This is a genomic window from Acidobacteriota bacterium (genome assembly GCA_038040445.1).
Taxonomy (GTDB): Bacteria; Acidobacteriota; Blastocatellia; order UBA7656; family UBA7656; genus Onstottus_A; species Onstottus_A frigus.
On the sequence record JBBPIG010000008.1, the window covers coordinates 56,281 to 109,116 of the forward strand.

Consider the following 52,836-nt stretch of genomic DNA (forward strand, 5'->3'; position numbering starts at 1 on the left):
AACTGGAATCCCTCCCTGACGGACTACATCCTCGTTTGCCAGTCCGAGGTCATCGTCGAGCACTACGTGCGCCAGCCCGATGACAGCTGGTCAATCTACGTGTACCAGGGTCTCGAGGACAGCGTCTTCATCAAATCAATCAACTGCACGTTGCGACTCGCCGAAGTCTACGATCGAGTGGTATTCCCCGCGGAGTTGGAGGACGAGACCGGCGAAGAACAGTAGCTCGGAGAGTTCATGACCTGGCGCGCGTTCTCAGGCTTCCGGAGCCACAAACTCCGAAACAAAGGACTACGCCAGGAAGTGGGGGTTGCGCTAAGTAAGTTGGTCAATTCGCGTTATCTGTCAACCACTCTTGTATTTTCACCGACTCGTCGCCACAGAAGGTCTCCGCGCCTGAGAAGGTGTCGCTGTGCAGCCAGAAGCCGCAATCATTCAGATCGAGAAAGTAGTAACGGCCGCTGGTCTTCTCGCGCAGTATGTAGCAGCTCCCTGTGTAGATCTCCTTGCGGACGGCGAGAGCTTCCCCCTCAAAAGTGATCTGGCTCAAGAACCTTTCACGCTTGTCACTGCGTTCAATCCACACGTCGCGCTTGCCCTGCCTGTTGTGTCCAAAGCGATAGTCAGCTACACACACTGTAGCGTCCTTTAGAAGATCGAATCTTTCCGTTTCTAAGTGGTTGGGTATCATCTTTAGTTCCAGCTCCGTCCGCTCCCCGACAAGAACTTGAAGGGGAGCGGACACCGCGGGGGCTAACCGGTTCCGATCAAACGACTGCCTATCGGCGAAGTCTCCATTGTTGATTAGCCTGGTTGGCGTAATCCCATAGCTGGATGTTGGCCCCGTCCTGCCTCCCCTGCTCGGTCACGTCGAGACACTTGCCGTTGTCCACGCTCACGATCCGGTAGTAATCGCCGCCAATCTGCTCCAAGCGCCAGCGCTGTTGCGGGCTACCCCTCCAACTCTGCTGGATGATGTTGGCGCCGTTGTTGTCCCTGCCGCCCTGGACAGTGAGCGCTCTTCCGCTTTGCCGACTGATGATGGCGCTTTCGCCGTTGCCAAGGTCTATGACATCCCAGTTTTGATTGGGCTGTTCGGCATAGCTCCATTGCTGGATGTTGGCCCCATCTTGATTGCTCCGCTCAGTCACGTCCAGGGCTTTATCGCTGTGGCGGTTCATTATTGCACCAGAGTAGCTCACGCGCCCGTTAGGCCGGTTGCCAGTACCGAAGCCGGCGCGGTTGCTGTCGCGGTCGATGTTGTCGCGGCGGTTGTTGTCGCGGTTGGTGTTGTCGCGGTTGGTGTTGTCGCGGTTGGTGTTGTCGCGGTTGGTGTTGTCACGGCCATCGCCGAACCAGCCGCTTCTCAAGTCGTACCTGACGCCAGACACACTGCCGTAGCGGCTGCGGTTGTTGACTATTGCTTCGTAGGAGAAGTCTCTCGACCTCCCCCCGTTGTTTCGCGAGTCGTCATACCGTTGATCGTTGTCGCGTGAATTGCTGTAACGTGAATCGTTGTTCCGTGAGAAGCTGCCCGTTCCGCGGACGCGAACTTCCGTTCGCGATTTGAAATCGGTTTCGGCATCGGTGTTAAAAAGCACAGTCAGATTGCGCCCGCCCTCTTGATTGATAATGCGTTGCCTGACGGCCCGTTGAGCCTGATCAATCGCCCGATCCCCCGTGCCTTGTGCCAGGACCGTGCTCAGACTGCCGCCGGCCAGGATAACCGCGAGCAACGCGAAGGCCGGCACAACCATATTTCGAACTACAATGTTTTTCATGATTTTCCCTTTGAAGTTGCAGATCGACTTCGAGCAAAGCCGTATCGGTATCGTCGAGTTGACAAGCTGCAACTTAAGTCTTGCCCCTCTATGTTTATCCATCCACTCGCGTAGGCTGGTTGCCAGCTCGCCCGTAGACACCAGCTAGTTCTCATTTGTCTTTGGGCGCTCTGAGCGCAGAGTCGACCTGTTCTTCGACCGCGGCCTTGGTCTCTCCCATTACTTCTGAGATCTCGCAGATCAGCAGCCTTCTCGCCCTTCCGAGCGTCCCGGATTCTCCAAGTGTTAACGCCCTCGTACCGCCTAACTCAGTCAATGATGCGACGACCTCAGCGAGGTCGTAGGGCGACCCGGAGGTGAACAGTTTCAAATTGTCGGTTGCGCGCTGCTTCCAGTTATCGGCTGTCTTGGCGCTCTTCTTTAGATGAGCCAGGAGCCGAGGAATCTCAGACTTCTTCATCAGCAACCGGACACCAATGGCTCGAGCCTTTTCCACTGGCACGAACAAGTCGCCGCGATTGTCGTCCAGCACAGTCAAGTGATAAAACATTATCACCCTGGAATCGACGACTCTCTTGACGACGCAGGTAATACGGCAGGGACCTTGACCCGGATAGATCGCCTTATTTCCAGTTCTCAGCGGCCCTCGACTTCTACCTCGACGGTCAGGCGCAAGACTTTCGTCGAATCCACGAGCGCTCATGGGTAGAGCTCCTTTCTCACCCGTCTTTCAATGCTAATGATCTCGGGAATCGTCAGTTCGAACGTGTTCGCATATGGACTCCCGAACTCGTGTTGCCACTCCCGCCGAACCGCCGCCATTTGTCTCCAGTGATAGCTTTCGCTGGGGTTGCCGGACGTGTCAGTCAGTTTGGTTGATGATGCGGCAGGAATGTCGGCAATGAGTCTGACCTGTCTGTTGCTTCTTATCATAGGGTCTCTCTATTTAAGCCCACCTGAGCATACGCCATTGCCGGAACCACTTCCGTCCAATATTGGACAGTCTTGAAATTAAGCCACTAGAGTCTGCTGAAAAAGGCTGATATTACCGCGAAGGCACCAAGGCACCGGGGCACCAAGTCGAGGCGGATATCACCCACGAATGCACCAAGTCGGGACAACCGGGACTACATGGCGTTGGTTCTTTGTGAGCCCTGGTGGTTTAGTGTCTTGGCGGTTGATCCTCGGTTTTCAACATCCGCCGTCCTTAAGCTCTGTTTCTCACAGGCTCGTGTCTGGCATTCCCATCCGCCGCAACCAACGGAAATGCGACGCCACACCTGACCAGAAGGACTCGTGTTCACTGTATTTCACCCCGAGCTCGCGGCAGGTCTGCTCTACAAGCTTCGAGATAGCCGGGTAATTGACGTGGCAGATTCGAGGAAACAGATGGTGTTCGATCTGAAAGTTCAAGCCGCCCAGGAGCCAGGCTGCTACCCGGCTGCGCCGAGCAAAGTCCACGGTAGTTTCAACCTGATGTATGGCCCACGAGTTTTCGATTCGCCCAGTGTCCTGTCGCGGCAGCGGAAACTCCGCCTGCTCCACGCAATGCGCCAATTGAAATACAACGCTCAGCACAAGGCCGAGCACAACCGCCGCTGCGGCGTAGAACAACGCAACGACCAGGACGGGGTGAAACAGCAGGGGAATCCCGAATGCTAATGCGAGAAAAATCGCTTTGCCGGCTAGGAAGACAACGAGGTCCCAACCCTTTGGGCGCGGCAATCGGTGCTCTCCAATTCGGCCGGGGATCACGTCGCGGAAATCACCTACAAGATGCCAGTTGATGGCCATGAACCCGTAAAGCGGCCAGAGATAATACTGTTGCCACCGGTAAAACCAGAACCGTCTGCGATGCGGCGTCAGCCGTCCCAGGCCGCCGAGTTCGATGTCGGTGTCATGCCCCGTGATGTTGACATAGGTGTGATGGAAGACGACGTGCTTCCAGTGCCAGTGATGGGAACTCCCACCGACTACATCCAGCGTCATCGCCATCATCTTGTTGACCCAATCGTAGTTCGAGTAGGCGTGATGGCTGCCGTCGTGCTGAACATTGAAACCGATCGCCGCTGTCACTAATCCGAGCACTATCGCCAGCGGTAGTGCCTGCCACCAGGTTTGGGCAACAAACACCAACAATGCGTAGGATGCTATGAAGCAGGCGAGAAGGATCGCGGTCTTCACGTACATTTGCGGGCAGTCACGTTGCCGCCGCCCGGTGCTTCGGAAAAACTCATCGATCCGCCGCCGAACCTCCACTTGAAATTCGCTATTGCCAGCGAATTTCAAGCTTCTGTCATATCCGGCCGATTCTGCATGCTGGTCGGCGTTGCGCGGCTGAATCTCTTGTGTGGTTGTCATTAGGTGGCATCCAGTACATTTACACAATTCAGCGCCGTCCGAGCCTGACGGGTTTGATTCGTGGTCCGCGCGCCCGTCGGTTTTTTGGAGCAACGCGGTGGTCAACAACAAAGCAATCTATGCTTGCAACCGGCGTCTAAGCAGGAGTGGAGCGAGGCGATCAGCTCATCCTCATACGTTGGCTTGTCCGCAGCCCGAAGAAGCAGCATTAGCTCCTTCTTCGGGGGGAAACCGACGCTCAGGTCCACTCACGTTCTTTAGCGAAGCGCCTCCAAGGTGAGGATTGTACCCAAAATGGCGCCCAGAATGACATACTTGCCATTCGAGCGGCGGCCATTGATAGCGGCTGTTGTAGCCATCTTCGTAGCCGCGACGGAAGCCCTCGCGGAAGTAATAGTTGTAGTCGTCCCGCTCTACGTAGTAGCCGCTGTAGCCGTAGTTGGTGTCGCGATAGGCGTAAGAGTCTTCATAGTTGGAGCCCCAGTGATCCTGCCGGTCTGCCTTGTCCGGCGCGGAAGCCCTCCTCATAACCGTAGTTCACAGCCTGCCGTACCAGATTTGCGCCGTACTGATTCGTCTCGTAGTAGCTGCCGCCACGAGAGTATCGAAAGCTCGGAGGCGTGTAGAAGTACGGATCGCGGCCATAGTTGTAGTTACGCCCGTTTCGCAGACTTAATTGCTCCTGACGTAGGCGCTGGAGATACTGTTGCTGGAAACGGTACCGCGCCATACGCTTCTGTTGCTGTAGCTGTTGCTGACTGCTGTTGTGCGAGGCGCTGCTGCTGATCCAGATGTTCACGGTCACTGGACTAATCCCGTTCGCTTGGGCTCACAGCTATTTCGCTCTCCGCTTGGAGTAGCTCCCGAGCGTAGCGGAAAACGCCCGCACGTCTGCTGGCGCTTTGACACTGCCCTCCTGCAGCACTGTCTTTGCCCTCGCGCCTTCGCCATAAACCGCCTGCATATCATCATCGTCCAAAGTGATGACGACGCCCTTCAGCTCTAACCCGGCAAACAGGCCTTTGCTGCGAGAGTATGAGAGAATTTCCGCATCCATTCGGATGTTCGTGGACGCTCCAGCCTGCCGCCCCACCGGGCCCGCGGCGGCCGAAGCATCCCCGCCAATCTCGAACTTGTCGCCCATCAATCTGTTCAAGCCGTTTTGATTCATGAACAGAAGCACGAAGTCGGTTGACTGCGCGCCGATCTGTAAACCGACGCTGCCGCCCCTGAGGTTGAAGAACGCAGGCGCGCTCCAGCCACTCTTCGTCCGGCAACTGGCGACGCCGCGCCCGCCTCGCGCGCCAACAACGAAACCCGCCTTGAGAACCTGAGGAAACACCGCTACGCACTCGGCGCCATCCAGGATGTCTCGAGGAACTGACTTGTCCGGCGCGCGCATGATCTCACGGAACACGCGAGCCGCCTTTGCGGATTGAGACACCGCGTCGCGATAGTCCTTGCTCTGCTTCTGCCCTGCGAAACACACCGTGCTCGCTACGAGACAAGCGAGCACGCTGCATACTGCTGTCGAGATCGTCTTTAGCTTCATACTAACCTCCACCTTGTCCGGCTCACCGGACCGCTTGAAAGACCGCACGTTATTATTTGAAATGGTAAGCGCACCTCGCGGCGGGTTTCTGTCCAATATTGGACAGTTTTCGGAGAATTGTTGGGGTGAACGGTTGCCTGACCAAGTCTAAAGGATCGATGCGAGGTAAGCAGTGAGCTTTTTTTCCTTGATGATCAGATGGTGCTCCGTGTTGTACTCAATGAGGTCGAGGTTCCGAAATCGCTGCATAAACACGCTGATCCGCGGCCGTGTCGTACCTACCATTGTGCCCAATTCTTCGTGAGAAAGCTTGACCTCGATGCGCATGCTCCGAGGGTCTTTCTTGCCGAGCTTTTTGGCGATTTGCAACAACGTCTTCCCAAGGCGCTGCTCGCTATCGACCGTCACCAAGTTCGCGATGACCTGCTGTTGGTCCGCCACGCGCACGGCAAGATACTTGACGAAGCCTTCAAGCAGTGAGTCTTTAGCCAGGCGCTCGAGAAACATGGCACAGGGCATCTCTTTCAAGGAAGTATCTTCCATTGCGGTTGCTGTTTCCAGCCGGCTGCCAAGCCCAGACAGGCACAACTCGCCGAAAACATCTCCCGCACCGTGGATGGCTAGCATGCATTCTTTACCTTCAGACGAGACCATGACCAGCTTGATCTGCCCTTTTTCTATGAAGTAGACCACCTCGCGTTCGTCCCCAGCCGTGTAGACATGATCGTGCTTGCCGACCTTGATAGGGCTCGAGTTTTTGAGTTCATTGAGCAATGACCCCTGCATTTGTTCTTTGAATTGATCTGACTGCGAAGTTTGTTGAATCATCTTCTTCCCCGTCCATTTTCCGCCGATTATCTGGTAGTGCTTAACGAACCGCCCCAGTATACGCCTCATATAAGAGACGCGCCGTTCAATATTGGACAATTGTAACCTTTTCTTTCTTGTGAAACAAACGTTGGGACGCAAGAGGCGGAAGTGGTCGGATGGGTGCTTCTTCCGGCCAGAGTAAGTGTTCTGGTTCTCGTCGTCTCTGTTGGATTCCCAGTCGACGTCCTTAGCTTTATCTTCATCAAGTGTCTCCGAGCGGTGTTCTAATTTCGGTCTTCTCTCTCAACTATTTTCAATTCCGTCTAATATTGAACAGACTTGTCAGAGCCTGATTCTGTACCATTAAGGGGTTTCAGGTGTGACTATGGAACAGCAGATGCGATGGCGCTTCGAAGTCAACAATCCACTCATGTCCACTGAGTGGCGACCTCTGTGGGAGGTTGCCGAAGATCAACTCCTAGCGTCTCAAGAGCTGAGAGACGAACTCAATAGAATTAACGCCCCGGTTCAACTTCGTATAGTTCGTAGCTCAGACTAGGTTCCGCTTCCCTTGTCATTGCCACTCACCAAGCATAGGTCTCGTTGAGACCAGAGCTTAGCTTACTCTTTTCTCCAAGGTTCTCTGGAATCTGCCAGACCAAACTGACCTCAGCGGCTCACTGTCTTGCACGCGACAGTTGGTAAAGCGGGCAGGGGAACTTATCGAGTAAGACTCAGCGGTGCTGTTGACAATGAGAACTAGCCGCGCCTTTGTATGTAGTCTGGGGTCGATCGTAACGCGTCGCGCTTTGTCATTCTCCTAAGATCGTCCTCGTTATGTCTTCCCCGGATGGCTCACTCGCTGGAAGTCCAAGCGGGCTCTATTGGCCTTCGTCGATTGGAAGTCACGGACCCATAACCGGAGCGTATCGATGATTGGAACCTCGACTGGTAGCTGTTTATGCTTCTCGCCTGGTGACGACATACCAGGCTTGATCAACCGCACGTTCATGGTTGCCCCTCTCCGTTATTAGTCACCGCCAAAGCATTCGAATCGACATCGCGGACATTGGCGATAGCCCGAGCGGCCGATTCGGCGTCGGCCTTTTGCGTCGAAGATTGCACAACGCCGGTCAGTCTTACTTCGCCGTTGTAAACATCGACTTTGATCTGTTGAGTCTTCAGGGTCGGGTTATTCAGGATCGACTGCAACACGGCCGCTTTGATTTCAAGGTCAGGGACGTATTGCTTTTCTGCATTGGCGGCTTGAGTCTTTGGATCCACCTGGAGATTGTTCACAACGTTGGCGACGCCTTTGGTACTGCGCGCGATCTCTTCCGCCACGCGCTTGTCATCTTCGGTCGGCACGTGGCCCGTCAGAGTTACATCGTTGCCACTCTTGCCAGGACTGTTGCTCGAGTCAACGTGGATGTCGAAAGAAGAGAGTTGCTTATTTAACGCCAAAGCGCTCTTGACCGCGCTGGTCGTGGCCGCGTCTTCCGTGTACTCCTTCGCCGCGTTGAAGTCGGACGAGATGTCTCGATGGCGATAACCATAGAAATAGTACAACGCACCAGCGATGATGACTATCGTGACAACGGTAGTAATAATTGATCTGCGTCGCATGGGTCCTCCTCTTTGGGATGGGCTGGCGTACGCCCATCCCAGCAGCCTTACACTGTTACCTTGCGGTGCGCGACTAGTCGAAACGCACCATTGATTGCGAGATGAATCAAGACATAAACAACGAGCGCGAACAGATAAGATATGCGGAACTGATGCACTCCGGCCGACGGAGTTCCCACGATGCGTTCGAAGGGCGCTAGCAGCGGTCGAGTGACCGCGCCGATGAACTGAACGAATCCGTTGCCGGACCGCGCGCCCATCAGCCCCAGCAGGAACTCCAAGGCGATCAGCCCGTAGATGAGGTAGAAGAAGTAATCTACTACCTGTGAAATCCGGGCTGCAGTTCTGCCGCGCCCCATCTCACGTTCGGTACTCACCGCTTCGTGCACCGACTTCTGTTTTAGTTCGTGAGCCACGCCAGCCACCTCGGCAGATTCCTTTGGCTCGACTCGCGCAGACTCTTGCTTGATGCGAGCGTTCACATCGTCATCAATCGAGGCCTTGACCTCCTGATGCGAAGCCAGCCGGCGCTCTTCGTCTAACAACACATTGGTTTTATCAACGCCTTCAGTCATGGACATAAGTTCTCCTTCCAAACCCCTGATCGATCAGGCTTCTCTTAAAGCGACTTCAGGTATTCGACCAGATCGTTCTTTTCTTGCGCCGGCGACTCATCTCCACGGCGCGCCCACAATCGGCTCACTCAGACATACCGGCGCCTCGTCAGCAATCCCAGGACGGCAACTAACACCGCCGCTCCGATAATCGCCCACACGATCGGGAAGCTCGTGTGACCGATCTTCAAAACATAGATTTCAGGTAATCGAAACTGGTTGACGGCCCAGCTTCCAATCAGGGCGCCGATGAAGCCGATAGCGATCGAGGTCAAGCATCCGCCGCGTGAATATCCTGCGAGCCTCTGGCCGATCACGCCCACGAGGCCGCCGACGATCAGTAGAATGATTAGACTTTCCACGCTCAAGTTCATGTTCTGCTCCCGTTCCTCGTGCGAAAGGCGCCAACAACATGCCGTCATGATTCATTCTGGGTGGTGCTTTATGCGGGGCGTCTTAACCGGTGTCGAGAAGCGCCACTGGTGAGCGCGGCGCATCCCGAACAACACGGTTTGATCATGGCGTGACTGCTGTCTTAACAGCGTGCTTTGTGCCACGGCCTACGTGCCTGCCAACGTAGCACCGCCGTCGTCGTTAGTATCACCCGTCTTATTCTGAGTCTCAATGTTCATACTCCTATCCAACAAGTTTTCTTTCTCAATTCGTTCGGAATTCTCGGGCCGCCCGCTCGGTCGAATTTCAGCACATCGACCGCTCTTTCCACGCAACTCAAATGGACGGCGGCAGGCTCAAATGATGCGGCGAGGGAGGACCTCGAAGGACTCGGCCCAACATCAAGAACGTCGCTTCAAGCATGAGTCCACCGACCGCTACTCCCACTCCCGTCATCATCAGCCCCATCCCTATAGCAGTAATTTCCAGCATCTCTATGTCTCCAAAGCTTCATCCGGTCAGCCCGGAGGCGTCCTTCTACTTACGTTGCCATGATATGCTCGGCAGGGATGGCTTTCAGTCCAATAGAGGACAAGTTCGAGAATAATTCCTTGGCATAAAATTGGACTACGGCAACAGATTAAGTTACGGACTAGCACAAAAGTGATGACGTTGATCCTAAAAGCGATCGGCGAATTCACCCGAACGGAAGGTGAGCGTTGAAGGGTAGCGGCAGCCCATCAGTCACCAGTAGGCGCACATTCGCGCTCGCCCTGTTTTGCGCGAGTGTGTTTTTGGGCGCCGCAGATTTGCTTAAGATGCAGACTGGCCCGATGCCCGCTCTTTATGACCCGGGTGCACCTAAGACGGATTCCGCGAAGCCTGCTCACGCGAAAGCAGAGAAACCGAAAGCGGAGCCACTGCCCGTAGCGCCGCCGCCAGATACCGCATCAGCGACCGGACCGACAACCACAGTTACGGATACCGATCTAAATTACATTGCCGCGAGAAATCTGCTGATACCGGTGGCGGGCGTGACTGCGAGTGGGTTGCATGACACCTTCAATCAAGCGCGCTCCGAAGGGCGGCAGCACGACGCGATCGACATAATGGCGCCTCAAGGGACGCCCGTGCTGGCTACGACTGACGGCTCAGTGATCAAGCTCTTTCAGAGTGATCGAGGTGGAGTAACCCTCTACGAACTCGATCCATCAGGGCGCTATGTTTATTACTATGCACACCTGATGCGCTACGCTGAGGGTGTTGCGGAGGGAAGGCAACTGCGGCGCGGCGATGTGATCGCTTATGTCGGCGACACCGGCAATGCCGGCGCGGGAAAGTTTCACCTCCACTTTGCCATTTCGAAGCTTACATCCCCGCACCAGTGGAGCGGCGGTGATCCGATCAATCCGTATCCTTTGCTTGTTCGCAAGTGAGAAGAGCTAATCGATTGACAAGGCGTCTCGCGACCGCGCGGGTCGGAATCGCGAGAGCGTTCAAGGGCTAAGCACCTCCGATTGGTGGTCGGAGTAAACTGCTATCGGGGCTGATAAGACAGCATGTCTGTAATTCTTTACCTTCGCCGGCGAGAGCGTGGCGCGGCTTTCTTCGACGCAACGCCCGCGTTCAGATCCACAGGCCCAGGATAGCCTTTGCCCAGGAGTGCTGGAATCGCGACGACCACTTCCTTGCCTCCCTTGATTGTGCGTGTCACCTTGCCGCTCGCGACGTTGTTCGCCTTCGACTCTTCCCTGCTCTTATCACCTTTTCTTGACGAAGAGCTCGTCGAAGGCGCGGCTGAAGAGTTGCCTTTAGCGCTATCTGATTTGTTGGTGGCGGTCGCGTCTGGTACCGGCTTGCCGCCGGCGTCGCGAGCCATTTGGCCGAGGGCGCGCGTCACCTCTGCGCGCTTGCTATCACTCAACTGATCGAGGGTCACGCCATACGATTGCAGCACATTGCGCAGATTCTCTTCCGTATTCGTGCCGCGATCATATACATCTCGGTAGATGTGCAGCTTGCCGTCCTCAACGGTTATGGTCTCGTAGCGCAGCTCAACCGGCACGGCTTTGCTCAACTTCACAGGCTTGGTCTCGGTCTTGTTCTTTTGATACTCGGCGATCTGTTCATCCGAGATTTCGGTTCCGCCAAGTTGCGCCAGCCGTTTAGCAAAGTCCTGTATCTGCGCACTGGTCAATCCAACGCAGCCGTGCGACGCGAAGCCGCCGAGTTTAGCCGGAGCTTTGCCTCCGTGTATCAGCGACGGCAAGCCGATCGGAATCTTGATCGGGCCAAGGGGATTCAGCTTATCACCGGCCTCGATTCTCTCCCCGACCTTGACCTTGCTTCCGGGCGATTCAACCCAGGGTTCATCCGGAGGCGTCCACGTTGGGTTGAAAATGATCGTGTCAGCTTTACGCAGCCCCGTCGGAAGCGGGAATTCAGGATAGCCTATGCCGATTTTATAAGACTTGATTAACTTGCCGCCTTCAAACAGATCCATTCGAAAGGCAGGCGCGTTGACGACAACACGCTTATCTTGGGGTACTCCGACGGCATCTCGAGGCGCTGCGGCGGGTGTGACGCTAGCTGTTGTTGGAGCGGTTACGTCGCCGCTCCAGCGCTCGTTTACAAAGGCGATCAGCTCCTGAGTTTTCTCTTCGCCGATTGCCGCCCTGCTCTTTTCGTAGGCGTCTTCGCGGGCCGCCGTCGTCCTGCCGGCATATTCATCGTGATTATCACTTTCGCGTAGCTTGGACGTTTCCTGGCGCGCGATACTCCTGAGCTTATTCACCTGTTCATCCGTGAGCTGCAGTTTCGACTTAAGCTCCGCCGCGAAGTTCTCTTGGGCGAAGAACGCATCAAGCACAGGTAAGGTCACCGGTTGAGTGTTCGGCGGCGCATTGCCGGTCTTCGCCGGCGTCGGTGCAGATGTTGTTGCCGTAGCACTTGCCGCGTTTGTGTTGGCGGCTGGGGTAGGCCTGTTGCCGGTTGTGTTCGACGACTCCGTCACGCAGCCTGCGCCGACAAGGAGAATGACAAGAGCAACAAACGCAGACATCAATCGCAGGGTTTCGTTCATCTCCCCAAGTCCTTTGTGCCAGTCATCTGACGAACGGTTAATGGCGTGATGTCTCGGGCAAATGAAGTTAGACGCGTCTGAGTTCTTGACGAACCCGGAGCGCACCACGCCGCAAGGCGCAACTAATTTGTCACAACCCTACTCTTGCGACGCAGAATCAAATCCCTGCTTTCTTTCATCCGCCGCTGTTTAACCGCTGCGTTCCGGCTTAGATCACCCTCCGTCGGCCGCTGAGCAGGTTGAAGATCAACACTATCACCGCAACCACAAGCAACAGGTGAATCAACCCGCCGCCGACGCCGCCGAGCAGTCCTAGCAGCCACAGGATTAGCAGAATAACCAAGATTGTCCAAAGCATAATGCACCTCCAGGTTGTAGGCACGTCCTCCGTGTCGAGCGCCCAAGGCTCCCCCGACTCCGGTTTACGCTTCAAATGCTACGCCTGTTCGAGATCAGTTTCTGTGCAGTATGGGACATTCTCTAAAATAATTGGCAGCTATGATCAGCGGCTGCTCAACAGGTCCAGAGAACCCGAGCCAGATAATGTGCGCTCCTGGTCACTCAATCACTCGTCGGGCCAAAGCGGCGGTTAGCTCGCTATCCAGTCTTGAAATCTTTATCGTAATTGTATACATTATTGGCCCCAAGGATGGTTGACAGTCATTGCGTCATTGGCCCCAAAGGGTGATTGACAGTCAGTACTTCGTAAACGCCCGAGGGGAGGGTCGAAGTATGATTCAAGATTATCCCGAGACGGTTCTATTCAAAAAACAGATGCGCGAGTCGTTGCAGCGCGAGGTCAAGAACTCGCGCGCCATCAAGATCGCGAAACACGAAAACGTCTACACCTTTGGGGAGCACGACGAGATGGTCTACTTCATCGAGAGCGGGCAGGTAAAGCTGCTTATGCTCTCTTCTGCGGGCAGAGAGTGTCTGCTTGCTATCCACGCTTCAGGAGATGTCTTCGGCGAGTTGTGCCTGTCGGGGATAGCGGGCCGGCTGGAAACTGCGACCGCAATGGAAGACACGCTCTTGAAAAAGGTTCCGTGTGCAAAGTTCCTTGAACGTTTGGCCACCGACTCGCTGCTTGAAGGTTTCGTGAAGTATCTGGCCGTGCGCGTGGCAGACCAACAGGGGGTCATCGCTAATTTGGTGACGGTTGATAGCGAACAACGCTTAGGGAAGACCTTGTTGCACTTGGCCAGACAATTGGGCAAGAAAGGCCCTCGCAGCACACGCATCGGGCTGAGGATTTCACACGAAGAACTGTCGCACATGATCGGCACAACGCGGCCCCGCATCAGCGTGTTCATGCAGAGATTTCGGAACCTGGGGCTGATTGAGCTCAGCGAAGAGCACTATCTAATCGTCGAGGAAGATAAGCTCACCGCTTACCTGGCATCGATTGCCTAGCCCAGCGGCGCCCCCCACCTACCATCGAAACTTTATTCTTGCACTTGTTCAGTATTGAACAGCATTGAATCCGCAAGTGGGATATTGTGACCACAGTTTACCAATGGGTGTACGGCATCGGCAGCAATGACATCCATTCACGGCGATCCCGTACACCGATTGGTAATTTGTTCGAGGCCCAACTGCTTCCCCGGGTACAAACAGAGCTTAATTTAAGTTTAGGGGCCTGTTTATAAGACATTTGCATCGGAATTGCGAGGTCGAAATGACAGCATCAGTAGCACGAAAACGGATTCTCTGCGTTGATGACCATGAGGATACCAGGGACATGATGCGAGCGCTGCTTGGCGAATACGGCTATGAAGCGGTAATCGCCGCTTCCGTGTCCGATGCGTTGGCAAGTGCCAGGTCCGGCGGACTCGCCTTGTGCATACTCGATCATTGGATAACAGAGGGCAACGGCATTGAGCTATGTCAGCAGATTCGCGCCTTTGACTCACACACGCCGATCATGTTCTATTCAGGCGCGGGCTATAAAGCTGATATCAAAAAGGGGCTGGATGCCGGCGCGCAGGCCTACCTCGTCAAGCCGGACTTTGAACGTTTGAAGCCGACCATTGATCGGCTGATTCATGGAGCCGACCCCACCTCTCATCTCAGTCTTCGGTAGGTTTCTGCCAAGCCTCACGCCGAATATGCACGGCCGCCGTTGCGACCCGGTCATTGGGCAGACGAAACTCGACGACACCATTTCCAGTCCCACCATCCGAAACCACCCGAACTTCTAATGCTGTTTCCTTCATTTTCTCATCTCCGTGTGCCTGTGCGAACCCAGATTTGTATGAACTCTTGAACCAGTCAAGGCCGAGCATATGATGCTCGTTCCCGCTATGGCGTTCGCTCCAGGAGCCGGTAGATTTTGGGTTAACGATTAGGACACTATCCTCAAGTCTCGTCAGAGTTACGAACAATCCGCAGTTCAACCGGCGCATTTATTCGATTCAGTTCGTCTCTCAGTTCTTGATTCGCCCCGAGCTTATCTTCGTCAAAATCCCACAGAGGCCGCCAGTCAGTGGACGTAAGTGGATTATTGGCTTCTAACCGCCAAGGCTTCTTACCCGTCTGCTGTTCCATAGCTCGTAACCTTAAACCGCTCTATGCTACAGATCAGGCGCTGAGGAGTCTGTTCAATATTAGACAGGGCTAAAAATAATTCGTAGGGAAAACTCGAGATTGGGAAAGTAAGCTTTCCCGAGGTGAATCTCTGCGCGGTGCGTTGGCTCTATCCCGGCTCCGACTCTGCCAATAGTTGTCTCACTTCATCCATCAACGAATCCAGATGCACGGGTTTGCTCATTGCGCGGTACGCCCCGGCTCTGATCGCCTGGTCCATTTCTTCGTTACCAAAAGCGGTCAATACCAGTATCGGCACGTTATCAAGTTCTGGTTGCGCCCTCAACTGTTTGACGAACTCAATACTGTTAAGCTCAGGCGTGCTGATATCAGTTATGATCAAGTCGGGCTGCTCAGCAACAGCCATGTATAGTCCTTCCCGGCCATCACTAGCGACGACTACCACGAATCCTTCGGTGGTTAGGTGCAAGTGGGTTAGGTCGCGTGTGTCGGGTTTATCGTCAACAACAAGAATCTTCCTCGTCATTTACGCGCTGCCTTTCTGATGGGTTGTCACAAGCGCCAAGACCAACAGCATGCTCACGCCGGAGTCAAAGGCAAACTGTGACATTGCGTTGCGGGGACGGGTTTAGGTAAAAATTCCCGCCTCAAAATTGATGGTTCAAATAAGCTGCCGCACGGAGAAGTAGCCTGTAGCTGTGAATTCACAGCTACAGGCAACAATACCGATAAAGGACGGCCTCTTCTCAGCCTTTAGCGAACCGATTCCAAGTTGAGAATCACCGACAGAACGGCGCCCAGGATGGAATACTTTCCGTTAGAGTAGCTGCCGTATTGAGACCGGCTGTCAAAGCCGTCTTCATAGCCCCGGCGGAAGCCCTCGCGGAAGTAATAGTTGTAGTCGCTCTGGTCTACGTAGTAGCCACTGTAGCCGTAGTTCGCATCCTGATAGGCATAGGAGTCTTGATAGCCGGACTGCCAGCGATCCTGACGGTCTGCCTGTCCCGATCGAAAGCCTTGCTCGTAGCCGTAGTTGACGGCTTGGCGAAGCAAGTTTGCGCCGTATTGATTCGTCTCGTAGTAGCTGCCGCCGCGCGAATACCGATAATTCGAAGCCGCGTAGAAGTACTGATTGCGATCGCGGCTGTAGTTACGCACGTTCTGAAGGCGAATCTGCTGCAAGCGCGACCAGTACTGTTGCTGATAACGGTACTGCGCCATACGCCTCTGTTGCTGTAGCTGTGCCGTTCGCTGTTGTTCGAAACGCTGCTGCTGTGCCAGTTGTTGACGGTACTGTGTCTCACGCTGTTGCTGCCGCTCAACGAGCTGCTGTTGACGCTCCTGCGTCGGACGCTGCTGACGTGCGACCTGAGTCTGAGCAGCCTGAGTCTGAGCAGCCTGAGTCTGAGCAGCCTGAGTCTGAGCAGCTTGAGTCTGTTGCTGCTGCTGGCGCTGTTGCCTATTGGCTTGCTTCTGAGCACCCTGACTTTGTTGCTGACTCTGCTGATTTTGCTGCTCAGCCTGAGCCTGCTGCTGGCGCTGTTGTCTATTGGCCTGCTTCTGAGCAGCTTGAGTCTGTTGCTGACTCTGCTGGTTTTGCTGCTCAGCCTGAGCCTGCTGTTGGCGTTGCTGCTTATTGGCCTGCTTCTGAGCAGCCTGAGTCTGTTGCTGATTCTGCTGCTGTTGCTGCGCAGCTTGAGGCTGCTGTTGACGCTGCTGCTTATTGGTCTGCTTCTGAGCGGCACGTTGCTGCTCACTCTGTTGTTGCTCTGCTTTACGCTGTTGTTTGCGTTGCTGCTTATCCGTGTTTTCCTGCGCGTTTCCCGGTGTGCTCGCTCCAATCAGCAGCAACCCGCTGACTACAAATCCCACCACCACTCGACTGAACATATTGACTTTCATTTGAACTCCTTTGCTTAACAATCCATTCGCTCCAGAACGAAACAATCATCGAGGCTCGGAGCGAAGCGCCTCGAGGTCTGCCTGCGCCGACCCAATTGCGGAAGGCCCAGGGCAACCGTATCAAACAAAGGACGAGAACCTCTTCACGAAACGCATCTCGAACGTGCGCTATCCGCGGCGGCGGAAAATCAGGTGATACAGCGCCAGTAAGATTAATGCTGCGAGTATTGACACGATCCATCCGGCAGGCTCGCCCTCCTTGTAGAAGCCGAGCGCTCGCCCAAGGTAGCTGCCCAGGAACATACCGGCAATACCCAGCAAAATGGTGATGATGAATCCGCCTGGATCGCGGCCGGGCATCAATAGCTTGGCAATCACGCCAATGATCAGACCCGACACAATCATCGCAATAATACTCATAAGGTTCTAGCCCCTTCTTTCTCTCCCTCAAATTGGTATCGAACGAATGATATGCCGATTCGGGACAGGTTTCTGTTCACTAGTGGACAGTTTCCCAAATAAGTTGCCGGCTATAGCAGGTGAGTTGAAGAGGTTCTTCCGGGCCTTGGATTAGACGGACAGTAGCGGGGAAGGGGAGTTCGTTGAGACGCTCGGGTTCTCGCTTGATACTCCCCATCAAGCGGTCTTAGCCGGGACGGAGGTGCGATTGCGGCTGAGAGGAGAGCCTTGAGAGCTCTCTTCTCAGCCAGCTTGTCGAGAGCGGACCGAAATAACTTCGGTCCGTCAGATCCTGAAGTTAGTAGCGCGAGCCGTAGCCGCCGCCGCCATTGTTACGGCTGTCGGTCTTCGGTTTCGCTTCATCTACCTTGAGCGCGCGCCCATGGAGTTCTTGCCCGTCGAACTTCGCTTTAGCCGAGGTGGCTTCCGCCTTCGAATTCATTTCGACGAAGCCGAAGCCCTTCGAGCGGCCCGTATCTCGGTCTGTTATTACCTGGCACGATTCTACCGGGCCCACTTCGCTGAAGAGGTCACGGATTTCATCACTGGTAGTCTCGAATGAGAGATTACCAACAAACAATTTAGCTGACATAATGATTTTCCTTTTTTGGTTAAGTTGGAAGCAGGCCGAGCGGTTCGCGGGAACGGTTGCGGGCGGAGACGGTCGGCACCCCGAATTTTTCGGGCGAGGCCCCTAACAGATGAACGGTTGACTCTTCTTCAAGCTATTGATGGTCCTGGTCACATCAGACCCTGGCGCATCTCCGTTGTTTGCCGAAGAGCAGGTGGATGTCGAGAGGGCAGACAAGTCCGCCCTCTCGAATTAGATCACTATCTACTTCAAGCCTTAGCAGCAAGCTTGTGAAGTGTCGAAGTGGAAAGCTCGAAGGTCTCGACCTTAGGAGTTCCGTCAACGACCTTTGCCACGATTTTCAGTAGCTCGGGATAACCTGTGCGGTTGTAATTCTCGCAGTTCTCTTTCGTCTCCCAGAAGCTGATTGCTAGTGCTTCCGAGCGCTCGGGGGCGACGAAGGTGATCTCATCGCGGAAGCCCGGCTGCTTGCGAAGCAGTGGGAGAATTTCGTTCTCAATTAAGCGGTTAAATTCTGGCGCGGTATTCGCCTTCAGTTTCATGGTCACATTACGTGTAAACATTTGAGCTCCTTTGCAGGTGAGCTGTTGGATTCAGATGGACTGGATGATTCCAGAGAAGCTGAAGAAGAGAGTAAGCTATGCTCGGTTCGTAGCAACTCTATGGATAAGCTGGAGATTTGTCAAACAGAAGATAGTGAAATAGTCCTCTGCCGTTGTGAAGTGTCGAGCGGATTCACTCTCAAAGCGGTGTTTTGGTGGTGTTAGCACTCATCAGCGAACGATAATAAAAGTGAAATAAGAATGCCTGACTTATACAATAACTGAACTGTATGGCTAGACCTGCTTTAGTCTCTGAGTCAACGATGCGCCCGGCACGACTCGAACGTGCGACCTCTTGCTTCGTAGGCAAGCGCTCTATCCAGCTGAGCTACGGGCGCGTATGCGGTACTGATTGGCAAGCACCGGTGTTACTCAGCGATTATTGCAAAGGCTTCGAGAGAGTGTCAACGAAGCGTGATTCGTGAAACGTGATGCGTGATTCGTGACAGCAAGAAGAAGCATGGTTCGCGAGGAGTCGCGCAGCAACGCATTTGCTAGTCAGCACGCAGGGTGATACACAATTCACAATGAAGCGCGAAGTCCCGAACGATATTCCCCATATTCCAGAGTCGATCCCGTACATCATTCAGAATCTTGAAGCGGTCTACGGCGCGCCGAAGCTTGAGCGCGGGCTTGATCCGCTTGATGTGCTCATTGGGACGATACTCTCGCAATCGACAACCAACGTTAACAGCTATCGCGCCTTCGAGAACTTGAAGCACAGGTTTCCTACGTGGGAGGCGGCTAGGCGAGCGCGCGTCACCTCTATCGAAGCCGCGATAAGATCCGGCGGACTTGCCAGACAGAAGTCGGGCCGGATCAAACAGTTGCTTAATGAAATTCACCAGCGCCGCCGGTCGCTCGATCTGTCTTTTCTAAGAACCGCGCCGCTCGAAGAAGCCAAGCAGTTTCTCGGCAGCTTCAAAGGCGTCGGACCGAAGACCGTCGCTTGCACTCTGCTGTTCGCTTGCAACCGCGCGGTGTTTCCCATTGACACTCACATCTTTCGCATCGCTCGAAGGCTTGGGTTGATTCCTGAAAGCTGTTCGGATGAAGAGGCTCATCGACTGATGGGCGGAATGATTCCCCCGAAGCGCTACTACGAAGTGCACGTCAACCTGATTCGACATGGCCGTCAAGTCTGCCGCCCGAGCGATCCTCTCTGCGGGCACTGCTGTCTGGTTGACTACTGCGAGTACTACCAGGGTTTAACCAAACTATTGATTGGCAAGAAATCCGTGTGAATCCGTCAAATCCGCGTTATCAGTGGTCTATGTGTTTTGAAACCGCCGCCATAGACCACGGATGACGCTGATTCGATGGATTTGCACAGATACAAATCTTCACTCAGCGAGATGAGTGCGGACTATTTCCGCTATCTCAGCAGCGAGTTCATCAGGAGAGAGTTCCGCCGCATGGACAACGTAGTCCGCTTTCTCGTACGCAGAGCTCCGTTGTTCGAGAAGCGTTTTCATTTGAGCTTCATCACCAAGCAGCGGACGCGAACGGTCCCCGCCGATTCTTCGCAGGCAAACCTCGAGCGGGCAATCGAGCCAGACGGTCTTCCCAATCGCGCGCAACGAGGTCCGGTTCTCTGCTGAGACATAAGCGCCGCCGCCGAGCGCGATCACCGCGCGAACCATCTCGCTGCAAGACTGAATCGCTTCGCGTTCGATGCGGCGAAACCCTGACTCGCCAAGCTCGGCAAAGATTGCTTGAATCGATTTGCCGGCCTGTTTTTCAATAAGCTCGTCGAGATCGGAGAAGTCGTATCGGAGGTGTCGGGCGAGCGCGCGCCCGACGGTGGTCTTGCCAGCGCCCATGAAGCCGACTAGAAAAATCGGCGAGTCGTCTGACAGAGAATTGCTCGTAGCGATCATCGCTTGTCACTCAATCGGGGCCGGCGCGACGGTGCCTGGCGAGGTCAGCATCGCGAGCGACTCATAGAACTTCGGGAACGAAACGCTGGCGCAGTCGGCGTCGACGATCTCGGTTGTTCCTTTCGCTACCAAGCCGGCGATCGCGAACGCCATGGCGATTCGATGATCGCCGGAAGTCTCAACCCAACCGCCAGTCAGCCGCTGTGGGCCGGTTACGGCGAAGCCGTCGTCGAACTCTTCGATCTTGCCGCCAAGCGCCCTTATGCCATCGGCGACGGTTCTTATGCGGTCGCTTTCCTTGATGCGCAATTCCGCGGCATCGCGGACCTCGACTCGCCCTTCGACCTGAGTGGCGACGACGGCAAGGATAGGAATCTCATCAATGATATTGGGAATGATCGCGCCCGAGAGAAGTGTGCCGCGCCGTGCGCTTCTTAGCTCTCGGCCAGTGACAGCAAGATCGCCAACCACCTCGTTATCTTGTTCTCGAACATTCTGCGCTTTGATGTTGGCGCCGAGCTCATTCAGCACGTCGATGAAAGCCGAGCGAGTAGGATTGAGGTTCACGTCTGGAATCAGGGCTTCAGAGCCAGGCAATATCGTTGCGGCGGCAATGATGAAAGCCGCGGAAGACACGTCGCCGGGCACATGATAGTCGACCGGATTCAATTCGTGCAGTCCTTCCACGCTCAACGAGCCGCTGGATGAGTCGCGTTCAAAGTGTGCGCCGAATCTTTTCAGCATGAGCTCGGTGTGATTGCGCGACTGACTCGGCTCGGAGAAAGTAGTCCGGCCATCGGCCAGCAGCCCTGCAAACAGCACGCACGTTTTTACCTGAGCGCTTGCGACCAGGCTGGCGTAATCGATCGCTTTGAGCTTTCTGCCGTGTATTGCAAGCGGTGCGAAGCTCCCGTCTGTGGCTTCGATGCGCGCGCCCATCAAGCTGAGCGGCTCGATGATCCGTGCCATTGGCCGGCGGCGCAGGCTGGCGTCGCCATCGATCGTTGAGGTGAACCGCTGTCCGGCGAGCAGCCCGGTGAGCATTCGTATCGTTGAACCTGAGTTGGCGGCGTTGAGATGGGCGCGGGCGGCAAGCGGCCGGTAGCCGAAGAGTCCTTCGCCATGAACCACGAGTTCCGAGCCGGCGGTTTCAACTCGCACTCCGAGCCTGCGAACGCATTCAAGCGTCGCCTTGCAATCGGCGCTGGAGGCCAGTCCGGTGATTCTGGATAGGCCGCTTGCGATTGAAGCAAGCATCACGATTCGATGTGAGATGGACTTGTCGCCGGGCATCTTCAGCGAGCCGTTGACCCGCGTTGGCCCGTTGATTCTCATCGATCTTGACATCGCAACTTCGCGCATGTTACACAATGACGCGCCTTGTGACCACTCCTTGTTATATCGCGCGGTTCGACTACGGTCTAGAAGGTTAAACGGAAAGGCATACCGCGAACCGATGACAGAGACCATCGAGCTTTCAATCGACAGCAAACTCGAGTTCGTTGATTTGGTCGCGTCGGTCACCAAGAGCGTTACGACTAAGATGGGGTTTGACGAGGATGACGCAAGCTGGATCGAGCTTGCGGTGCATGAGGCGGTCATCAACGCTATAATGCACGGGAACAAAAGCGCCGCCGAAAAGCAAGTGGATGTTCGGTTTGTCACCGAACAGGAGGGGCTAACGGTTTTCGTCAGGGATTATGGGGAAGGGTTCGACCCGGCGCTGTTGCCCGATCCCACGAACTCCGATAATCTGCTTAACCCGAGTGGCCGCGGGATCTTTTATATGCGCACTTTTATGGACGAGGTCGAGCATTCGATTCATCCAGAAGGCGGAAGCGTCGTGCGGATGAGAAAGGTCAAACGCTCATCTTAAGAACCCAATTTCTCGAACCCGGAAAAAGGAGACGTAGACGATGGCTAATCTGAATATCAAAGACCGCCAGGCGGGCGATGTCACGATACTCGATCTTTCTGGCAAGATAACGATCGGAGAGGGCAGCGTGCAGCTACGCGAGGCCGTCCGCCGCCTGCTCGATGAAGGTAAGAAGAAGATATTGCTTAACCTCGGCGACGTGTCGTACGTGGATAGCTCAGGAATAGGCGAGCTGGTCAGTTCTTATACGACGACGAACCATAACGGCGGCCAGTTGAAGCTGTTGAATCAGACCAAGAAGATTCACGATCTCCTGACCATCACCAAGCTTTTGACCGTGTTTGAATCGTTCGACGATGAGGCAAAGGCGGTCGCGACTTTCAAGTAGAAAAGCAGGCCCGGATGAAGGGCGACTGATGTTGAAGCTGATTAAGGGCGCAGGCCTCTACGCTAAGTAGAAGCTAGCGCCCTTTCGCATCTGCGAACAATGCCGATCAAGCTCCACGTGCTTGCGATACTTTGCGCGCTGCTGGCAATGCCGGCCGGCGCGCAGCAGTCCAGGCAAGACCCTAAGACCTGGGCCGTCGTCATCGGCATCTCCAAGTATCAGAAGCTTCCCGGCGGCCAACAGCTTCAGTTTGCCGATCGTGACGCCATATCCTTCGCCGAGGCTCTCGAGAAGAGAGGAGTGAGCGCGCAAACCCTGAAGCTGTTGACCGGCAGTGAAGCGACCGCTGCCGCCATCAAGTCAGCGATCGGTAACTGGCTCGCGCGGTCGGTTTCTGAGTCGGACACGGTTCTAATATTCTTCTCGGGCCACGGACTGTTCGAGCGCGACTTCGGCGAAGCTTATTTGCTCGCTTACGACTCTGATCCGAAGGAACCTTACAGCACCGCGTTGTCGGTCAGCGAACTCAGCCAGGCGCTCAGTCGCAGAGTTCGCTCAGGACGCGTGCTTGTTATAGCCGACGCGGTGCGGCGTGACTTCTTCGATCCTGAATCCGACGCCAGTTCAGCGACCTTGTTTGGACAGGCTTTTGATCAGCTTACCGCTTCCCGCCCGGGAGTGTCGGCGATCATCGCGAGCGGGCCCGGCGAGTTTTCTCGCGAAGGACAGCGATGGGGCGGGCGCGGCGTGTTCACCAAGCACCTCGCCGATGTGTTGTTCGACGGGGCCGATAGGAACGGCAACGTAGCCGTTACGACTGGCGAGCTTTTCGAGCTTCTGAAAGCGCGTGTAGCAGATGATACCTCTGGCAAGCAGCATCCGTGGCGCAGCGGAAGCGGCCTTGCTCATCTTGGCGGGGCTCGCCCCCAGCAACCTGTTCAGCAACCCGTTCAGACAAGAGCTGACCGGGAATCCGCCGCCAGAACGGCCCCGCTCAATCCAGCTTCGCCGCTGGAGACGGGAGACGAAAAGAAAGTGTCAGAGGCTCCAGCCCAGGCTGCACCGAAACCGACTCCGAGCCAACCCCCTAAACAAGTCGCTGAGATAAAGCTACAGCGCGAGTTGCCGGTTGAACCAAAGCGGACTGAAAAGGCGCGGGCAAACGATGAGAAAGCTGAGCCGGCGCAGAGTGTGAGCGAAAAGAAGCTGGAGCCTCCATTGCGTTCTGTGAACGAGAAGAAACCTGAACCGCCGATTGCCTCTGGTGAAACGCAGTCCGGAAAGAAGTCGGAGATCAACTCACCCAGAGTTGGCCGCGAAATCGCGAATTCCAACGCAACGCCAAAGCCCGTAGCGGCTTCAAGCAACGACGCGCCAAAGCCCGCGCAGCCCGCGCCAACCAAACCTTCGCCACCCCGAGATTCAACTCCGCCCAAAACTGAAACCGTTCGCGGAACCCAGGCAGGACCTGCGACGGCGCCGCCCGTCGAACTTGCCCGGTCCGACGTCGCAGTTGCCGAGATAGCCGCGGCGCCAAAACCACCGGTCACTCCACCAAGCACCGGCGCTGTTTCATCGGATCGGGCGGCCAATCGACCCGAGACTTTTTCCAGTTCTGTTCCGACGATCCGGCCCGAAGCGGCGCCATCGCCTCTGGTCTTGCAACTCGAAACCGCGATCGCCTCGAAAAACCTGATCGAGCCAAAGAACGCCAGCGCCTGGGACTTCTATCAACAGATGACGTCCGACCCGGCCGCAGCGGCGGATGTGGCTCGATTGAAACCGCTGCTCTCAGAGGCGCTGGCGGTGCAGGGGCGAGCCATTGTCAGCGGTGACGTGCGCGGCGACAACATCTCCGACAAGGTGGATGACTTCAAGCGGGCCGGACAGATGCTCGCTCGCGCCCGAGCGCTGGCGCCTGATAACCGCGACGTGAGCGCGCTCGAGAAGCTCAGCGCGGCCGAGGCTCTGATAGCGTTGCAGTTTTTTGATGAAGCTGAACGGGCGTTGGGGCAGCTCCAGTCCACGAAGCTGGCTGCGGTCGAGAACGCGCTTGGGCTCGCGCTTCAAGGCAAGCTCGATACGTTCCGAGCCGAACGCGCGTTCAAGCGAGCGATCGAGCTTGATCCGAAATGGGCGGCTCCGCATTACAATCTCGCGATGCTTTATAGCAGCCAACAGAATCAGGCGTCGCTTGCTGAGTTTGAATCGGCCGCCTCGCTTGACTCAGGCAACGTGACCCTCGTAAGCGCGCTTGGCGACGAATACTTCGCGCGTCAGCAGTGGAAGCAATCTGCTGAAGCATTTCGCAAAGCGATTGCGCTCAAACCCTCCGACGACAACCTGCACACGAAACTGGGACACGCGCTTTACAGTCAGGGGCTGCAGGAGGAAGCAAACCGCGAGTATCAGAAGGCCCGCGAGCTGCGCGCCAAGCAACCCTAGCATTCGCCTCACCACCCACGATCGAGCGTCACCCTACTTTTTTTTCTTCTCTTCGAACGGCTGGCTGAGGTCGAGCAGATAGAGCTCATTATCTTTCTCGCGGTCTGAACCAAACAGAATCTCGGTGTTCGAAACAAACACCGGCGAGTGGGTGGTTGCCGGCTTGAAGGTGAGCTGCTTGATCTGCTCCGTCGCTGAATCATAGAGAAAAAGTTGGGAGCCTACTCGCGCGGGCGCGACGAACGCGATGAGCTTGCCGTCGGGTGAAAGCGTGGGACTGTGTTTGGGGAGATCGGGCTCAGGCAGCTCGTGGGCCTGGCCGACTTGAGGATCGAACAGGTAAACGCTTTGCTGCTGCTCGGCTTCTTCCTGAGCCCACAGCACCATCATCCCGCGCGCGGCCCCGGTGACATAGTTCCGAATGCGCGCGTATCGGGTTTCGGTGAGGTCGCGCTGAGCCTTTCCATCGAAATCATATTGCCACAGCGAATGCCTTCCGCTGAGGTCGCCCACCTTCAACAGCAAGACGCTCTTGCGATCAGCCGATATGCCGGGACGAATGGATGAACATTCATCTTCGGTGAAAACCTCGGGTTTGCCTCCGGCTACCGGAAGTGAGGCGACGTGCAAGATACCGAACGCCGCGTCGGGCAGCGGGCTCTGGTCTGAGGTGTATAGCAATCGCTTGCCGTCGGGCGTAAACACGGGCTCCTTGTCGCTGAAGGAATTCTTTGTGAGCTGGCGCAGCCTGCCCGATTTGATATCGAGGATGAAGATCTCGTCAAAGCTGGCTGTTTCGTCGAAGCCGGCGAACGCCACCGACTGACCGTCAGGTGACCACTGCGGACTGGCCACTCCCCACTTCAGGTTGGTCAGCGGCGGCCGGATCGAATGATCGCCGATGTTCATTACGTAGAGATTGGGCGATGCGTCGGGCCTGTGAGCGATCAACAAAATTGATTTCTTATCCGGCGACACCGGGCCAATCGAGTACAACCCCATTCCCTGAGTGAGCTTTTGGACCTTGAATGCGTCGGGCTTCTTGTCTTCCTTCTTCTCGTCTTTGGTCTTAGAATCCTGCCGAGCCGAGCCGGGCGCTGAGGTAAGAAGGAGAGGCAACATCACTAGGAGCGTCGTGCTTAGCAATGTCGGCTTGAGAGAAACACGTCCGTTCATCAAAGTCACTTTCACAGTAAACCATTGTTGGTTGAAGCAGCGCTTCATCACAGTACCGCACCGGCCACCGAGGGAAGCCTTAGCATCCTAGCACGGCACTACTTTCACCACAAAAGCGCAACCCGCCGGCAAGCTCGAATGGAGTTCAGAGTTCAGGGTTTGCAGTTGTTGGCTAGCTTTATAAATCGACCCAGGAACGCCGAACGTTTGGACTCTGAACTCTGAACTCTGAACTCTGAACCCTGAACCCTGAACTCCCATTGGTTGACGGTTCCGGCTCTGAGCGGGCCATGCTACACTTTCGTTCTTGCCTATGGCGAACGAAATCCATATAGGTAAAGTGACTATCACGCCGAATTTGGCGCTTGCGCCCATGGCCGGCGTCACCGACTCGTCTTTTCGTCGATTGATCAAGGAACTCGGCGGGGTTGGCTTGATCATTACCGAGTTCATTTCCGTCGAGGGAATCACCCGCGGCAACATGCGCACTCATCGCATGATGAAGTTCCTTCCTGAAGAGCGCCCGTTGTCGATTCAAATTTTCGGCTACGATGACGAACGAATGGTCGCGGCCGCGGAGATCATCGAAGAAAGCGGCGCCGACATCGTGGATATCAACTGCGGCTGTCCCGCGAAGAAAGTCGTCAACGGCGGAGGCGGCTCGTCTTTGCTTCGCGATCTGCCGCAGCTTGAAAAGATTCTGCGGCGCGTGCGCAAGGCGGTGTCGATCCCGCTCACGATGAAGATCCGAACCGGCTGGGATGATTCTTCGATCAACGCAGTCGAAGTGGCCCGCTTAATCGAAGACTGCGGCGGAGACATGGTAGCGATTCACGGGCGCACCCGCATGCAAGGCTACAGCGGGCAGGCGAACTGGGACGTGATCACCGCCGTGAAGCGCGCGGTTGGAATTCCAGTGATCGGTTGCGGAGACGTCACGACTCCGGAACAGGCGCTCGCGCGATTGGCTGAGAGCGGCGTCAACGGCGTGATGATCGGCCGAGGTGCGATCGCCAATCCGTGGGTTTTCCGCCAGACGTCCGAGTTGATGCGCGGTGAACCGATGTATCAGCCGCCGCTCGGTGAAAAGCAGCGTGTGCTGCATCGTTATTACGAGCTGCTTCGAGATGAGCTGCCTGAGCGCGCACTTTCAGGGAAGCTCAAGCAGATGTGCGGCTACTTCACGCACGGGCTTGCGGGTGGCGCCAGGCTTCGCGAACGAGTGTTCCATTCGCAAACGATTTCGGAGATATACGGTCAGATAGATGAGTACTTCGCGTCGATGATCGAGCGCGGAGTTCCGCCCGACGCCCTCACGCGAGAAGAGCGAGCATTCATCGACCCACAGCCTCGCGATCCGAAGAACGCGGAGTTTACACGCACGGCGCCGACAGCTATCGGCTAATTCTAGTAGGTGCCCGATGAAACTACGCCACGCTTATCTCGTCTTGTGCGGGTTGGGCGCTGTCCTTCCGTATTCCCAGTTGATCCCATGGATTGCAATACATGGCCTGAACCTTTCTCTGGTTTTCAAGGAGCTTTTTTCTACGCGTATCGGAGGATTCTTTGGCGTGGATGTGATGGTATCGGCCGTAGTGCTGTTCATCTTTGTTGGCACAGAAGGCCGTCGGCTCGCGATACAGCATCTATGGTTGCCGGTTCTCGCAACGCTCTTGGTGGGCGTATCCCTTGGCTTGCCCCTGTTCTTGTACATGCGCCAACGGAGACTCGATGAACTGCCTGATTCATCATTGCAGACGTGATGAAGAAGCTCACGTCAAAGGAGGGCTGCTCCGAGCGAGGTTCCCTGTTCGTAGTTCTCAACCACGGCGGCGACTGGCTGACTAATGCACATCATTACCAGAAAGCGGCTCAATGAATTTGCGGACAAATACCCTGAGACGAAAACCGCTCTTGCACATTGGTACCGCTCGATGAAGCAGAACAACTTTGATTCGTTTGCCGACCTTCGATCGATATTCTCTTCGGCAGACCAAGTTGGTAAGCTGACAGTGTTCAATATCGGCGGCAATAAGGTACGCTTGGTAGCAGCCGTTCACTATAATCGGAAGAAGGTTTACATCAGAGGGGTGCTTACCCACGAAGAATACGACGAGAGTAAGTGGAGGGAATAGAGATGCAGAACATAGACTTAAGCAAAGCAGCAACCGCGTGGCCTCCTCTGGCCGGGACCGTCTTTGTTCCGCACACGGAGGAAGAGTACAACCAACTCGTGGCCCTGTTGGACCAGCTAATTGACGAGGTCGGAGAAGACGAGGGTCATCCACTTGCATCGTTGATGGAGATACTTGGCGTTCTTATTGAGCATTATGAAACCGCTCACGTGCCCGAGTTGGTTAGCGAGTAGGCGTCCGTGCACCTGGGGCTTGACCCATGGGTTAAGGTATCGCAGATTAATGAATACTTCGCTTCGATGATCGAGCGCGGAGTCCCGCACGATCCTCTCACGCGAGAAGAGCGATGCAGGCACAGCCTCTCGACCCGAAGAACGCGGAGTTCACACGCACTGGCACCACCATCTTCGGGCTGATGGTGTGAGACACCGTGAGTCTCTATGATTAAACGCTGCACAACTGCCGACGAACTGATCGGATTCCTGCGGGAGGACCCGCAATTTCAGCCTAGGCATATTGTTGACGTCACGGAGCGAGGAATGGTGGGGCAGATCTTTCGTGGCCAAAGCAGTCTCTCGTGGAGACTCGTCCCGACAGTCCATCGTTTTGGAAATCCGCATCCCCTTGCGAGTTTTACTCCTCAACCCCTCGATGAACCCTCGGAATACCGAAGCCCTCGCCAGTATCTCGGCCAACACCTTCACGAAGAAATGCGTGCGGTGTATCTGTTCTTGGAACGAGCAGACAAGCTCGGCATCCAGACGGCGATCGACTACGCAGCGTTCCACGAGCACCAAGTAGTGATTGATGCAGCGATCTATGAACAGCAGCCTTATGATTGGAACACTCCCTTTCCGAGACTCAGCATCACACCAGGATTTGCTTTAGCGCAGCACCACGGTGTTCCAACGCGGTTTATTGACTGGACCGAGTCGCCACTTGTCGCGGCATACTTTGCCGCAGTAGAGGTATCGCAACGACTGCAAGGCGCTCGCCGCCAGTGCGCGGATGCCGAGATCGCGATCTTCATACTTAAGACATATTTGGTCAGGAACTCACAGCAAGTTGATATTGTCGCCGCACCCAGACACATCAACAATAATCTGCGGGCCCAGCGCGGCATATTCGTTTATTTGCCAAAGGCTAATGGGTTTTTTTTGGAGAAGGGCAAGTGGCCGAGTCTTGAGGACGGCCTTAACACGACCGTCGAGGGAAATGGATGCTTAGATGCTGTCACGCTGTCGGCGGACAAGGCCGATGACCTTCTGCGGAAGCTGTGGCACTATGACATCACGCGTCAGCACCTAATGCCCACGCTTGATCACGCTGCGAGCGCGGTCAAGTACGAGCAGGCGCTCTTTCCGAGCTTACGCGAGTACCGTGCAATGGACGAACGCGACGGTGCGAAAACTTGATGGAGAAACCCGTCCGCCCGTTCTAGCTACGACGCAACGGATTGCCCCACTACCGATAACTTCTGTGTTCACAGGCGCGGATCAGCAATGCTATGATGAGTCCGTTATGGTAACCAATGTAGTCGCAACGATCACGGCGCTCGAAGCTCAGGCTGCGGCGAGTCTCTTCTTGTCTGACAATCTGGGGGATCGTTTTCTGGCCAGCAGTCCGAAGCTCGATGGTGCGAACAACGTGTGGCGCGTACCTATACTGCTTGCTTATCCAATCATTGGTCCCGTGGGTCAGACCGGAGAGATTCTGGTTAACGAAACGTCCGAGGAGATCATCTCTTTCACTCCGCTTGAAGAAATGAAAGCCATCGCTCGGAGGCTTTACGAAGAGAATCGTGATGCCATCGAGGCCGCCTTTAGCTGAACGATCCGATCAAGAAGCTTCCGCTCAAGTCCGGTAAAGGTTATGAGCCTCGCGCTCTTTTCGTGCTATAATCCCGCCGCTCGTTTCCCGTGTGATAAGTTCCGAATGGAGTCACGGTCATGTCTTCGCCCCAGCCAAGCTACTCCGGCATGCACGTCAAAGGAGGGCTGCTCCGAGCCCGGTTCCTCTTTGTACTTCTAAACCACGGCGCCGATACCTGGGCGCGCGTTATGTCCGATTTGCCTGAAGAAGAGCGCGAGTCGCTGAAGGAAATCGTTGTAGACAACTGGTACCCGCTCGGAACGTTGGATCTGGTCGACCGCTCGATTGCTAAACAACTCGGCGAGGGGGACAAGGAAGATGAAGTGTTCGATCGGCTGGGAGACTTCTCGGCAACGTCGGCGCTCTCCGGTGCTTTCAGCAGTCTGATCAATCCGGACGTTCACAGCTTCCTTACTCAATCGGCCTTGATCCATCATGGGTATCAGGATTTCGGCACGGCCTCTTACGCACCGCTCAGTGAGACCAGCGGCTTGCTCACGATCCAATACGACAAGGCGCCTCCCCCAAGCTTTTGTGCGAGCGGCTCCGCGTACTTCCGGCATGCGGTCGAGTTGTGCGGCGCCCGGTCGGCTCGAGTCACACACACCCGCTGCCGAAGTCGCGACGATGCGGTGTGCGAGTTCTACTTCACCTGGCAACCTTGATCCCTGGGAGCGCAGGCATCCATCAGGGCGCGGGAATCCCACCAACGCAGTTGGTGGATCGTTCATACTCAGTCTACAAAAGTACTGGCGCACGCCATTCGGAATCCCACCAACGCAGTTGGTGGATCGTTCATATCCAGCCTACAGGTCAGTGAGGTCGCCTTCGCAGCTCGGGTATCAACCATTCACGAACTGCGTTGATGGTATTACAGAAACTGGGGGGATGGCTGCCGCATCGTAGGTCGGGTATGAACGATCCATCAACCGCGTTGGTGGGATTCGGGACGGGCGTGCCCGGTACTCTTGTAGGCTGAGTATGAACGATCCACCAACTCCAGTTGGTGGGATTCATCCGCTCCTCTAAAGTGGCAGCGGAACTCGCGCGCAAGACAACCAAAACTCAGAAAAAGTATACAAAGCACTCGCTGAACCCGCGCTTGTTTCACTGTAGGGTTCGCACCGTGTTTTTGACTTGGTAGACGCGCGGCCATATAATCCGGCCGGCCCATTTCCGCTCGGGCCGGGAGGCAGCTTCTTGGCGCAGTTGCGTATCATTTACTTTCTCATCTCGTTGGTGGCGATTGCTTCGACTGTCGCGTGCAGTCGCCCGTCACAGGCGCACAACAGTTCGGTTCAACCTGTCGCCGATGCGTCAGCCGATTCCGATGCCGATGGCATTCCAGATAAAGCCGAGCTGCGCCCCTTCGATGATCGTCAGAACTTCAGGCAATGGTTTGCGGCAATCGCTGAATTGCAGTTTTACCAAATCAGCAATGAATGGAACGCCGAGCAACGCGACTGTGCCGGGCTGGTTCGTTTCGCGTGGCGAGAAGCGTTACGCAAGCACGACCGGCCGTGGTTCCAGAAGATGGGCGCGGAATACGAACCCGTCGCGCCCGATGTGCGAGCGTTCAGCCTCGACACGAATCCTCTCGGCGAAAAACTCTTTCGTAGGGACTTCGGTTCGTTTCAAGAGGGCGATCTCGCGAGCGCCAAGTTCTCAGAGTTCGCGGACGCGCGCACGCTTAAGAACTTCAACTGCGTCTTCGTGAGCCGTGTCCGCCGCCGCGCCCAGCGAGGCGATCTGCTGTTCTTTCATCAACCCTGGGTTCAGAAATTCCCTTACCACCTGATGATCTTTATTGGTGAGCCAGTGCGTGACGGCGAAGGCGCAGCGGACTGGGTCGTCTATCACACAGGGTCTTCGCCGACAGACGAAGGCTCGTTGAAGAAAGTGCGCCTTGCCGTGCTGGATCATCATCCGGACAAACGCTGGCGGCCGATTGAGATCAATCCAAACTTCCTTGGCTACTATCGACTCAAGATGCTTGATTGAAGGAGGCATCGAACGTGTTCAAAGATAATTCATATAGTCATCGCGGCCTGATAACCGTAGCGGTCTACCTGTTTGTCATCGCCGGCGCGCTTTCGATATCAACGTTGCGGCTCCGCGCTCAGAGCGGAGCGGTTGAGACCGCCGCCTCGGGAGCGGCTTCCACAGCCAATTACAAGCCTTACTTCTCTCTGTCCACCAATCGCACCTATGGCACTGCCGATCGAGCGCGCGTATGGATCAACTACGTCGGCGTCGACCACATGGACTTTCGTGTTTATCGAGTCGGCGACCCTGTCAAGTTTTTCAAACAACTCGACGATCCCCACCAGATGGGCGAGGGTGAGAAGTATCAGATCATCGCGGCTCTCAAGAAAGAACCGTCTGCTCTGGAAAAAGTCCGCTCGTTCAAAGTCTCGATCTTCAAATCGATCAAGGATTATTTCCGCAACCAGCTCCGCCGTGGCACGCGCGAGTCGCTCAACCAGAAGCTCAATCGCGAAGGCGATCGCCAGCCGCTCAACGTCGCCGACTATGCGCGAGTTCCGCTGCTCAACCCCGATCAGATGGTCAGCAGTTGGCGCGAGAGGCTGACCCCGCTTGATAACCTATACGACACGCGGATGGTGATGCTGGGCAAGCGCGACCCCGGTGTGTACCTGATCGAAGCGGTCAACGGCGACCTCCGCGCCTACACCATAGCGATCGTCACCGATCTCACGATGATCAATAAGACGACTCCGACCGGCGAGATGCTCATCTATACCGCCGATCGCAAATCCGGCGCGCCACGGGGAGGAGTAAAAGTCGAAATCATCAAAGCTAAGAAGTCCGTCGCCACCGGAACGACCGACAAGAGCGGCATGTTGAAGACACGCATCGAGCAGCCTAAGCGCGAGGCTGAACAGGCGCCGGAGGACCGCGATCCCGAAGCCGAGGCTTCAAGCGAGCAGCGCAACTCCTATCTGGTCACCGCACGCGACCACGATCATTTCGCGCTCTCGGATCTGGCGGCGTATTACTTCGGGGGCTACCAGAGCGAAGGGTACGAGGGGGAGGGTGAAAGCGAGGGCGGCGGCGGACTCACGGGTTACATCTACACCGATCGGCCCATCTACCGTCCAGCTCAGAAAGTGTTCTTCAGAGGAATACTGCGGACCGCCGGCGAGCGGGGATATGAATTGCCCAGCGGCTCTGTCAATGCGACTATCGAGGACCCGAACGGCGGCAAGCTTTTGGAAGCCGATTTGAAGCTGACCGCGCGAGGGACCTTCAGCGGGGCGGTCGATATTGCGCCGGGCGCGCCGCTTGGCCAGTACCGCATCATCGCCAAGACCGGCGCCGCCAGCGCAAGCGAATACTTCGAAGTCCAGGAGTACAAAAAGCCCGAATACAAAGTGAGTGTCACGACTCCCAGAAAATTCGTCGAGGTCGGCCAGAAGGTCAAGTTCTTAATCGAAGCGCGCTACTTCTTTGGAGAGCCCGTCAAAGAAGCTGACGTCACTTACTACATCTATCGGTCCCGGTATTATCCGTGGTGGTGGGCTGAAGATGATGATGCGGAAGCCGATGAATCGGAGAATCAAGACGAAGGCGGCTACGGCTACGGTAATGATATGGTCAAAGATGGCCAGGGAGTTTTGAAAGCGGACGGAAAGATGGAAGTTGAGTTCGAAGTTCCCGCCGCCGACGAGAAGGATTCTTCCGACTATACCTACCGTCTGGAAGCGCAGGTCACCGACCAGTCACGCCGAACGATCGAAGCGCGCGCGAGCTTCGTCGGCACGCGCGGCAACGTCGTCGCCAACACTCGCACGGATCGCTACGTCTACTATGAAGGTGACACGGCAAAGATCAAGGTCAGCACAAGCGACTACGAGGGCCGCCCGCTTGCCGCCGGCGTCACGCTCAAGTTCATCGAGCGCCGGTGGGACGCAACGCAAAAGCAGGATGAGTCGGGCAGGACGCGCTATGAGTACACCATGCGTGAGCGCGAGCTGGCGTCGGCCGATGTTTCCACCAATCAGCAGGGCGAGGCCAGCTACGACTACGCCGTGACCGCGCCCGGCAGCATAAACATCAAGACGATAGTCAAAGACGGAAAGAAACAATATCCCTCGAATGAGGATTACCTGTGGGTGGCGGACAGGAAAAGCGAGGGGTCGGACTGGTCCTTCGGTGACGACCAGTCGATCAAGCTGGTCGCCGACAAGAAGTCTTATCAACCTGGCGAGACGGCTCACGTGCTGGCAATGCTGCCAACCGACAAGGCTCACTTGCTGGTGACGACCGAGCTGACCGGCGTGATGACCGCCCGGATAGTCGACGCTCCGTCGCGCGCGGTGATGATCGACGTTCCGATTGAGCCTCGATATGCGCCGAACGTGTATCTGAACGTCGCTTATGTGAAGGACGGCGAGATGTACACGCACGACCGGTTGCTAAGCGTGCCCGCGCGGAGCAAGTTTCTCGACATCGAAGTCCTTGCCGACAAGAAGGAATACAAGCCGCGCGAGACGGCTCGCTACACGATACTCGCTCGCAACTCGGACGGCTCACCGGCGCCGGGCGCGGAGCTTAGCCTGGGCGTCGTCGATGAAGCCATCTACAGCGTCAAGCCTGATCAAACGCGCGACATTCGCAAAGCGTTTTATGGACGGCGCTACAACCAGGTGCAGACGATCTTCACCATCTCTTACTACTTCAAAGGTCACTCGGGCGAAAAGCCGCTAAACATCGCCGCCAACAAACCGGCTTATCAATTGGCCGATTTCAAGAATGAAGGCCAGTACGCCGAGCCGACCATTCGAAAAGATTTCAAGGACACAACCTTCTGGCAGCCTGACATCGTGACCGGATCAGACGGCAAGGCTACGGTTGAGGTCAAGCTGCCCGACAACCTGACTACGTGGCGGGCTACGGTTCGCGGCGTCACCGCGGACACTCGAGTCGGCTCGGCGATTCTGAAATTCGTCGCGCGCAAGAACCTGATCCTCAGGCTCGCGACGCCGCGCTTCCTGACCGAAGGCGACACGGTCACGTTGTCGGCGATCGTTCACAACTATCTCGACGCGGCCAAGGCCGTGCAAATCTCAATCGATGTCACCGGCGCGCGCCTGCTGGACTCGGCGTCGCAGACGGTGACCATCCCGAAACAAGGCGAGCATCGGATCGATTGGCGTGTTGCGGCGAATCAAGTGGGAGAGGTAAAGCTGCTGGCAAAAGCGCTGACCGATCAAGAATCGGACGCGGTAGAAATTCCTCTCGAGGTTGTGCCGCACGGATTGAAGCAAAGCACCGGCGGCGCGATAACGCTTTCGGGAGACAACGACGAGAAGACAATCGCGCTCAACCTGCCGGCCGATGCTCACGCGCAAGCGCGCTCGCTTCGCATCGAGGCGGCGCCTTCAATAGCCGGAACGCTGTTCGGCGCGCTTGACTATCTGACCGCGTATCCTTACGGGTGCACCGAACAGACGATGTCGAGCTTCTTGCCAAATGTGATCGTTGCCGCGGCGCTGAAGGAAGTAAAAACCGCCTCGATTCGAGCAACGAATGATCTTGGCACGAAGGTGCAGCGCGGGATGGATCGACTCTACGGCTTCCAGCACGACGACGGGGGCTGGGGTTGGTGGAAGGATGACAAGACCGATCCGTTCATGACCGCCTACGTGATCGACGGGTTGACGCTGGCGTCTCGCGGCGGCTACGCGACGGATAAGTCTCGCATAACCAACGGCCGGGACAAGCTTATGCGAATGATCGCCGCCGGCAAGGGCGATGACGGACAGTCGATTGATCCCGACACACGCGCCTATATGATTTACGCGCTCGGCGAGAGCGGAACCGTAGACGCGGCATTGATCAACGAGCTGTTCTCCAAGCGAGGCGAGCTGCAAGCCTACGGCCGCGCGCTGCTTGCATTAGCGCTCAAGCAGCACCGCGATGACGCTCGGGCGAAGCAAGTCGCGGGTGAGATCGAGCAAGCCGCTCGCTCCAACGAGTACGACACGCACTGGGAATCGAAACACACGTCGCACGGCTACACAGTCGAAAACGACACCGAAGCGACGGCGCTCTCGCTCAAGGCGCTGGCCCGAATAAACCCGCAGAGCGCGCTGCTGGCAAAGGCGGCGAGATGGCTGGTAGGGACTCGCCGCAACGGCTACTACTGGGAGTCGACAAGGCAGACGGCGTTCGCGATCTTCGGGCTGATTGATTACGTTAAGGTCAGCAAGGAGCTCTCTCCGGACTACTCGGTTCAGGTGTACCTGAACGGCGAGCAGATAATCTCGAAGCAGGTGACGGCTGCAGACGTCGCTTCGGCGCAAGCGTTCCTCATCGAGCGCAAAGGCTCGCAGCTCGGCGGCTCAAATCAAGTGCGAGTGGTCAAGACCGGCAAAGGCGCGTTGTATCTCTCGACTTCGCTCAACTACTTCACTCGCGATGAAGAAATTCAGGCCCAGGCATCACCGAATCTGACGCTGACTCGCGAGTACCTGCGGCTTCGCGTGGTGGAAAGCGGCGAAAAGGCGAGATGGGAGATCGAGCCGCTAAAGGGCGAGCTGCGCTCGGGTGATTTGATCGTATCGCGCCTTCGCGTTCAGGGTTCGAGAGCGCAGTACATGATGATCGAAGATCCGATTCCCGCCGGCTGCGAACAGATCGACCGAATCAGCGGACTCGACCTGGCTTACGTCGCCGATGCAGGCTCGAGGCGATGGACGGATTGGTACAGCGCGCGCGAGTTCCGGGATCAGAAGACGGCGTTGTTCGTGGACTACTTCGACGGCGACGCGATGTTTCAAGTCGCGTTGCGAGTCGAAGTGCCCGGCGACTTTCGCGTAGGGCCGGCTCGCGCGGAGTTGATGTATCAGCCGACGGTGCAGTCGAACACAGCCAGTGGGAAGATGAGGTTTCTTGATAAGAAGTGAGGGTGTCGAAGTTATAGAAATAGATTAGGCATAGTTAGCAAGACGGCTGTTTGGCGTGATATTCTCCGAGCATGCGGTTCCAAGAATTGGAGGCCGAGTGGGACGACGATAATGTGGAGCACATCGCAAGGCACCGCGTGGAACCCGAGGAAGTGGAAGAGATCATCTATGAGGATTGCTATCCCTCGTGGATTGTGCGCGGGCGGCGGCGCGTTGTCCATGAAGCGCGATGGAGGCTTTACGGACAAACGTGCGCCGGTCGTTATCTCATCGTGGTGGCGGCACCGTACCCGCAAAGTGGAGTATGGCGTGCGGTGACCGCGATGGAAATGGATTGCCGAACTCGACGGAGGTATAAACAGTGGCGAGGAAACTGACAGCAGCACAGCGCCGGGCTCTTCGTAAGGAGGCCGAAGAATGGGACCGCCTCAGCGATGAGGATTGGGCGCGACTTTTCGACGAAGGCACGCCCGTTAAGGTCCATATCCGACGACCGGCGCCTAAGACCCTGACGGTCGCACTTGATGAGAAGACGCTGAACCGGCTTCGGCGCATTGCCCGACGGAAGCAAGTGCGTCCGAGGCAACTCGCGGCGATCTGGATCGCGGAGCGACTTGGAGAAGAACCGGCTACAGAACCCGTTCCTCGTACCGGCTAAGCAGCGCGTTAAGGGATCCGCGATGAGCGCGGCTGCCAATAACGAGAATGGCGGGCAGTGGTCGGTCCGCGCGGTGATGACCTGATCATCGAGTCGTTTCACAATGTCATCTGCTATGAAATCATCCTCTTGATTAACTCCGCTCCGCGCGAACGCGAAGTCGCGGAAACCTGTTTGCTAAACGATAGAAGGTTACAAATGGGAGCTACTCTAAGCGCAGATGTTCTGGAAGACGATATCGCGGTATCTTTGGCACGTGTGCTCGCGTCTGCGAATAAGCGTGCCCGCGAATTGAACAAAAGTGTTCCGCGGAGTCTCATTACCATCACGCAGCTAATCGACAATGGCCCGTCCTGGCGCATTGACTACGGCCCTAAGGATTATGTTGGGCGGCGTGGTGGCGACCTAGTCATTGAAGTGGACGCTACCGACGCAAGCATCAAACAGGTTCTCCGTGGGCGGTAAGTCAAGAGTTACGGACTGGTTCGACGGTGCCGCGACGTTGCGAGTGCAAGTGCCGGCGAGTTTCGAGTGGCTCCGGCACGCGCGGAGTTGATGTATCAGCCGCCGGTGCGGTCTAACACCGCAGGCGCGCGAGTGAGCATTGTGGATTAGAAAGTAAGGAGGAGGAATAAAAACCAATGAACTGGAAGCCTTCTTTGTTGCAAAACATGATGCGGAGTCGCGGCGCTGTTTTGCTTGCACTGACTGCGCTTTCGGCGCCGATCACCTTCTCATCCGCAATACCGCCCACAGTAACTCCTTTTTGTGCGTGCTGTGCTGACCCAGGAGAATGGAGTTTAGGAACTGACAAGATTGACGATTATCAGATGAAAGAACTCAACAGGCTTACGCTCGACGGAGTGGCAAATTTCTATACAACTGATGCGTGGCCTGATGGCGTTTCTGGTGTCGCTGCACCTGACGGCTATCAAGACGGTTATTTTGTTATTTCAATAGTGCGCGAAGAGCCGGACTGGAAACTCTTTTTCAAAACATTGAAAAGTGAAAAGGGCGCGTTGATTCTGACGATACCTGGAATGGCCACATTCTTCGAGGCGGACATTGCGCAAGGCCCACGGCCAGAACGAAAGACAACAGCGGGGCTTTACAAGGAAATTCGGTTGGAAGGAAAAGTTCGTGGCACTGGGATTTTCGCAAAGGGGGTTGTGCCGAAAACCAAATACCGGCTTGTGCTGCAAGGGAGCGGAAATAGGTGTTTGAATGCGGAGGACTTCTATCGTTGGAACCTGCGAGTCTCCGGTCCACAGGCGGAATATACCATCTACGGGTACTTTGCCAAGCCTACTCCGGGAATCAATCGTTAAAGTTTATCCATCGTTTATACTCTTGCCATGCCCAAGCTGGACATCATTCACAACGCCGTGAAGAATGCTCTAATAAAAGATGGCTGGACGATTACTCACGACCCTTTCACCATTCAATACAAAGAACTGAAGTTGTATGCGGATCTGGCTGCGGAAAGACCTTTTGCGGCTGAGCGCGGTGGCGTGAGAATCGTCGTTGAAGTCAAAAGTTTCGTCGGCACATCCAAACTTCAAGACTTGAAATTGGCCCTCGGACAATACGACATCTATCATAGTTTTTTGAAAGTAATCGCGCCTGAGCGCAAACTCTACGTAGCCATCAGCCACGCAGCGTACAAGGGGTTCTTTGGCAAAGAGGCTATACAGTTGATAGTCAATACTCATCCACTTCCGTTGATCGTAGTTAACTTGGAAACTGAGGAGATAGTGCAATGGATAAACTGAAAGAGTATCACGAACTGCTAAAGCGCATCTTGACCGAGCAGGTCGAACTATGTCGCCGCCAACCGGTGCCCGATGTCGAGACCTTTCTTGTGATTGATGAAGAACACAGGAACTACATTTGGATGAATGTTGGCTGGCAAAACGGAGAGCGGGTGTGCGGGATGACAGTTTACGTTCGCATCTGCGATGGCAAATTCTGGATAGAAGAAGACTGGACGGAAGACGGAATTGCTACTGACCTGGTGCGTGAAGGCGTTCCCAAAGAAGACATAGTGCTTGCTTTCCACGACCCCGAGACGCGCAAGCATACCGACTTCGCCGCGGCTTGAGCCGAAAAGCGTCAGCCCAGTTCACTGCTATGATCAAAAGAATCTTTCACGCAATCACCTCAGCCTTGCGCGAGTTGTTTCGCCGCTGGGGTGCGCTACTCATTTTGTTGGCGCTCTACCTCGCGATGCTCGGCGCGATCTATCTGTTCTTCGTCACGCGCGAGGCGACCGTAGGGCAGTTGCTGTTGTCATTGCTGTTGGCGCTCGCAGCTCCCGTGTTGTTCCTGGTCATTCAGACGATGGCTGCGAGATACAATCAAGGAAGTACGCGCGCATGGGCGTTGCTTGGAGGCTCACTGCGCGACTTCTGGAAGCTGCTGGTGATAGTCGCGCCCCTTATTCTAATTGCCGTGCTTGCAGTTTATCTGTTCGGCAAGATCGAAACGACCGCTCCGGCGGCGGCTGTTCGCGAAGCAGTGCGCTCGATACCTGCTCCTTCTAGGCCTGCCGCTCCAAAGCCGCAGCCGGTTAATTGGCAATCCGTCGCCATAACAACCCTCCAGTACCTGATGTTCTGTTTGGTGCTGCCGCTAGCCGCAATTCATCTGTGGATCGGCACTGCGCGCGATGGACTCAAAGCGACTGTGAAACGATCCGCGCGCATTCTCGGCCGAGCGTTCGCGCCGCAAGCAGTGATCACCTACGCGATCGGCTTCGTCTTCTTCGCCGTGATCCCATACTTCCTGATTGTGACCAAGACATCGGCCGCCAGTGCCTGGCTTGACGTCGCGTTGTTAGGCTCGCGGCTGGTGCTGGCAGTTGTGTTCTCACTCATTGGTTGGGTCGTAACTGTCGGCGCGCTTGGGAGACTGGAAGGCGGTAGCGAGAATGTCGCTCAAGCGGGTGAAAGCGCCGGTCATGTTCCTGCCGAAGCATAACTACCTGAAGCCGGTTGTTGTGGTTGTCGCGCTGTTGCTGATCGCGGCGCTCTTCTGTTCTTGCGCGCGACCGGAACCGGAACCAACCGCAGAGGGCGCAGAGGACGCGGGGAAGAAAAAAGAGAAGCCCGCAGCAAACGCCGCTGATCTGGACCGCGCATTGACCGAAGCCGCGACCGAAGCGCTGGGCGATCGCGAAGGCGCGGTGCTCGTGATGGACCCTCACACCGGCCGCCTGCGCGCGGTAGTTAACCCGCGGCTCGCTTTCGAACAAGCCTTCCCGCCAGGTTCGACGATAAAGTCTTTCACCGCGCTAACCGCGATGAGGGCCGGCTTGATAGACAACGAAACGCGGATCCCGTGTCGTGGGAAATTCAGCGGGGACGGCTTCGACATCGTCTGCTCACATCCTAAAAGCAAATCGCCCTTCAATCTTCCGCAGGCGCTTGGCTATTCGTGCAATCACTTCTTCGCGACGCTCAGCGGGAGGCTGAGCTTCGAGGCGTTCAAAGCGACTCTCGCTTCGGCGGGATTGGGCGCCAAGACCGGGGTAAACGCAGGCGGCGAGTCGGCGGGAGTGCTTCGCGGCGGTGAGTGGCGGGTGCGCGACCTGCTCGGTGAAGGCGACAACTTGCTGGTTACGCCGATTCAGTTGCTGGCCGCGTACTGCGGGTTGATGAACGGCGGCCACATTTATCGACCGCGGATCGACGCGGCGGAAACGTTCGTTACCGATGAACGCGGAAGTCTTTACCTCGAGGCTTCCCAAAGGGCAGCTTTGATAGAGGGCATGCGCGGGGCGGTCGTGTATGGAACGGCGGAGAAGGCAGCGCTCAACTCGCTGCCGCTTTTCATCTTCGGCAAGACCGGCACGTCGACCGCGAGCAACGGATTCCGGCGTCAAGGCTGGTTCGTCAGCTTCGCCGCTGATGCAACCTCGGCAGCCGAAGCCACGCCTGAATCGCTCGAGCTGGCTGTGCTGGTATTCATCAAGCGCTCGCATGGCTCTGAGGGCGCCGTCGTTTCCCGTCGTGTTTTCGAAGAGTACGTGAAGCGTCGAGGAGGCGAGGAGCGCGCGCAAGGTAGCGACGGAGAACCTGGGCGGCGCGGCCAGCAAGACGCCAAGTCCCCGAGTGTGCGCGTCAAAATGCTGAGCGAGAACCGCGTGGCGACGCTTTCGCTTGAAGACTACGTGCTCGGCGTTCTTTCCGTTGAAGCGTCTGTTGAAGACGAAGTCGAAGCGCTCAAAGCACAGGCAATCGTCAGCCGCACATTCGCGCTCAAGAACCTCGGGCGTCACGCGAGCGAAGGCTTCGATCTATGCTCGAACACTCATTGCCAGCAATATGTGAGCGATGATTCGCGCGTTTCGGAGAAGATGCGCCGCGCGGTTGCCGGAACCGAGAGAGAAGTGTTGCGCGACGCGAGCGGGCAACCGGCCGATGCTTATTTTCATGCCGCTTGCGGCGGATTCACCGCGAACTTCGCATCGCTTTGGGGCGCACCCGGCCCGAGCTATCTGCGCGGCGTCCGCGACGACTCCTGCGCGACGATGCCGAATTATGAATGGACCGATGAAATTCCTGCCGCGCAGATTGCAAAGGCGCTCGCGAGCGACCCGCTCACCGACGCGGGAAGAAAGATCGACGATATCGTGGTGACAAAGAGAGACGCGACTGGCCGTGCAGAGAACATCTTGATCGAAGGCGCGCGCCGGCGACAGGTGTCGGGCTGGAGCTTCAAGATGATCGTGGGCCGCGCGCTTGGATGGAACAAGCTGAAGAGCTCGCGCTTCAGCGTGACCCGAAGCGGCTCGATGTTCATCTTTCGCGGAAGCGGGTTCGGCCACGGGCTCGGCTTGTGTCAGAACGGAGCTCACGTGATGGCGCGGCGGGGAGGGACGTTTGAGCAGATACTGGATAAGTATTTCCCCGGGGCTCGCATCTCTGGAGAGCAATCTCACGCAAAGGCGCAAAACCGCAAAGCCGCGGTTTTTGAGACCGGAACCAACTCGTTGCCTTCCGCGTCATTGCGTCTCTGCGCCTTTGCGTTGATTCCGCGCCAGACTCTCTCCAGCGAACACTTCCACGTCAGCTATCCCGCAAGAATCCCACGCTCCGAGATTGAGGCCGCGCTTCGAACGCTCGAGGCGGCGCGTTTGGATATGTTCGCTCGCGCAGGCCCGGCGTCGCTTTCTTTGCCGGCTGCCGCAGTCGAGGTGGTCGTCCACGAAACCACGCAAGCCTTCACCGCGGCGACCGGGCAATCGTGGTGGGCAGCAGGTGTTACGCACGGCCGGCGAATTGAGCTGCAGCCGCTCAACGTACTCAGGCGGCGCCGGATTCTTACGTCGACACTTCGGCACGAGTACGCTCACTCGGTAATGGAAGCAAACGGTGGAAGCGGCGTTCCTCGTTGGCTGGCCGAAGGGCTGGCTATCAGCTTCGCAGGCGAAGGCGCAATGCTCCTACGATTCAGGAGCAAGACGCGACTGCCGCTCGACGAGTTGGAACGAAAGCTTGCGCGCCCGGCGTCGGCCTCCGAGATGCGTTCGCTGTACGCCGCCGCTTATCGCGAGGTCCAAGCACTGATTCAGAAAGAAGGCGAGTCTAGCGTGTGGCGTCGCCTTGGAGCGCGCGCTTCCAACGCGCCGGCCGCGTAGCTGCTGCCTGCGGCTAGACAACACGGCGGAACTCTGTGGGCCGGAGTTTTCACACAATCTCTTCAGTTGGGGGATGTTTCAGCTCCGCCTACGAGAAAGGGGCAATGGCTCGTCCTCGGCTTTCGTTTATCTTTCATCCATCTCGCGCGCGAGACGGATGAAAGACCAGAGATAAGCTGGAGTTTCGACGTTAGGTTGAACCTAACAATCCCCCAACTGAAGTTGGGGGGATTTCATACAATCTCGATCTCGAGGTGAGTATGCGCGAAAATCTGACGTGCACCTCACCGGCACGTGCGCTCGCGCGTTTGTTGCTGCTAGAATCACCGTTTCGCATCAGGAGAGAAAATGAGTGAATCCGCGACAGCAACAGGCGGCAACGGCGAACCGCTATTCGAGGCTTTCTTAAACCGCCACGAGGACAGAGCCTGGCGCGAAGTTATCCAAAGGCTTTTGCCGTCGATCCACGAAGTCGACCGGAAGGCGACCGAGATTTGGTTTCACTTCTTCCCGCTCGCGCTTCTGAGAGCCTTGCATCAAGCAGAAGATCCCGGGCAACTGGCAAAGAAGCTTTCGCTTTATGGCAAGTACCTTCTGCAAGAGCAAATCGACTCGTCGCACGAATTTCTTTACGGCCATCGCTACTGGCCGCAGGTCAAAGCGGCGGTGAGCACATTGGCAGCTTCAACCAACGCTCCGGCAAGCCTCGATCTCGCGACTCAGATACGTAATGTTGCTGCCGGCGTCGCGAGCCTCCTGAAGGTGGACGCGCCGCTCCTTACGGGAATCACAGCCGTTGCATTCATGACCTTGCAACAGACCGGCGCTTCCGCCTTCAAGTCTTCACCAGGCGCGACCGGCGCATACTCAGCCAAATCGCCGGAAGAGATCCTGAGAGAGCGGGCGCGCGATGATAAGCAGGGTCTGCTCGGGTTTTTGCGCCCCGATAAGATATTCACCGTGTCTTTCAACGAAACCGACCCGAGCGCGAACTTCAAACTCATCAACACGCAGCACGTGACGACTGCCGCCGCCAACGACAAACGCGACTACAATTCGCGCGAGCCGCGCTGCATAGTCCTAGAAGGACCTATTCCTGTTCAGTGTCGCACCGCGGCGTGCGGCACCTGTTGGGTTGGCGTGCTTGGCGGGGTGGAGAAGCTCTCAGAAGTCGCCGAGCTCGAGCGCCGAAGAATCAAAGAATTTGGCTACATCGACACGGAAGAGCCCAGGCCGCTGATCAGGCTCGCGTGCCAGGCGCAAGCCTATGGCAATGTCTCGATCGTGATTCCACCCTGGAACGGAGTCTTCGGCAAGTTCATTGGCGAGCAAAAGACCGAGAGCTAAGAAGATCAACGGGGCTCGATCATCTGAAAAACCATGAAAGTGCTCGTCATCGGCGGAACCCGCTTCATAGGCGTCCGGGTCGTGCGGCGCCTGATTGAAGAGGGCACTGATGTTGCCGTCTTTCATCGGGGTCATCCAAGTCAGGACAAATCCGAAATACCTGTTTCGGTGAAGCAGATTCTGGGCGACCGCGCCGCTCTATCAAGCTTTGCTTCTGAGTTCGCGCGAATCGCGCCCGACGTGGTGCTGGACATGATCTGCTACAACGAGCGAGAGGCCGAGACTTTGATGCACACGTTCAAAGGCCTTGCGCGGCGGTTGATTGTGGTCAGCAGCATGGATGTCTATCGAGCTTATGGGTGCTTGCTGGGTCTTGAATCTGCTCCGCCTGATCCGCTTCCTTTGAACGAAGATTCGCCGCTTCGCGAAAGCCGCTTTCCTTACCGGGGGCAGGCGAAGGGTCCCGGCGATATGGCTTTCGACTACGACAAGATTCCTGTGGAACAAGTCGTGATGGGTGACCCCGATTTGCCGGGCACGGTGTTGCGCTTACCAGCGGTGTACGGTCCCGGCGACCATCGCGCGTTCGAGCATGTGAAGCGAATGGCGGATGGCCGTCGAGTTATTCTCCTTGAAGAGAATCACGCGCGATGGCGTTGGGCTCGAGGCTACGTTGACAACGTCGCCGCTGCTATAGCGGTTGCCGTCGCCGATGATCGGGCCGCCGGCCGCATCTACAACGCCGGGGAACCGGATGCGCTGACGGAATCAGAATGGGTTCGCAGCATTGGCCGCGCGGCTGGGTGGCAAGGCGATGTCGTTGCCCTGCCGAAAGCGTCGATGCCTGAACATCTCGCTGTTCATTACAACTTCGATTATCACCTTTACGGCGCCTCGAGCAGGATCAGAAAAGAACTCGGGTACGCTGAGCACATCGCGCGCGATGAAGCTATGAAAGAAACCGTCGAGTGGGAACGCACACACCCTCCGGATCAAGTGGACCCAAGCCGCTTCGACTACGCAGCAGAGGATGCGGCATTAGAGAAGATTGCTGAAGCGAGACGCTGAATGTTTCTCGTACATCGGCCCACCGAAGAGGAGATCCGCCGGTTTCTTGCCTCGCAACAGCATCACCCATTCTCCTATCCGGACCCCGGCATCACAGGGCTAACGCCTCACGGCTACACGATGGATCACAGCCGCATCAGGCTCGGCAACGGGGAGGAGGTCTTCCAGCGCGCGATTGAAGCGCTCAAGCGATGGGAGATGTTCAACATCGGTTGGGTGCAACTGTGCTGGCCGGACACGCCGATTCAGACGGGCGCCACAGTTGGGGTGCTTGCTCACCAGTTCGGCTTCTGGTCCCTGAACGCATGTCGAATAGCAAACGTGATCGAGGAAGACGGAGAGGTACGCAGGAGCGGCTTCGCATACGGCACTCTGCCCGAGCATGTAGAACGCGGCCAGGAGTCGTTCACGATCGAGCTGCAAGCCAAAGACGATTCGGTTTGGTACGACATCCTGGCTTATTCAACGCCGAACCACTTACTTGCGAAGCTTGGATATCCGATCACTCGCGCGTTGCAGAAACGATTCGTGCGCGACTCGATGAAAGCGATGCGGCGAGCTGTATGACCCTGGGAGCGCAGGCATCCCTGCCTGCCTCTTTCCTCTACCGACCATTCTCTTTCTCGCGCAACGCCAGGCAGGCAGGGATGCCTGCGCTCCCAGGGTGTTTACCTCGCGCTTCAACCGGTCATATAATCGTCCATCGTCGTCATCAGTGGATCTCATCAAGCTGACAGGAGAACACCCATGCTAAGAACTCGAGCCGTCTTCATGATGTGCGTATGTTTGCTCGGTTGTGCGCCGGTGCTTGCGCAGGACTCAGCCGATATCAACGCCAAGATACGAAAAGAAGAGACGCACAATTCGCAGATCATGCGGACAATGCACTTTCTTACCGATGTCTACGGCCCGCGGTTGACGGGCTCGCCTAATCTGAAAGCCGCTGGTGAATGGGCGATCAAGCAGATGACCGCGTGGGGATTCGAGAACGGCCATCTCGAGCCGTGGGACTTCGGGCATCCGGGATGGGCTAACGAGCGCTTCTCAGGCTTTATCACCTCGCCGGTCAAGGACACGCTCACCTGCGAAGTGCTCTCGTGGACGCCCGGCACCAACGGCCCGGTGACGGCGAAGGCGCATCAAATGATACTTCCCGAAAAGCCCACTCAGGAAGAATTCACCGCCTACCTCTCAACACAAAAAGACAAAGTGAAAGGCAAGATAGTGCTCGCGAGCAAACAACAGATCGTGCCGGTAACATTGACTCCGCCTGCGCGCCGGCAAGACGACAAGCAAGCGAAGGAACGCTACGACCCGAACAATCCAAACGCGGGCCAAGGCCGCGGAGGGCCTCGCAGGGAGCAGCAGCAACCGGAGCCGGGCAAGCTGCCTGTGCGTCAGATCGACGAGCAACTCGATCAGTTCCTCATTGCAAGCGGCGCGCTCATTCGAGTGAACGACGGCGGACGCGAGCATCGACAGATTCGCGCTTTCAACAATCGCACCTTCGATGCGGCGAAAGCGCTTCCAACCGTGGTGATGAGCAACGAAGACTATGGACGCATCTCGCGCATTCTTGCAGACGGCACGGCGGTCGAGCTCGAGTTCAACATCGTCAACCGCTGGTACCCTGAAGGCAAGACCGCTTACAACACTGTTGCCGAGATTCCAGGCACGGACAAGAAAGATGAAGTTGTAATGCTCGGCGGGCACCTTGATTCGTGGCACTCGGCGACCGGCGCGACTGACAACGCGATCGGCTGCGCGGTGATGATGGAGGCGGCGCGCATTCTGAAAGCCATAGGCGTGAAGCCTCGCCGCACGATTCGCGTCGCGCTGTGGGGCGGCGAAGAGCAAGGCTTGTTGGGATCGCAGGCTTACGTAAAGGAGCACTTCGGGACCTTCGAGGATCCGAAGCCTGATTACAACAAGCTGGTCGCATACTTCAACATCGACTCGGGAACGGGACGCGCGCGCGGCGCGAGCGTGTTCGGGCCGCCGGAAGCAGCGGCGGTCGTGCGTGCGGCGCTCGCTCCGTTTGAAGATCTTGGGGTGATGGGCGCGATAGCTTCAAAGAACCGCGCGCTCGGCGGCACCGACAGCACGTCGTTCAGCCAGGCGGGACTTGCAGGAATCGGCGTGGGTCAGGACCCGATCGAGTACAACTCGGCTACGTGGCACACGAACCTGGACACCTACGAACGAATCATCGAAGACGACGTGAAGAAGTCTGCGATAGCGATTGCGGCTGCAATTTATCAGCTTGCGATGCGTGACGACTCGTTGCCGCGATTCAGCAAAGAGAACATGCCGCCGCTTCCACCGAAGCCCGGCACGCCTGCGCCGGCGACTCCGGCAACTCCGGCAACTCCAACTCCGCAAGCGAGGCCGGGGAACAACTGAACCTCGGGTTCTGGGTTCAGAGTTCAAGCTTTAGCTTGCTTCTTCCAGATCGGGCAAGCTGAAGCTTGAACTCTGAGCTTCATTAGCTCTGAACTTCACAATCAAGGTGGTATTCATGAGCGAGCTTAAAAGAATCAACGACCAACTCAAGCGAGCGTTCGAAGGCAAAGCCTGGCACGGACCATCTGTCTCTGAAGTGCTCGCCGGCGTCACTTCCGAGCAAGCCGCCGCGCATCCGATCGCGGGCGCGCACAGCATCTGGGAGCTCACCCTTCACATTGCGACTTGGGAGCGCGTCGGCCGCAGGCGCATCGAAGAAACGACGCCACTCGACGTCTCAGACGAAGAGGACTGGCCCGCAGTCGAGGACACCAGCGACGATGCCTGGACCAACACGCTTGATGAACTTCGCCGCAACCACGAGGCTCTGCGGGCAGCGGTACGGCAGCTCGATGAAGCGCGGCTCGAGGAGATCGTGCCGGGGACACAGTACTCAGTTTATTTCTTGTTGCACGGCGTGATTCAGCATGACCTTTATCATGCGGGACAGATTGCGTTGATGAAGAAGGTCGACTAGCCAAAAGCAACTTTGGCAAGAAGCGATTGAATTCCTACAGAGGGACGACGTGTGTCCGTTTGGTTCGTCTTGCTCAACAACTGAACGACTCAGAACGATTCTTTAAGAATCTCGCCGCTTATCCAGAGCAAATGCGGGTTACGGGTGGGATTGCCCTGACATCGAACTAGCAATCAATGTACACTAAGCGAGAAAAAGCGCAGTGTTAGGGGACTGATTGCCATGATAACGCTTCTTCGAGCAGCGAACTTCAAGTCGTGGAAGAACACTGGTGACATACAGCTTGCACCACTGACCGGGTTGTTCGGAGCTAATAGCTCCGGAAAGACCAGCATACTGCAGATATTGCTGATGCTGAAGCAGACCGTTGAGTCACCGGATCGTCGTCGCGTTCTTCATACTGGGGACGACTACACAATCGTAGATCTCGGGACGTTTCTCGACCTGATCCACAATCACAACAAGGACACGTCCCTGGAGCTGGCCTTCAGTTGGACGCTGCCCGAACCGCTTGTTATCAATGACCCCGAGGCGGAAAACAAGGAGCTTTTTGAAGTAAGGAAGTTGGCGTTTTCGGCTCACATGAATGAGATGGCGAACCGAACGGTTGTCGATCGATTCACTTACAAGTTTGATTCACACTCCTTCGGGATGAGACGGCGGGCCGAAGGAACAGTTGCACAGAGCGACAAATACGACCTCGAACACGGTGACTATCCGGCAAGGCGAGTCCAAGGCCGACCATGGCCTCTTCCTCCGCCTGTGAAGTGTTATGGCTTCCCCGATGAAGCCACTCGCTACTACCAAAACACGGGTTTCTTGCCGGACTTCGTGTTGGCCTTTGAGAAGATGTTCTCGAGTATTGCGTATCTTGGGCCGCTTCGCGACGACCCGAAGCGTAGTTATCTCTGGAGCGGCGAACAACCGCCCGATGTAGGGGGTCGGGGAGACGAGGCAGTCGCTGCCCTCTTGGCCGCGCGAGCCGCAGGGCTCAAAAGCGGTCGGATGGTGAAAAAGAAGCGTAGATACAAGCCAATTGAGGAGCGCGTGCTGGAGTGGATGCAGGAAATGGGGTTGGTTTACTCTTTCTCGCTTGAGCCTGTCGCGCCGAATCGCAAGGACTATGAATTTCGGGTCAAGAGGAGCAAGAACGGCACCGAAGTGCAGATCACCGATGTTGGATTTGGCGTCTCGCAGATTCTACCCGTGTTGGTTCTTTGCTACTACGCACCTCCATATTCAACGATACTCCTCGAGCAACCTGAAATTCACCTCCATCCCTTCGTGCAAGCAAGCCTGGCAGATGTTCTGATTGACGTGGTCAAAGAGCGGAACGTACAGGTGATCGTCGAGAGTCACAGCGAACACTTGCTTAGGCGACTCCAAAGGCGCATTGCGGAGAATGAAGTCTCTGATCGAGGGATAGCGCAGAACCTTACGGCTCTCTATTTCTGCAAGAATGACGGCGGGGAGTCTAGAATCGAAAAACTGGATGTCGACGAGTTCGGAAGCATCAGGAATTGGCCTTCCGGCTTCTTCGGTGATGAAATGGCCGAGTTGACCGCGATCGCTGAGGCCGCGATGAGCCGACAGGGAGCCAAGGTATAGTGGCGGCGCTGGTCGTCGACACCAACGTGGCGGTGGTTGCTAACAGCGGTTCGCGCCAAGCGTCGGACACCTGTTTTCTAGTCTGTGTGGAAAGGCTGGGGCGCATTACAAGTGACGAAGACAAGTTAGTGCTAGACGATATGTGGAGGATCATCAAAGAATACCAAAACAACCTTCAGCCGTCTGGAAAGCAGCCCGGTATCGGTGAGGCGTTTCTCAAATGGGTCTTAACGAATCGGGAAAACCCGCAGCGCTGCGACTTGATCAGAATCAATCAAATGGGAAACGATGACACGGAGTTCGTTGAGTTCCCCGACTCCCCCGAACTTGATGGCTTCGACCGTTCGGATAGGAAGTTCGTGGCAGTCGCGCTTTCGCATCCCGACAATCCGACGATACTCCAAGCGGTCGACAGCAAGTGGTGGCCATTCAGACACTCGCTGCAGGCCAGCGGCGTCTCGGTCGAGTTCATTTGCGAAGATGATATTGAACGCCTTTACAGATCCCGCGCTGAGTAAAGAAAGAAGAAACCTGATCCTTTAAGGAATCGTGCGCGCCGAAATGGCGATCCCAGCAGTGCGAACCGTGGAACATTCGGAGGCGAAGAAAAGATGCCGCGATTAGCTAGACGCCCTCGCTGACCAAAAGCCAAGGAGTTAGTGGCTGATAAACTCAATCGCACAAGAAAGCTGAAATGAGCAGCGCACCAAACAAAATCATCTACTCAATGGTCGGCGTCGGGAAGTACTACGACAAGAAACCGGTCATCAAGGATATCTATCTCTCCTACTTCTACGGCGCGAAGATCGGCGTTATTGGGCTCAATGGCTCGGGAAAGAGCTCGCTGCTTCGGATCATCGCCGGCGTCGACAACGAGTTCGTAGGCGAGACCGTTATTTCACCCGGCTACACCACCGGCTTCCTCGAACAAGAGCCGCGCCTCGATGAATCCAAGACCGTCCGCGAAATCGTCGAAGAAGGCGTGCATTCAACCATCGCCCTGCTGAAGCAGTTCGACCAGATCAACGAGAAGTTCGCCGAGCCGATGAGCGACGATGAGATGACCGCTCTGCTCGAACAGCAGGGCGAGGTTCAAGAGAAGCTCGATGCGGCGAATGCCTGGGACCTCGATAGCCGGCTCGAGATGGCGATGGACGCGCTTCGATGTCCGTCCGGCGAGACGCCTATCAAGATTCTCTCCGGCGGCGAGCGGCGACGAGTTGCGCTGTGCCGCCTTTTGTTGAAGCAGCCTGACATACTCTTGCTGGACGAGCCGACCAATCACCTCGATGCGGAATCGGTGGGCTGGCTCGAACAGCATCTCAAAAAATATCCGGGTACGGTCATCGCCGTGACTCACGACCGCTACTTTCTCGACAACGTTGCCGGTTGGATCCTGGAGCTTGATCAGGGTCGAGGCATCCCGTGGGAAGGCAACTACTCGTCGTGGCTCGAACAAAAACAGCTACGGTTAGCGAATGAAGAAAAGAGCGAATCGCAGCGGCAGAAAACGCTTCAACGCGAGCTCGAGTGGATTCGCATGTCGCCCAAAGGCCGCCACGCAAAGTCCAAGGCTCGCATCAGCTCTTATGAAGCCCTGCTCTCGCAGGAAAGTGAATCGCGAGCCCGAGAGCTTGAGATATACATACCGCCCGGCCCGCGACTCGGCGATGTCGTCATCGAAGCGAAAGACGTCAGCAAAGCTTACGGCGACAACCTGCTGATCGAAGGCATGTCATTCTCGCTTCCAGCCGGCGGAATCATCGGCGTGATCGGTCCGAACGGCGCCGGCAAGACCACGCTATTCAGAATGATCACCGGCCAGGAAGCGCCCGACGGCGGGATGATGCGAATTGGTGAAACGGTGAAGCTCGGCTACGTCGATCAAAGCCGCGACACGCTCGATGCGAACAAGACGATTTGGGAAGAGATCTCGGGCGGCAACGATATGATCGAGCTTGGTAAGCGGCAGGTGAACTCGCGCGCTTATGTGGCCCGATTCAATTTTTCGGGCGCCGATCAGCAGAAGAAAGTGGGCTCGCTATCGGGAGGCGAGCGCAATCGGGTTCACCTGGCGAAGATGTTAAAAGAAGTCGCGAACGTCCTGCTGCTCGACGAGCCGACCAACGACCTGGACGTGAACACGATGCGCGCGCTTGAAGAAGCGCTCGAAAACTTCGCGGGCTGCGCGGTCGTCATCAGCCACGACCGGTGGTTTCTGGACCGCATAGCAACGCACATTCTGGCGTTCGAAGGGGAGAGCCACGTCGAGTGGTTCGACGGCAACTATTCGGAGTACGAAGCAGATCGAAGGGCGAGGCTGGGCGCCGCAGCCGATCAGCCTCATCGAATCAAGTACCGGCAGTTGACGAGGAGTTAAGCATGTAGGGGCGGGCCCTCCGTGGCCGCCCCTCCGTGGCCGCCCCGAGCCGGAGGTTGCCGGGGGGGGGCGGCCCCGGGGGGGCCGCCCCCCCAAGGGAGGAAAGTGGGGAGTAGAGTTAAAAAATGG

The 52,836-nt window shown here is 56.4% G+C and carries 57 protein-coding genes and 1 tRNA gene (1 of these 58 only partly in view); 33 read left to right on the forward strand and 25 right to left on the reverse strand.

Annotation, left to right across the window (positions count from 1 at the left end; all coding sequences use genetic code 11):
- On the forward strand, positions 1-225 hold the final stretch of the coding sequence (locus AABO57_10685) for a Uma2 family endonuclease (protein ID MEK6286197.1). It extends 411 nt beyond the left edge of the window; 225 of the gene's 636 nt are visible here — the last part of the coding sequence; its start codon lies beyond the left edge, outside the window; it ends in the stop codon at positions 223-225.
- A gap of 103 nt (positions 226-328) precedes the next feature.
- Here AABO57_10685 and AABO57_10690 read toward each other — a convergent pair whose 3' ends face one another.
- The 13 genes from AABO57_10690 to AABO57_10750 form a co-directional block, all read right to left on the reverse strand.
- Positions 329-691 (reverse strand): hypothetical protein, encoded by a 363-nt coding sequence (locus AABO57_10690; GenBank protein MEK6286198.1) that lies wholly within the window; start codon positions 689-691, stop codon positions 329-331.
- 88 nt (positions 692-779) lie between these two features.
- Positions 780-1,781 (reverse strand): RICIN domain-containing protein, encoded by a 1,002-nt coding sequence (locus tag AABO57_10695; GenBank protein ID MEK6286199.1) that lies wholly within the window; start codon positions 1,779-1,781, stop codon positions 780-782.
- A gap of 151 nt (positions 1,782-1,932) precedes the next feature.
- A complete protein-coding gene (locus AABO57_10700) occupies positions 1,933-2,484 on the reverse strand; it encodes a hypothetical protein (protein ID MEK6286200.1) in 552 nt (183 codons plus the stop codon).
- Positions 2,481-2,714: a hypothetical protein gene (locus tag AABO57_10705; GenBank protein MEK6286201.1), complete on the reverse strand. Its 234-nt coding sequence runs from the start codon at positions 2,712-2,714 to the stop codon at positions 2,481-2,483. The genes AABO57_10700 and AABO57_10705 overlap by 4 nt, the downstream gene beginning before the upstream one ends.
- Before the next feature lie 288 nt (positions 2,715-3,002).
- Positions 3,003-4,142 (reverse strand): acyl-CoA desaturase, encoded by a 1,140-nt coding sequence (locus tag AABO57_10710; protein ID MEK6286202.1) that lies wholly within the window; start codon positions 4,140-4,142, stop codon positions 3,003-3,005.
- A gap of 171 nt (positions 4,143-4,313) precedes the next feature.
- Positions 4,314-4,670: a hypothetical protein gene (locus AABO57_10715; protein MEK6286203.1), complete on the reverse strand. Its 357-nt coding sequence runs from the start codon at positions 4,668-4,670 to the stop codon at positions 4,314-4,316.
- Entirely contained in the window at positions 4,609-4,947 is a 339-nt protein-coding gene (locus AABO57_10720) for a hypothetical protein (GenBank protein ID MEK6286204.1), read from the reverse strand. The genes AABO57_10715 and AABO57_10720 overlap by 62 nt, the downstream gene beginning before the upstream one ends.
- A gap of 30 nt (positions 4,948-4,977) precedes the next feature.
- Positions 4,978-5,694: a lipid-binding SYLF domain-containing protein gene (locus AABO57_10725; GenBank protein MEK6286205.1), complete on the reverse strand. Its 717-nt coding sequence runs from the start codon at positions 5,692-5,694 to the stop codon at positions 4,978-4,980.
- 147 nt (positions 5,695-5,841) lie between these two features.
- Entirely contained in the window at positions 5,842-6,591 is a 750-nt protein-coding gene (locus tag AABO57_10730) for a Crp/Fnr family transcriptional regulator (GenBank protein ID MEK6286206.1), read from the reverse strand.
- Positions 6,592-7,512: 921 nt separating this feature from the next.
- Complete coding sequence (locus AABO57_10735) at positions 7,513-8,130, reverse strand: BON domain-containing protein (protein MEK6286207.1); 618 nt, start codon at positions 8,128-8,130, stop codon at positions 7,513-7,515.
- Positions 8,131-8,177: 47 nt separating this feature from the next.
- Positions 8,178-8,711: a YggT family protein gene (locus tag AABO57_10740; protein MEK6286208.1), complete on the reverse strand. Its 534-nt coding sequence runs from the start codon at positions 8,709-8,711 to the stop codon at positions 8,178-8,180.
- A gap of 122 nt (positions 8,712-8,833) precedes the next feature.
- Positions 8,834-9,118 (reverse strand): GlsB/YeaQ/YmgE family stress response membrane protein, encoded by a 285-nt coding sequence (locus tag AABO57_10745; protein MEK6286209.1) that lies wholly within the window; start codon positions 9,116-9,118, stop codon positions 8,834-8,836.
- 355 nt (positions 9,119-9,473) lie between these two features.
- Positions 9,474-9,629, reverse strand: a complete 156-nt coding sequence (locus tag AABO57_10750; protein ID MEK6286210.1) for a hypothetical protein — start codon at positions 9,627-9,629, stop codon at positions 9,474-9,476.
- A 341-nt stretch (positions 9,630-9,970) separates the two neighbouring features.
- Between AABO57_10750 and AABO57_10755 the strand changes: the two genes are divergently transcribed.
- A complete protein-coding gene (locus AABO57_10755; GenBank protein ID MEK6286211.1) occupies positions 9,971-10,573 on the forward strand; it encodes a M23 family metallopeptidase in 603 nt (200 codons plus the stop codon).
- Positions 10,574-10,710: 137 nt separating this feature from the next.
- Here AABO57_10755 and AABO57_10760 read toward each other — a convergent pair whose 3' ends face one another.
- Both AABO57_10760 and AABO57_10765 read right to left on the reverse strand, forming a co-directional pair.
- Positions 10,711-12,219, reverse strand: coding sequence for a L,D-transpeptidase (locus AABO57_10760; GenBank protein MEK6286212.1), 1,509 nt, complete (start codon positions 12,217-12,219; stop codon positions 10,711-10,713).
- 208 nt (positions 12,220-12,427) lie between these two features.
- The gene (locus AABO57_10765) at positions 12,428-12,577 is read right to left on the reverse strand and encodes a lmo0937 family membrane protein (GenBank protein MEK6286213.1); all 150 of its coding nucleotides are present in this window, start codon (positions 12,575-12,577) and stop codon (positions 12,428-12,430) included.
- 374 nt (positions 12,578-12,951) lie between these two features.
- Between AABO57_10765 and AABO57_10770 the strand changes: the two genes are divergently transcribed.
- Together AABO57_10770 and AABO57_10775 are read left to right on the forward strand one after the other, a co-directional pair.
- Positions 12,952-13,632, forward strand: coding sequence for a Crp/Fnr family transcriptional regulator (locus AABO57_10770; GenBank protein ID MEK6286214.1), 681 nt, complete (start codon positions 12,952-12,954; stop codon positions 13,630-13,632).
- 265 nt (positions 13,633-13,897) lie between these two features.
- Positions 13,898-14,302: a response regulator gene (locus tag AABO57_10775; protein MEK6286215.1), complete on the forward strand. Its 405-nt coding sequence runs from the start codon at positions 13,898-13,900 to the stop codon at positions 14,300-14,302.
- Here AABO57_10775 and AABO57_10780 read toward each other — a convergent pair.
- The 7 genes from AABO57_10780 to AABO57_10810 all read right to left on the reverse strand — a co-directional run bounded on the left by AABO57_10780 (position 14,289) and on the right by AABO57_10810 (position 18,659).
- Positions 14,289-14,435: a hypothetical protein gene (locus tag AABO57_10780; protein MEK6286216.1), complete on the reverse strand. Its 147-nt coding sequence runs from the start codon at positions 14,433-14,435 to the stop codon at positions 14,289-14,291. The two genes, AABO57_10775 and AABO57_10780, sit on opposite strands and share 14 nt — an antisense overlap.
- 479 nt (positions 14,436-14,914) lie before the next feature.
- Positions 14,915-15,292: a response regulator gene (locus AABO57_10785; protein ID MEK6286217.1), complete on the reverse strand. Its 378-nt coding sequence runs from the start codon at positions 15,290-15,292 to the stop codon at positions 14,915-14,917.
- A 227-nt stretch (positions 15,293-15,519) separates the two neighbouring features.
- On the reverse strand, positions 15,520-16,668 hold the full coding sequence (locus tag AABO57_10790; protein MEK6286218.1) for a hypothetical protein: 1,149 nt from the start codon (positions 16,666-16,668) through the stop codon (positions 15,520-15,522).
- A 168-nt stretch (positions 16,669-16,836) separates the two neighbouring features.
- Positions 16,837-17,088, reverse strand: coding sequence for a GlsB/YeaQ/YmgE family stress response membrane protein (locus AABO57_10795; GenBank protein MEK6286219.1), 252 nt, complete (start codon positions 17,086-17,088; stop codon positions 16,837-16,839).
- Between the two features lie 337 nt (positions 17,089-17,425).
- On the reverse strand, positions 17,426-17,719 hold the full coding sequence (locus AABO57_10800) for an RNA-binding protein (GenBank protein MEK6286220.1): 294 nt from the start codon (positions 17,717-17,719) through the stop codon (positions 17,426-17,428).
- Between the two features lie 248 nt (positions 17,720-17,967).
- Positions 17,968-18,282, reverse strand: a complete 315-nt coding sequence (locus AABO57_10805; GenBank protein ID MEK6286221.1) for a hypothetical protein — start codon at positions 18,280-18,282, stop codon at positions 17,968-17,970.
- 303 nt (positions 18,283-18,585) lie between these two features.
- Positions 18,586-18,659: transfer RNA gene (locus AABO57_10810), tRNA-Arg, on the reverse strand.
- A 189-nt stretch (positions 18,660-18,848) separates the two neighbouring features.
- Here AABO57_10810 and AABO57_10815 point away from each other — a divergent pair.
- Positions 18,849-19,565, forward strand: coding sequence for an endonuclease III (locus tag AABO57_10815; protein MEK6286222.1), 717 nt, complete (start codon positions 18,849-18,851; stop codon positions 19,563-19,565).
- Positions 19,566-19,664: 99 nt separating this feature from the next.
- On the opposite strand, the gene AABO57_10820 is transcribed toward AABO57_10815, so the two are convergent.
- Together AABO57_10820 and aroA are read right to left on the reverse strand one after the other, a co-directional pair.
- Entirely contained in the window at positions 19,665-20,201 is a 537-nt protein-coding gene (locus AABO57_10820; protein MEK6286223.1) for a shikimate kinase, read from the reverse strand.
- 6 nt (positions 20,202-20,207) lie between these two features.
- Positions 20,208-21,548, reverse strand: a complete 1,341-nt coding sequence (gene aroA / locus AABO57_10825; protein ID MEK6286224.1) for a 3-phosphoshikimate 1-carboxyvinyltransferase — start codon at positions 21,546-21,548, stop codon at positions 20,208-20,210.
- Between the two features lie 109 nt (positions 21,549-21,657).
- Here aroA and AABO57_10830 point away from each other — a divergent pair, with 109 nt between their 5' ends.
- From AABO57_10830 to AABO57_10840, 3 genes are all read left to right on the forward strand, one after another.
- The gene (locus tag AABO57_10830; protein ID MEK6286225.1) at positions 21,658-22,077 is read left to right on the forward strand and encodes an ATP-binding protein; all 420 of its coding nucleotides are present in this window, start codon (positions 21,658-21,660) and stop codon (positions 22,075-22,077) included.
- 40 nt (positions 22,078-22,117) lie between these two features.
- Complete coding sequence (locus AABO57_10835) at positions 22,118-22,465, forward strand: STAS domain-containing protein (GenBank protein MEK6286226.1); 348 nt, start codon at positions 22,118-22,120, stop codon at positions 22,463-22,465.
- 99 nt (positions 22,466-22,564) lie between these two features.
- A complete protein-coding gene (locus AABO57_10840; protein ID MEK6286227.1) occupies positions 22,565-24,910 on the forward strand; it encodes a caspase family protein in 2,346 nt (781 codons plus the stop codon).
- A 33-nt stretch (positions 24,911-24,943) separates the two neighbouring features.
- Here the strand turns inward: AABO57_10840 and AABO57_10845 are convergent, their stop codons facing one another.
- Positions 24,944-26,086 (reverse strand): hypothetical protein, encoded by a 1,143-nt coding sequence (locus AABO57_10845; GenBank protein MEK6286228.1) that lies wholly within the window; start codon positions 26,084-26,086, stop codon positions 24,944-24,946.
- Between the two features lie 313 nt (positions 26,087-26,399).
- Between AABO57_10845 and dusB the strand changes: the two genes are divergently transcribed.
- The 25 genes from dusB (at position 26,400) to ettA (ending at position 52,707) form a co-directional block, all read left to right on the forward strand.
- Positions 26,400-27,491, forward strand: a complete 1,092-nt coding sequence (gene dusB / locus AABO57_10850; GenBank protein ID MEK6286229.1) for a tRNA dihydrouridine synthase DusB — start codon at positions 26,400-26,402, stop codon at positions 27,489-27,491.
- Between the two features lie 16 nt (positions 27,492-27,507).
- Positions 27,508-27,849, forward strand: coding sequence for a DUF2834 domain-containing protein (locus tag AABO57_10855; protein MEK6286230.1), 342 nt, complete (start codon positions 27,508-27,510; stop codon positions 27,847-27,849).
- 84 nt (positions 27,850-27,933) lie between these two features.
- On the forward strand, positions 27,934-28,221 hold the full coding sequence (locus AABO57_10860; GenBank protein ID MEK6286231.1) for a type II toxin-antitoxin system HigB family toxin: 288 nt from the start codon (positions 27,934-27,936) through the stop codon (positions 28,219-28,221).
- A 2-nt stretch (positions 28,222-28,223) separates the two neighbouring features.
- Entirely contained in the window at positions 28,224-28,454 is a 231-nt protein-coding gene (locus AABO57_10865; protein ID MEK6286232.1) for a hypothetical protein, read from the forward strand.
- A gap of 207 nt (positions 28,455-28,661) precedes the next feature.
- The gene (locus AABO57_10870; GenBank protein ID MEK6286233.1) at positions 28,662-29,636 is read left to right on the forward strand and encodes an FRG domain-containing protein; all 975 of its coding nucleotides are present in this window, start codon (positions 28,662-28,664) and stop codon (positions 29,634-29,636) included.
- Between the two features lie 106 nt (positions 29,637-29,742).
- Positions 29,743-30,051, forward strand: a complete 309-nt coding sequence (locus tag AABO57_10875) for a hypothetical protein (GenBank protein MEK6286234.1) — start codon at positions 29,743-29,745, stop codon at positions 30,049-30,051.
- A gap of 119 nt (positions 30,052-30,170) precedes the next feature.
- Positions 30,171-30,758: a hypothetical protein gene (locus AABO57_10880; protein MEK6286235.1), complete on the forward strand. Its 588-nt coding sequence runs from the start codon at positions 30,171-30,173 to the stop codon at positions 30,756-30,758.
- 535 nt (positions 30,759-31,293) lie between these two features.
- A complete protein-coding gene (locus AABO57_10885) occupies positions 31,294-32,094 on the forward strand; it encodes a DUF1175 family protein (GenBank protein MEK6286236.1) in 801 nt (266 codons plus the stop codon).
- A 14-nt stretch (positions 32,095-32,108) separates the two neighbouring features.
- The gene (locus AABO57_10890; GenBank protein ID MEK6286237.1) at positions 32,109-37,025 is read left to right on the forward strand and encodes an MG2 domain-containing protein; all 4,917 of its coding nucleotides are present in this window, start codon (positions 32,109-32,111) and stop codon (positions 37,023-37,025) included.
- A 168-nt stretch (positions 37,026-37,193) separates the two neighbouring features.
- Positions 37,194-37,343, forward strand: a complete 150-nt coding sequence (locus tag AABO57_10895) for a hypothetical protein (GenBank protein MEK6286238.1) — start codon at positions 37,194-37,196, stop codon at positions 37,341-37,343.
- A 43-nt stretch (positions 37,344-37,386) separates the two neighbouring features.
- Positions 37,387-37,683, forward strand: a complete 297-nt coding sequence (locus tag AABO57_10900) for a hypothetical protein (GenBank protein MEK6286239.1) — start codon at positions 37,387-37,389, stop codon at positions 37,681-37,683.
- 57 nt (positions 37,684-37,740) lie between these two features.
- Positions 37,741-38,148 (forward strand): hypothetical protein, encoded by a 408-nt coding sequence (locus AABO57_10905; protein ID MEK6286240.1) that lies wholly within the window; start codon positions 37,741-37,743, stop codon positions 38,146-38,148.
- A 176-nt stretch (positions 38,149-38,324) separates the two neighbouring features.
- Complete coding sequence (locus AABO57_10910) at positions 38,325-39,011, forward strand: hypothetical protein (protein ID MEK6286241.1); 687 nt, start codon at positions 38,325-38,327, stop codon at positions 39,009-39,011.
- A 27-nt stretch (positions 39,012-39,038) separates the two neighbouring features.
- Positions 39,039-39,455 (forward strand): element excision factor XisH family protein, encoded by a 417-nt coding sequence (locus tag AABO57_10915; protein ID MEK6286242.1) that lies wholly within the window; start codon positions 39,039-39,041, stop codon positions 39,453-39,455.
- A complete protein-coding gene (locus tag AABO57_10920) occupies positions 39,443-39,784 on the forward strand; it encodes a XisI protein (GenBank protein ID MEK6286243.1) in 342 nt (113 codons plus the stop codon). Before AABO57_10915 ends, AABO57_10920 begins: the two co-directional genes overlap by 13 nt.
- 29 nt (positions 39,785-39,813) lie before the next feature.
- Complete coding sequence (locus AABO57_10925) at positions 39,814-40,662, forward strand: hypothetical protein (protein ID MEK6286244.1); 849 nt, start codon at positions 39,814-39,816, stop codon at positions 40,660-40,662.
- Positions 40,613-43,324, forward strand: coding sequence for a SpoIID/LytB domain-containing protein (locus AABO57_10930; GenBank protein ID MEK6286245.1), 2,712 nt, complete (start codon positions 40,613-40,615; stop codon positions 43,322-43,324). Before AABO57_10925 ends, AABO57_10930 begins: the two co-directional genes overlap by 50 nt.
- A 348-nt stretch (positions 43,325-43,672) precedes the next feature.
- Positions 43,673-44,671 (forward strand): 2Fe-2S iron-sulfur cluster-binding protein, encoded by a 999-nt coding sequence (locus tag AABO57_10935; GenBank protein ID MEK6286246.1) that lies wholly within the window; start codon positions 43,673-43,675, stop codon positions 44,669-44,671.
- Positions 44,672-44,704: 33 nt separating this feature from the next.
- Positions 44,705-45,739: an NAD-dependent epimerase/dehydratase family protein gene (locus tag AABO57_10940; GenBank protein ID MEK6286247.1), complete on the forward strand. Its 1,035-nt coding sequence runs from the start codon at positions 44,705-44,707 to the stop codon at positions 45,737-45,739.
- Entirely contained in the window at positions 45,740-46,306 is a 567-nt protein-coding gene (locus AABO57_10945; protein MEK6286248.1) for a DUF1990 domain-containing protein, read from the forward strand. It begins immediately after the preceding gene.
- A 180-nt stretch (positions 46,307-46,486) separates the two neighbouring features.
- On the forward strand, positions 46,487-48,142 hold the full coding sequence (locus AABO57_10950) for a M20/M25/M40 family metallo-hydrolase (protein MEK6286249.1): 1,656 nt from the start codon (positions 46,487-46,489) through the stop codon (positions 48,140-48,142).
- Between the two features lie 115 nt (positions 48,143-48,257).
- Positions 48,258-48,719 carry a DinB family protein gene (locus AABO57_10955; protein MEK6286250.1) on the forward strand — a complete coding sequence of 154 codons (462 nt, stop codon included), beginning with the start codon at positions 48,258-48,260 and terminating at the stop codon, positions 48,717-48,719.
- Between the two features lie 222 nt (positions 48,720-48,941).
- Positions 48,942-50,327, forward strand: a complete 1,386-nt coding sequence (locus AABO57_10960) for a DUF3696 domain-containing protein (protein MEK6286251.1) — start codon at positions 48,942-48,944, stop codon at positions 50,325-50,327.
- Positions 50,327-50,845: a hypothetical protein gene (locus AABO57_10965; GenBank protein MEK6286252.1), complete on the forward strand. Its 519-nt coding sequence runs from the start codon at positions 50,327-50,329 to the stop codon at positions 50,843-50,845. The genes AABO57_10960 and AABO57_10965 overlap by 1 nt, the downstream gene beginning before the upstream one ends.
- A 176-nt stretch (positions 50,846-51,021) precedes the next feature.
- Positions 51,022-52,707: an energy-dependent translational throttle protein EttA gene (ettA, locus tag AABO57_10970; GenBank protein MEK6286253.1), complete on the forward strand. Its 1,686-nt coding sequence runs from the start codon at positions 51,022-51,024 to the stop codon at positions 52,705-52,707.
- Positions 52,708-52,836: the final 129 nt, after the last annotated feature.

Excerpts from the sequence above, each read along its gene's own strand:
- AABO57_10960 (MEK6286251.1), top strand. The coding sequence starts at position 48,942 with ATGATAACGCTTCTTCGAGCAGCGAACTTCAAGTCGTGGAAGAACACT.
- AABO57_10765 (MEK6286213.1), bottom strand. The coding sequence starts at position 12,577 with ATGCTTTGGACAATCTTGGTTATTCTGCTAATCCTGTGGCTGCTAGGA.
- AABO57_10690 (MEK6286198.1), bottom strand. The coding sequence starts at position 691 with ATGATACCCAACCACTTAGAAACGGAAAGATTCGATCTTCTAAAGGAC.
- AABO57_10700 (MEK6286200.1), bottom strand. The coding sequence starts at position 2,484 with ATGAGCGCTCGTGGATTCGACGAAAGTCTTGCGCCTGACCGTCGAGGT.
- AABO57_10830 (MEK6286225.1), top strand. The coding sequence starts at position 21,658 with ATGACAGAGACCATCGAGCTTTCAATCGACAGCAAACTCGAGTTCGTT.
- AABO57_10895 (MEK6286238.1), top strand. The coding sequence starts at position 37,194 with ATGAGGATTGCTATCCCTCGTGGATTGTGCGCGGGCGGCGGCGCGTTG.
- AABO57_10945 (MEK6286248.1), top strand. The coding sequence starts at position 45,740 with ATGTTTCTCGTACATCGGCCCACCGAAGAGGAGATCCGCCGGTTTCTT.
- AABO57_10845 (MEK6286228.1), bottom strand. The coding sequence starts at position 26,086 with ATGAACGGACGTGTTTCTCTCAAGCCGACATTGCTAAGCACGACGCTC.
- AABO57_10910 (MEK6286241.1), top strand. The coding sequence starts at position 38,325 with ATGAACTGGAAGCCTTCTTTGTTGCAAAACATGATGCGGAGTCGCGGC.
- AABO57_10935 (MEK6286246.1), top strand. The coding sequence starts at position 43,673 with ATGAGTGAATCCGCGACAGCAACAGGCGGCAACGGCGAACCGCTATTC.
- AABO57_10805 (MEK6286221.1), bottom strand. The coding sequence starts at position 18,282 with ATGTTTACACGTAATGTGACCATGAAACTGAAGGCGAATACCGCGCCA.
- AABO57_10730 (MEK6286206.1), bottom strand. The coding sequence starts at position 6,591 with ATGAGGCGTATACTGGGGCGGTTCGTTAAGCACTACCAGATAATCGGC.
- AABO57_10795 (MEK6286219.1), bottom strand. The coding sequence starts at position 17,088 with ATGAGTATTATTGCGATGATTGTGTCGGGTCTGATCATTGGCGTGATT.
- AABO57_10710 (MEK6286202.1), bottom strand. The coding sequence starts at position 4,142 with ATGACAACCACACAAGAGATTCAGCCGCGCAACGCCGACCAGCATGCA.
- AABO57_10930 (MEK6286245.1), top strand. The coding sequence starts at position 40,613 with ATGTCGCTCAAGCGGGTGAAAGCGCCGGTCATGTTCCTGCCGAAGCAT.
- AABO57_10855 (MEK6286230.1), top strand. The coding sequence starts at position 27,508 with ATGAAACTACGCCACGCTTATCTCGTCTTGTGCGGGTTGGGCGCTGTC.
- AABO57_10875 (MEK6286234.1), top strand. The coding sequence starts at position 29,743 with ATGGTAACCAATGTAGTCGCAACGATCACGGCGCTCGAAGCTCAGGCT.
- AABO57_10840 (MEK6286227.1), top strand. The coding sequence starts at position 22,565 with ATGCCGATCAAGCTCCACGTGCTTGCGATACTTTGCGCGCTGCTGGCA.
- AABO57_10955 (MEK6286250.1), top strand. The coding sequence starts at position 48,258 with ATGAGCGAGCTTAAAAGAATCAACGACCAACTCAAGCGAGCGTTCGAA.
- AABO57_10870 (MEK6286233.1), top strand. The coding sequence starts at position 28,662 with ATGATTAAACGCTGCACAACTGCCGACGAACTGATCGGATTCCTGCGG.
- AABO57_10815 (MEK6286222.1), top strand. The coding sequence starts at position 18,849 with ATGAAGCGCGAAGTCCCGAACGATATTCCCCATATTCCAGAGTCGATC.
- AABO57_10790 (MEK6286218.1), bottom strand. The coding sequence starts at position 16,668 with ATGAAAGTCAATATGTTCAGTCGAGTGGTGGTGGGATTTGTAGTCAGC.
- AABO57_10835 (MEK6286226.1), top strand. The coding sequence starts at position 22,118 with ATGGCTAATCTGAATATCAAAGACCGCCAGGCGGGCGATGTCACGATA.
- AABO57_10735 (MEK6286207.1), bottom strand. The coding sequence starts at position 8,130 with ATGCGACGCAGATCAATTATTACTACCGTTGTCACGATAGTCATCATC.
- AABO57_10750 (MEK6286210.1), bottom strand. The coding sequence starts at position 9,629 with ATGCTGGAAATTACTGCTATAGGGATGGGGCTGATGATGACGGGAGTG.
- AABO57_10800 (MEK6286220.1), bottom strand. The coding sequence starts at position 17,719 with ATGTCAGCTAAATTGTTTGTTGGTAATCTCTCATTCGAGACTACCAGT.
- AABO57_10770 (MEK6286214.1), top strand. The coding sequence starts at position 12,952 with ATGATTCAAGATTATCCCGAGACGGTTCTATTCAAAAAACAGATGCGC.
- AABO57_10925 (MEK6286244.1), top strand. The coding sequence starts at position 39,814 with ATGATCAAAAGAATCTTTCACGCAATCACCTCAGCCTTGCGCGAGTTG.
- AABO57_10865 (MEK6286232.1), top strand. The coding sequence starts at position 28,224 with ATGCAGAACATAGACTTAAGCAAAGCAGCAACCGCGTGGCCTCCTCTG.
- AABO57_10740 (MEK6286208.1), bottom strand. The coding sequence starts at position 8,711 with ATGTCCATGACTGAAGGCGTTGATAAAACCAATGTGTTGTTAGACGAA.
- AABO57_10920 (MEK6286243.1), top strand. The coding sequence starts at position 39,443 with ATGGATAAACTGAAAGAGTATCACGAACTGCTAAAGCGCATCTTGACC.
- AABO57_10725 (MEK6286205.1), bottom strand. The coding sequence starts at position 5,694 with ATGAAGCTAAAGACGATCTCGACAGCAGTATGCAGCGTGCTCGCTTGT.
- AABO57_10860 (MEK6286231.1), top strand. The coding sequence starts at position 27,934 with ATGCACATCATTACCAGAAAGCGGCTCAATGAATTTGCGGACAAATAC.
- AABO57_10705 (MEK6286201.1), bottom strand. The coding sequence starts at position 2,714 with ATGATAAGAAGCAACAGACAGGTCAGACTCATTGCCGACATTCCTGCC.
- AABO57_10755 (MEK6286211.1), top strand. The coding sequence starts at position 9,971 with ATGCCCGCTCTTTATGACCCGGGTGCACCTAAGACGGATTCCGCGAAG.
- AABO57_10715 (MEK6286203.1), bottom strand. The coding sequence starts at position 4,670 with ATGAGGAGGGCTTCCGCGCCGGACAAGGCAGACCGGCAGGATCACTGG.
- dusB (MEK6286229.1), top strand. The coding sequence starts at position 26,400 with ATGGCGAACGAAATCCATATAGGTAAAGTGACTATCACGCCGAATTTG.
- AABO57_10940 (MEK6286247.1), top strand. The coding sequence starts at position 44,705 with ATGAAAGTGCTCGTCATCGGCGGAACCCGCTTCATAGGCGTCCGGGTC.
- AABO57_10880 (MEK6286235.1), top strand. The coding sequence starts at position 30,171 with ATGTCTTCGCCCCAGCCAAGCTACTCCGGCATGCACGTCAAAGGAGGG.
- AABO57_10775 (MEK6286215.1), top strand. The coding sequence starts at position 13,898 with ATGACAGCATCAGTAGCACGAAAACGGATTCTCTGCGTTGATGACCAT.
- AABO57_10695 (MEK6286199.1), bottom strand. The coding sequence starts at position 1,781 with ATGAAAAACATTGTAGTTCGAAATATGGTTGTGCCGGCCTTCGCGTTG.
- AABO57_10915 (MEK6286242.1), top strand. The coding sequence starts at position 39,039 with ATGCCCAAGCTGGACATCATTCACAACGCCGTGAAGAATGCTCTAATA.
- aroA (MEK6286224.1), bottom strand. The coding sequence starts at position 21,548 with ATGTCAAGATCGATGAGAATCAACGGGCCAACGCGGGTCAACGGCTCG.
- AABO57_10950 (MEK6286249.1), top strand. The coding sequence starts at position 46,487 with ATGCTAAGAACTCGAGCCGTCTTCATGATGTGCGTATGTTTGCTCGGT.
- AABO57_10760 (MEK6286212.1), bottom strand. The coding sequence starts at position 12,219 with ATGAACGAAACCCTGCGATTGATGTCTGCGTTTGTTGCTCTTGTCATT.
- AABO57_10785 (MEK6286217.1), bottom strand. The coding sequence starts at position 15,292 with ATGACGAGGAAGATTCTTGTTGTTGACGATAAACCCGACACACGCGAC.
- AABO57_10780 (MEK6286216.1), bottom strand. The coding sequence starts at position 14,435 with ATGAAGGAAACAGCATTAGAAGTTCGGGTGGTTTCGGATGGTGGGACT.
- AABO57_10820 (MEK6286223.1), bottom strand. The coding sequence starts at position 20,201 with ATGATCGCTACGAGCAATTCTCTGTCAGACGACTCGCCGATTTTTCTA.
- ettA (MEK6286253.1), top strand. The coding sequence starts at position 51,022 with ATGAGCAGCGCACCAAACAAAATCATCTACTCAATGGTCGGCGTCGGG.
- AABO57_10745 (MEK6286209.1), bottom strand. The coding sequence starts at position 9,118 with ATGAACTTGAGCGTGGAAAGTCTAATCATTCTACTGATCGTCGGCGGC.